Below are 57,671 nucleotides of genomic sequence, written 5' to 3' on the forward strand. Positions count from 1 at the left end.
CAACATTTCTATCCTGAATATATTAAATCATTCAAGAATACCTCGGTGCTCTTGTATCCAAAAGCAGACGCACCCTTTCTTACTTCCTCGAACATTTTTCCGCATCGATCGCCAGCACAAACATCAATGCATCCAATGCATATTCCGGCTCATTTACCTGAATAACATACGTGTCCGTCATATGGAACAGCTCTTTGCTGACACTGGCAACCGAATATCCCCTTTGATCGAGGATATTATAATCCCATTCCATAATCGAACCGTCGATATGCCAGCCATTGTAATCAATATTGTAATGCGGCATCAGGAAAGAGAATTCTTTACTCAAGCATCCGATATAGGTGCCTTTTTTATATATCTCAAATTTTGGCAGAAATGTCAGTACACGCTGAACAACCATTCCAATTTCATTGCCGTCTGCATCATATATCACCAACTTATGGCCCCAGGACAACTGGCCTTTTACCACATATACTGTATTGCCAAACTCATCATAAATATCATAACTGTCAAACCACGAAAATAACCGCTGTTTAAATAAAAGCTTCATAAAATCACCTCAAATATCATAATCCGTTCTCTTTTGTCCTCGCCCGGAAACAAATCCGATGTGTCAATCTCATCATAAAACATTAGCTGTTCCTCCGTCATCAGACAACTGATATATTCCTCCGATGGATAATAAAAAAACAGCAGTATCTCTCTCGGATTTTCGTAATAGGACTCATATATCCTGGCAAGAACAGAGTGCAATATCTCTACCGAAAATGGATTGAAAAAATAACACCGGTCCACTTCTGGAGGAAGCTCATAGTTCTCCGCACTGCTTAAGATAAAGGAAGTACGGTTTCCGGACACTGCCGTCTCCTTATTTTCTGCTGCCCCCTGATAAATACGTTCATCGTATTCGATTCCGATTGTTTTACTCCTTGTCTGATAGGACAAGTAAAAACAGACTCTTCCCTTGCCGGTTCCATAGTCCAATAAGGTATTATTCTTCCGAATTAATCCGCTGTTCGCCAACCGTTCCAGAACCACGTATGCCGTCGGTTCGTATGGGTATCGGTATTGATCCGCATGCGAATCATCTCTGCCGCTTGTTCGGATTTTCAGAAATCTATCCCATTGGGTCTCATTTTGGTTCATGGTATATCTCCCGTATCATTTACTCGATTCTTATATCTACAGAATATAGGAAATTGGCGGCGCTTGTCAACTTGCAGCTTTGGAAAGAAAAAAATTGCAAATATGTAAATCTCCCATCGTCTTATTACGGACAGATCTGGTTGTTAATTCTTGGCAAATCTAATATTTCGTACTATAACTATTCTGTACCGTTTTCTCTGTACTGGGCATCGGCTTCGCGTTTTTTGTTTCATAGGACACAGTTTCCCATGGAACAAAGAAATCGCACCTGATTCACAAGATACGGAACCATTCCTTAGGTTTTATTACGAAAGAAGGCTTTTTATGATTTCCCGTCTACTTACCTTAACTGCCTGGTCTATGACACCGCCCGCAGTCTGGTCTCCCTTTCATTTAGTATTTATGCTGATCGGCATCCCGCTCGCCGCCTTTGCCGCATGGAAATTGCGGACGCGCTCCGAAGCGTTCCGTCTGCATCTGCTCTTTGCCTGCGGTGTTTTTCTGGCATTTTCCGAGGTCTACAAACAGCTTTTTCTCTATTACATAGAAAACAACCGGCACTACGACTGGTGGTATTTTCCATTCCAGCTCTGTAGCCTGCCGATGTACCTCTGCCTGCTGCTGCCCTTTGTTCCGCATAAATATCAACGTATTTTTTGCACTTTTATGTATAATTACAACCTGCTCGGTGCCGTCATGGTGTTCGTCGATCCGTCCGGTCTGATGCACCCGTACTGGACGCTGACCCTGCATGGATTTATCTGGCATATCCTTCTGATCTTCATCGGGCTGCTCATCGCCTTTTCCCGCATGGTGCTGCCAACCGCCAAAGGATTCTGGCAGTCTACAGCTGTATTTGCGGTCGGATGCGTCATCGCAACTATCATCAATGTTACCTCGCATCCGTATGGAAACGCGGATATGTTTTATATCACGCCGTACTACGCGACCACGCAGATTGTGTACTCCCAGATCGCTGTTAAATTTGGAATTTTTGCCGGAAACACGGTGTATGTGCTTTCAATCATTTTGGGCGCATGGCTGCTGCATCTCGTATTTCAAGTCGAACGTCCGTGAGACTTGGCGCGTGATTCTGGTCAGCAAAGCTGACATATTCGTTGCTGCTCACTCATTCCGTGCACATCAACGGGATTTTACCGATGCTTCGCATTTCAAATCGGCAAAATCTGCTATCGATACGATATCATACGGAATTTTCAGTTCAGAAAATTCCTAATCTGCAATTAAAAGAGCGCCAGACCCGCATTCACAGCCGGGCAAACGCTCTTTTCTATAACAGCTCAATTAATTCACTGTCACGGTAAATTCCACTGAAACGACTCTGTAACAATGGATTTTACCCTTTTATTTTTATTTACTGAATCTCGCTATGGAACTCCTGCAGGGACTTAACCTCCAGATGTCCGTTCTTCTTGATACTTCTCAGAGCCTGTACGGTAGCCTTTGCTGCTGCCATGTTGGTGAAGTACGGAATCTTCGCCTTTACAGCTGCCTTACGGATGTAGCTGTCATCGCCTCTGCCCTTCTTATCGTTCGGGGTATTGATAATGATTGCCACTTCTCCGTTGGTAATCTTATCTAAAATGTTCGGACGGCCTTCGTTGATCTTGCATACCTTCTCAGCCGGAAGTCCTGCTGCTACCATCACATCACAGGTTCTGCCTGTACCCATCAGGGTAAAGCCACACTCGTAGAAGCCTCTTGCAACCTCGATCAGCTCTATCTTATCCTTGTCATTGACACTCAGGAGGACAGTTCCTGAGGAAGGAAGACGTGTCTGGGTTGCTTCCTGTGCCTTGTAGATAGCCTCACCAACGCTGGTGGACATACCAAGAACCTCACCGGTGGAACGCATCTCCGGTCCAAGTACCGGGTCAACCTCCGGGAACATCTTGAACGGGAATACCGGCATCTTAACACCGTAGTGCGGAATCTTCTTCTCTTTCAGTGCCGGAACCGGTGACGGACGACCTGTTAAGTAGGAAGTCATGATATCCGTTGCCAGTTTTACCATCTTGATGTTGCATACTTTAGATACCAGCGGCACGGTACGGGATGCTCTCGGGTTTGCCTCCAGCACGTACACTTCGCCGTCCTCGATTGCATACTGCATGTTCATCAGACCTACAACGTGCATCTCTTTTGCAATACGGCTTGTGTAATCACGGATTGTCTCTACCTGATCCTTGGTCAGATTTCTGGACGGAAGGATACAAGCGGAGTCACCGGAGTGGATACCTGCCAGCTCGATATGCTCCATAACAGCCGGAACAAATACGTTCTCGCCATCGCTGATAGCATCTGCCTCACACTCGGTTGCATGATGCAGGAAACGGTCAATCAGAATCGGACGATCCGGAGTTACACCGACAGCTGCTCTCATATAGAAGGTCATCGCTTCATCGTCATGAACAACCTCCATGCCGCGGCCGCCAAGTACATAGGACGGACGAACCATAACCGGGTAACCGATCTTATTCGCAATCTCTAATGCGTCATCAACGGTAACTGCCATGCCTGACTCCGGCATCGGAATCTGCAGTTTATCCATCATCGCACGGAACAGGTCACGATCCTCTGCCATGTCGATGGTTTCCGGAGTTGTACCCAGAATATTGACACCATATTTCTTCAGGTCTGCTGCCAGGTTCAGCGGTGTCTGACCACCAAACTGTGCGATAACTCCCAGCGGTTTCTCCTTATGATAGATGCTTAATACATCTTCCAGAGTCAGCGGCTCGAAATACAGTTTATCGGAGGTATCATAGTCTGTAGATACGGTCTCTGGGTTGCAGTTAACGATAATTGTCTCAAATCCAAGCTCTTTCAGAGCGATAGCTGCATGTACGCAGCAGTAGTCGAACTCAATACCCTGACCGATACGGTTCGGACCGCCGCCCAGAATCATGATCTTCTTGTTGTCGCTGCACGGACTCTGATCCTTGATGTGATAGCTGGAGAAGTAGTATGCAGAATCCGGTGTGGCACTTACGTGTACGCCCTCCCAGCCTTCTACGATACCTTCTTTGGTTCTTGCATCGCGGATCTCTTCCTCTGTAACGCCTAACAGCTCGCTTAAATATTTATCTGCAAAACCGTCCAGCTTCGCCTGGCGGAGAACCTCAACCGGCGGAACCTCGCCCTTATACTGCATCAGGCTTTCTTCCTCTTCTACCAGTTCTTTCATCTGCTGGATGAAGTAATGTTTAATCTTGGTTAATTCGAACAGCTCGTCTACGGTAGCGCCCTTACGAAGTGCCTCGTACATAATGAACTGACGTTCGCTGCTCGGAACATGCAGCATCGCAAGCAGTTCTTTTTTTGTCTTCTTATCGAAGTCTTTCGCATGACCAAGACCGTAGCGGCCTCTCTCCAGGCTTCGGATCGCCTTCTGGAATGCCTCTTTGTAGGTCTTTCCGATACTCATAACCTCGCCGACTGCCTTCATCTGGGTTCCCAGCTTGTCCTCTGCGCCTTTGAACTTCTCAAATGCCCAGCGTGCAAACTTGATAACAATATAGTCGCCGGACGGAACATACTGATCCAGAGTGCCGCTCTTGCCGCATGGAATCTCATCCAGAGTCATACCGGTTGCCAGCATCGCTGATACCAGTGCAATCGGGAAACCAGTTGCCTTGGATGCCAGTGCGGACGAACGGGAGGTTCTCGGGTTGATCTCGATAACAATATCACGGTCTGTCTTCGGATCGTGTGCCCACTGTACGTTGGTACCGCCGATTACCTGGATTGCTTCTACGATCTTGTAGGATTTCTCCTGCAGACGTTTCTGTACTTCTTCCGAAATGGTTAACATCGGAGCAGAACAGAAAGAATCTCCGGTGTGTACGCCCAGCGGATCAATATTTTCAATAAAGCAGACAGTGATCATGTTGTTCTTCGCATCGCGGACAACTTCCAGCTCAAGCTCTTCCCATCCAAGGATAGACTCCTCTACCAGAACCTGACCAACCATGCTGGCCTGCAGGCCTCTTGCACACACGGTCTTCAGTTCTTCTACGTTATATACAAGACCGCCGCCTTCGCCGCCCATGGTGTAAGCCGGACGAAGAACAACCGGATAACCCAGTTTATCTGCGATTGCCAGTGCATCCTCAACGCTGTAGGCAACCTCACTTCTAGCCATCTCGATGCCCAGGCTTTCCATTGTATGCTTAAACTCGATACGGTCCTCACCACGCTCGATAGCATCAACCTGAACGCCGATTACTTTAACATCATATTTATCCAGAACACCTGCTGCTGCCAATTCGGAGCAGAGGTTCAGTCCGGACTGTCCACCCAGGTTCGGGAGCAGCGCATCCGGGCGCTCTTTTTCAATGATCTGAGTCAGACGGTCTACGTTCAGCGGCTCAATATAAGTCACATCTGCTGTCTCCGGATCCGTCATAATCGTAGCCGGATTGGAATTGACCAGCACAATCTCATAGCCGAGTTTTCTCAGTGCCTTGCACGCCTGTGTTCCCGAATAATCGAACTCACACGCCTGTCCGATAATGATTGGACCGGAACCGATAATCAATACTTTGTGAATGTCATTTCTCCTCATGTTTTCTCCCTCTCATTGTCTGCTGTTTTTTGGCTTTAAAAAAGCGGCCTCCCGGATCAACTAAAAATCAAGCACCCCCGCGGTGCCTTCACGCGCGTCTGTCTGATCTTCCGTCACCCTGACAGCCTCCGCCAATCGCAGCTCTGCCAGACCCCAGTTAGCCATTATCAGCATTATAATAGAAAGCGCTTTATTTGTAAACAAAAAATTTTACAAAAATCGATCTTTTTCGCTTTTCAAATTTGATCTTCTATGATATTATAGTAAAGATATACTGGGGTGTTTATTTTGTCCAAAAGGCAGATTTAGACCCTCTTATTTTCGTTCCTGCGCGAGAATGTGCCAAGGCACATTCTTTTTTATTATCTTGTCCTACGAAAATCCTACGAAAAGGAAAGGGGTTATCCATTATGAAAAAAGTTGTCATCATCGACGGTCAGGGCGGACGCATGGGGCGCGCCCTCGTAGAAGAAATCCATAAACTCTGTCCCGGACAGCCGCTTCTCGCGCTCGGTGCCAACACCACTGCCACTGCCGCGATGATGAAAGCCGGAGCTGCCATGGGCGCCACCGGAGAAAACCCCGTTCTCGTCGCCTGCCGCGATGCCGACCTAATCATCGGACCAATCGGCATCGTCATTGCAGACTCCCTCTTAGGAGAAATCACCCCCGCCATGGCAGCCGCCATCGGACAAAGCCGCGCCCAGAAAATCCTGATTCCTGTCAGTGGAGGCTCCTATTGCCGCCATATTTTAGTAGGAACACAGAATTTACCAATGAATGAATATATCCATTTGGCGGCAGAGGAAGCAGCTGCCTACCTGAATCATATTTAAAAAATGCACGAAGCTGAACTCTCATCGTTCCGCTCCGTGCATTTTTCTCCCGGTCTCTTTATCCTTCAAAACCTGCATCTTCAACTCATCCACCCCGGAAAATTTCATCTCCGGCCGCATAAAATCCAAAAAATGAACCTCTATCTTTTTCCCATACAGGTTTTCATCCAGATCATAGATATATGTCTCCGCCCCCGCTGGTCGTTCTCCGGCAATCGTCGGTTTTTTTCCAATATTCGTGATACTTCCATAAGAAGCACCTTCAATCACCGTCCGGGAGAGATATACCCCGAACGCCGGAAGATGTTTCTGGATTCCTGGCAGGATATTCGCCGTCGGAAAACCTAGGGTGGAACCTAAATGCTCCCCGTGTACTACCTGTCCGCTGATCCGGTACTCGTATCCCAACAGTTCATTCGCCTTGCGGATATTTCCCTTCGCCAGCTCTTCCCGGATATAGGTGCTGCTGATCTCGCGATCGCCGTCCATCGCCTTTTCAACGATCGACACCTCATATCCATATTTCGGTGCCAGTTTCCAAAGCAGTTCAGCATCGCCCTTCCGCTGGTAGCCAAAATGGCAGTCCGGACCGGACACGATCGCCTTTGCGCCCATCTTGCCGACCAGAATCTCGGCAACAAACTGTTCCGGGTCCATATGTGCGACTTCCTGGTTGAACGGATATTCCACCAGATACTCCACCCCCGCCTCGCGCAGGTTCTCCTCGCGCTCCTCGTTGGTCGTGATCATCGTCTGCAGCTTTCCCCGGATCAAGGTTCCCGGTGCCGTCTCAAAGGTAAACACCGCTGGTTTATATCCTTTTTCCCGATACCGCATCACTTCCCGCAGCAGCTTCTGATGCCCTCTGTGAAGACCGTCAAACTTACCGATCGTGACCGCAGTCGGCTCTTTTATCTGAAATTCTCTGGTTCCGGCAAAATACTGCATCTTACTCTCCTCCCAGAAAGATCTTACGTGGTTTCCATTGTTTCTTCTCCGGCTGATAGGCATAGAGACCGATAAACTGGTTTGCGCTGTCATAGACGCGGATTATTCCAGAATCCGGAAGTACCATCTCTGAGTTTCCATCCGCAGAAACCTGGTGTTCAGCCAAACTGCTTCCGATCTGCACTAAGCAGCCGTCTCTCGGTCCCAGCCCCTTCGGGAATGGATTTCCATTCTGCAGAAGCTTATCCAGAACTTCGCTCTCCGATACATACGCCGGGCAGTCCTCAAACATTCCATCCACCGGCACGATCCTATCCTCGATCTGACCGGCTTTCGCCAGCGCTTCCACCTCGGACAGGCGCAGGCTGTCCCCGATCGTAAATCGATCGACGCGGGTGCGGATCAGTTTTTCCATACAGCCGCCGCATCCCAGCTTTTCACCGATGTCATGGCACAGGGTACGGATGTAGGTTCCCTTGGAACAGGTCACGGTCATCGTCACACGCGGCAGTTCCACCGCATCTATCTGAAGATCATAGATTTCCACCGGACGCGCTGCCCGCTCTACCTCTTTTCCGGCTCTCGCCAACTCGTAGAGCTTCTTTCCGTTGACCTTGAGCGCCGAATACATCGGCGGTACCTGCATATATGGACCAACAAAGCTCTCCGCCGCCCCGCGGACTGCCGGTTCTGTCAGCTGTTCCGTCGGTTTCTCCGAAAGAATCGTTCCTGTCATATCCTGCGTATCGGTTTCGGTTCCCAGCAAAAGAACTGCCTGATACGTCTTCCTCTTATCCGTCAAAAGGTCGCACAGCTTCGTTCCCTTCCCCAGACATACAGGGAGTACGCCCTCCGCTGCCGGATCGAGCGTACCCGTATGACCGATCTTTTTCTGTCTCAAAATGCCCCGGAGCTTCGCCACCACATCGTGGGACGTAAACCCCGGTTCTTTATAAATGTTTATCACACCGTGAAACATAAAATCTCCTAAAAAATCAGAACTATTACCGTCCATGCGCTGTGCACCTGAAAGCAGGCAGCGCAATCAGCAACAGAACCTCCTATTCCTCCCTACGGGCATCCATCTGTTTCTCAATATGTCCCGTCAGGTTGTTGATCACATCCCTCGGATGTCCCTGCATCGTGCAGCCCGCCGCGTGGATGTGTCCGCCACCGCCGAAATACGCCGCCACCTTGCTCACATCGACATAGTCGTTGGAACGAAGGCTGACCTTGTACTCGTTGAACGCCTTTTCATAGATGAAAATGGCACATTCCACTCCTTCGGTAATCCGGAGCTGATCGATAATGCCATCCAGATCGTTCGTATCGACACCGTAAAACTCCATTTCTTTCTGGGAAACCACACTGAAAATACATCTTCCATCCAGAATCCGTGTACTGCTAAGCAGCGCTTTTCCGAGAATCTGGTTCTGTGCGTAGGTCTTGCGGTAAAAGCTGTCGTCGATGATCTTCGCCGCGTTCACGCCTTTTTCCATCAGCGCGCCCGCGATTTCCATCGTTTTCCGGGTCGTTGAATTGTACTTAAATACACCTGTGTCATGCACAATTCCGGTATAGAGACACTCTGCCGCCTCCCTGCTGATCTTTGCCTCATCAAGAAGCGTGTATAACACTTCGCTGCAGGAGCTTGCGTCCGGAATGATGTAATTTTGTTCTGCAAATCCTGTATTGGTTCTGTGATGATCGATACAGAGTGTCTTGGCGGCGCTGTCAAAATAGACCGCGTAGGCACCCAGACGCTCTTTGTCGCTGGCATCCAGCGTAATGCACAGATCAAACTGTTTTTCCGGCACAATCTCGGTATGAATTTTCTCAAAATCATTCATATAAGAAAATTTAGCAGCCGGATGGTCGAGAAACAGTTCTGCCTCTATCTGCGGATAATTCTCCCGCAGATAGTTAAGCAGTCCCAGAGTCGTTCCGATACAGTCCCCGTCCGGATGGATGTGACCAAGCAGTACGATGTGCTCCGCCCCTTCCAGTGACGCCTCTAAGATATTTTTACTCATTTTCTTCCTCATCTCCCGATTCTGAGTCTCTGAGGTTTTCAGTTACTTCATCGATCAGGCGGGTCATGTGTACACCGTACTCAATCGACTGATCGAGAATAAATGTAATTTCCGGCGTATTCCGTAAATTAATGCGTTTTGCAAGCTGGGTGCGGACAAATCCGACAGCACTTTTCAGTCCCTGGATCGTATCCTTCGCCGCTTCCTCGTTGCCTAACACGCTGATATACGCCTTGCAGTACTTGAGATCCGGAGTTACCTCCACGGAGACAACCGTTGTCATCGGATGAATCCGCGGATCTTTCAGCTCACGGCTGATGATGGAACTCAGCTCTCTCTGTACTTCACTGTTAATTCTTGTATTTTTAATGCTATTTTTACGCATGAATCCCTCTGCCTTTCTAGCGCGGAACCTCTACCATCGCATATGCTTCGATCATATCGTCTTCCTGCAGATCGTTGAACTTCTCAAATACAAGACCACACTCGTATCCGGAAGCAACTTCCTTCACGTCGTCCTTGAAACGCTTTAAGGATGCCAGCGGACCATCGAAGATCTGCTCGCCGTCACGGGTAATACGTGCCTTGCAGCCTCTCTGGAATTTACCATCCAGGACGTAGGAACCAGCGATAGTACCAACGCCGGAAGCCTTGAAGGTCTGACGTACAACGGCGTGACCGATTACCTGCTCCTCGTAGATCGGGTCAAGCATACCCTTCATCGCTGCCTCGACATCCTCGATTGCCTGATAGATGACGCGGTAGAGACGAACGTCTACTTTCTCACGCTCTGCGATGGACTTCGCGGTTGCGTCCGGGCGCACATTGAAACCAATAATGATCGCGTTGGATGCGGCTGCCAGACTGACGTCGGACTCGTTGATCGCACCAACACCGCCGTGGATGACCTTGACTACAACTTCCTCGTTGGACAGCTTCATCAGGCTCTGTTTTACTGCCTCGACAGAACCCTGTACATCTGCCTTGACGATCAGTGGAAGTTCCTTTACATTTCCTGCCTTGATCTGGGAGAACAGATCGTCCAGGGAAAGCTTCATCTTTGTATCTTCAATTAACTTATTCTTGCTCTCAGAGATAAAGGTTTCTGCAAAGCTTCTTGCCTCTTTCTCGTTCTCCGGCTGTACAAATACCTCGCCGGCGTTCGGCACGTCATTAAGACCCAGAATCTCGACCGGAGTGGACGGACCAGCCTCTTTGACGCGGCGTCCCTTATCGTCCATCATCGCACGGACACGGCCGTAGCAGGCACCTGCCGCGATCGGATCACCGACATGCAGGGTACCCTTCTGTACCAGGACGGTTGCAACCGGACCTTTACCCTTATCCAGCTCCGCCTCGATGACAAGACCTCTCGCATTACGGTTCGGGTTTGCCTTTAACTCTTTGACCTCTGCGGTCAGAAGGATCATCTCAAGCAGTTCCTTGATACCTTCCTTGGTATGTGCAGATACCGGAACGAAGATGGTGCTGCCGCCCCAGTCCTCCGGAACCAGTTCGTACTCGATAAGCTCCTGTTTTACCTTCTCAATATTGGCACTCGGCTTATCGATCTTGTTGATCGCTACAATGATCTCAACACCTGCTGCCTTCGCATGGTTGATCGCCTCGATGGTCTGCGGCATAACACCGTCGTCTGCTGCAACAACGAGGATTGCAATATCAGTGGATTTTGCACCACGCATACGCATTGCGGTAAATGCCTCATGTCCCGGCGTATCGAGGAATGTGATCTTCTGTCCGTTGATCTCTACCATGTACGCACCGATGTGCTGGGTGATACCGCCTGCCTCTTTTGCAGTTACATTGGTCTGGCGGATTGCATCCAGAAGGGAGGTTTTACCATGATCGACATGGCCCATAACGCATACAACCGGCGGACGGGTTACCATGTCCTTCTCATCCTCTTCTTCCTCTTTCAGAAGTTCCTCGATGACGTCAACCTTGACCTCTTTCTCACAGAGTACGTCAAACTCCATCGCGATCTCTTCTGCCTGCTCGTAATCTACTTCCTGATTGATGGTGACAACCTTGCCCTGTAAAAAGAGCTTCTTTACAATCACAGACGGCTGAAGTTTCATCTTGTCTGCGAGATCCTTGATGGTGATTACCTCCGGGATCGTGATTGTCTTGATCTCCTCAACCTTTGCCTCCTTCTTCTGCGGCGGCTGAACAGCGCTCTTTACGTTCTTTCCGCCTCTTCCCTTGGAGTGCATCTCTTCCTCATGGTCGATCTTGCTATATTTATCGTTCTTGTAATTATTCTTATTCTGCTTGTTGTTCTGCGGTTTCTGTACAACCGGGCTGTCGAAGGATGGCTTCGGAATATTTAAACCGCCGCGTCCATCGCGTCCGCCTCTCTGACCATCACGGCCGCCCTGATAGCCGCCGCTTCTCTGTCCGTCACGGTTTCCCTGATAGCCGCCGCTTCTCTGTCCGTCACGGTTTCCCTGATAGCCGCCGCTTCTCTGTCCGTCGCGGTTTCCCTGATAGCCGCTTCTCTGTCCATCACGGTTCTCCGCTGGAGCTGCGCTCTTAGCCGGCTCTGCGGTCTGCTCTGCACTTGCTGCTGCCGGACGGCTTGCCGGTGCGCCGGTCTTGGCTGCGTTTCCTGTATTGGCCTTGCCTGCCGGACGGCTTCCTCTCTGTACGCTGTTCTGCGGACGATAAACCGCTGCAATCCGCTTTTTCGGCGGCTCAGTTGTCTTCTCCGCCTCTTTCTTCTCTGCCTCTAACGGCTCTTTCTTTATATCTTCCACTCGATTTGTTTCCGCCTTTCCTGTATCTGTCTTTGACGCTGTCGTCTGTCTCTTTGCTCCTGCAAGGAAACATCTGACTGCTTCTGCCTGTTCCTCCGTCACCTTGGAAGAATGGCTTTTTACGTCAAAATGATTTTTCTGCAGTATCTCTAAAACTTCTTTATTTGATTTGCCAATCTGTTTTGACAACTCATTAACTCTCATGTTTTGCTACCTCCGTTCCGGCACTGCCTTCCCGTTCTGCATAAGCTCCTAAAAGAGCCCGCCCAGAAAAGCGTTAATCATCTAACTTCTCTCTTAACGCCTTTGCAAAACCGGAATCCAAAACGGCCAGAGACGCTCTCATCTCTTTTCCCATCGCGTGTCCCAGCTCTTCCTTCATGCCGAACTGGTACACGGGAACCTTGTAGTATGCACATGAATTTTCAAACATCTTTTTTGTATTATCCGACGCTTCTTCTGACACGATCACCAGATACGCTTTTCCACTCTTGATCGCTTTCTCGGTCATGAACTCGCCGCTTGCCGTCTTACCGGCGCGCGTCGCCAGTCCCAGAAGATTCAGCACCTTTTTACGATTCTCCAAACTGCTCCATCTCCTTTTCCAGCGTCTCATAGACTTCCTTCGGAATCGCCATCTTGAGCGACCGCTCCAGTCCTTTGCTCTTTACCGCCTTTTTCCAGCAGTCCATCGAAGGACAGAGGTAGGCGCCGCGTCCATTCCTACGGCCTGTCGCGTCAATCTCGATCGTATCGTCGGCTGTCTTTAAAACGCGGATCATTTCTTTTTTGCTCTTCATTTCTCCGCATCCGATGCACTGTCTGAGCGGCACTTTCTTTGCTCCCACTGTCTATCACTTCCATTTCTGTCAAATCCCGGTTCTGCTGCTTTCTTTCTGCCAAATCTGCTCGTTCCGCCCGAAATCAGCATCCCCGCACATTATCTGTCAGGATTATTCCTGCTCCGCTGCCGACTCTTCTGTGCCCTCAGCCGCCTCATTTTCTGCTGCCTCGGCTGCGTCTTCCTCTGCCACGCTGATCAGCGGGTCATCGGTGTAGCCCTCGAAGCCTTCCTCATAACCGCTCTCAAGCTCATCTAAAAGACCGGACTCTCTTGCCTGTGTCTCGCTCTTGATATCGATCTTGAAGCCGGTCAGGCGGGCTGCCAGGCGTGCATTCTGACCCTCTTTACCGATTGCCAGGGAAAGCTGGTAATCCGGAACGATCACCTGTGCCTCGCGTGCTTCCTCATCTGCTGCAACCAGGATAACCTTTGCCGGGCTTAACGCGTTCTCAATCAGGAATGCAGGGTTGTCATCCCAGTTGATGATATCGATCTTCTCACCGCGTAGCTCATTGACAACCGCGCTGACACGCGCGCCGTTTAAGCCGACACATGCACCGACCGGATCGACGTTCGGGTCGTTGGAGCTGACTGCCATCTTCGTACGGGAACCTGCCTCACGTGCGATCGCCTTGATCTCTACGGTACCGTCTCGGACCTCGGCAACCTCAGACTCAAAAAGGCGTTTTACCAGATCTGGATGGCTTCTGGATACGGTGATACGCGGGTCGCGCTGTGTCTCTTTTACTTCGATGACATACAGTTTGATACGCTCGGTCGGTTTGAATACCTCGCCCTTTACCTGCTCACTCTCGTTCAGGATCGTGTCGATCTTGCCTAAGTTGATGCTGATGTTGCGTCCTACATAGCGCTGTACGATACCCGTTACGATATCTTTCTCTCTGCAGTGCCACTCCTCATACAGGGCGTTGCGCTCTGCCTCACGAAGTTTCTGTAAGATAACATTCTTCGCGTTCTGAACGGCGATACGTCCAAACTCCTTGGAATTGACAGAGAACTGAACGACATCGCCCAGCTCATACTTGCTGTTTAAGAGCTTTGCCTCTGCCAGGCTTACCTGGGTCATCGGATCCTCTACGGTCTCCACAACCTCACGCTCTGCCACGATGGAAAAATCTCCTGTTTCACGGTTGATGTTTACCTTGACATTATCTGCCCGGCCATAATTGTTTTTGTATGCTGTCAGCAGAGAATTTTCAATCGCTTCTAAAAGAACATCTTTGCTGATATTGTTTTCTTTTTCCAGCAGATTTATTGCCTCAATCAACTCTTTATTCATTTTATTTTATCTCCTCCTACCGTCTAAAAATCAAAGGCTAAACGAATCAAAGCAATCCCTGATTTTTCAAATGTACGCTCGCTGCCGTCCTCCATCGTGAGTGTCACGGAATCCGCGTCATAGGACGTAAGCGTTCCTGTAAATTCCTTCTGTTTGTCGATCGCTTTATACAGGCGGATCTCCACATCTTTGCCGATGCTTCTTGCAAAATCTTTCTCTTTCTTCAGAGGACGTCCCAGTCCCGGAGAACTCACCTCCAGTATATAGCTGTCCTCGATGAAATCTTCCTTATCCAGCCATTCACCAAGCAGACGGCTGATTACCTCGCAGTCATCAACGGTAATACCGCCCTCTTTGTCAATGTAGCACCGCAGATACCAGACACCGACCTCGCGGACATACTCCACATCAACCAGCTCAAACTGATGCTGCTCCAGAACCGGCGTGATCCACGCCTCTACCCGTGCTTCGTACTGCTCTCCCTTTGCCACACCCCCACCACCTTTCTATGAAATTAGAAAGAGTGGACTTTTTTGTCCACTCTTTCCAGTCAGTCTATTATGTTATCGTGCTTAGTATAACATGCTTTTTTCGGAAGTTCAAGAGGTATTTCCTATTGTTTCTCTTTATTTACCGAATACAGCCTCATAATCTGCTTTGAATTTCTCGATACCAGCATCGGTCAGCGGGTGTTTTACCATCTGCATCAGAACCTTGAACGGAACAGTTGCGATGTCAGCGCCAGCCTTCGCGCACTCGATGATGTGCATCGGATGTCTGGTGGAAGCACAGATAATCTCGGTGGAAATCTCCGGGTAATTGTCAAAGATCTCTACGATATCGTAAATCAGGTCTGTACCGTTGGTGGAGATGTCATCCAGACGGCCTAAGAACGGAGAAACGTATGTAGCGCCTGCTCTTGCAGCCAGAAGTGCCTGGTTGGCAGTAAAGATCAGGGTTACATTGGTCTTGATGCCCTCAGCGGACAGAGCTTTCACAGCCTTTAAGCCCTCGGTAGTCATCGGGATTTTAACAACCATGTTCGGATGAATCTTAGCGATCTCACGACCCTCGGCGATCATATCCTCTGCCTTCACAGTCGTAGCCTTAACCTCACCGGAAATCGGTCCGTCTACAATGCTGGTGATCTCTTTGATAACCTCATTAAAATCACGGCCTTCTTTTGCAATCAGAGACGGGTTTGTGGTAACGCCACAGATAATACCCATATCATTCGCTTCACGGATCTCATCAACATTCGCGGTATCAATAAAAAATTTCATTTCCCATATCCTCCTAATTTTTATAAGATAGATAGCCAGTATCTCCTATATCTGCTATACATAAGTATACCATACTTGTCCCATCTATTTCCATACTTGAATCTATATTTTACAAATTGTTACTGTTCACGCATACGTGCCCAGTAACTACAAATTCCCCTGTCCGTAATACGCCCCCGGGCCATGCTTCCGCAGATAATGTTTATCCTGCAGGCACTGCGGCGCTTCCTTCACATCCGGATTGATCATCTCGCAGCGCGCCGCCATCTTGGCAACCTCCTCGAGTACAACCGCGTTGTGAACCGCCTCATGCGCATCCTTGCCCCAGGTAAACGGTCCATGGTTCTTGCAGAGCACACATGGCACCGCCATCGGGTCGAGCTTCCTCTCCTCAAACAAATCTGCAATCAGCACGCCTGTGTTCCACTCATAATTCTTTAATTCTTCCTCATTTAAGTTTCTCGCGCATGGAACGGAACCATAAATATAATCTGCATGGGTCGTTCCGTAGCACGGAATGTCGCGTCCCGCCTGCGCCCAGGAAGTCGCCCACGGGCTGTGCGTGTGAACCACGCCGCCGATCTTCGGAAAACGGTTATAAAGAATCAGGTGGGTTTTTGTATCAGAGGACGGATTCAGCGTTCCCTCAACGCGGTTTCCTTCCAGATCCATGACAACCATATCATCTGGCGTCAGTTTGTCATAGTCCACGCCAGACGGTTTGATGACAAACAGCCCCTTCTCGCGGTCAATCCCGGAAACATTGCCCCAGGTAAAGGTAACCAGACCGTATTTCGGAAGCAGCATATTGGCTTCGTATACTTCTTTTTTTAATTCTTCCAGCATCGATTAAAACCTTCCTTCTACGGCGCCTCTCTCGGCAGCCAGACCATTGATATAGCTTGTCATAAACGCATTGAAGCCCTCGACATCCTTTGCATCCGGCTCCATCGTCTCCGCCTTTGCATCTGCAAATACCTGCTCATTTAAGTAATCGGACAAGCTCTGTCCCGGCTTCTTATCCTTGCGGTATGCCGCCAGAACCGCGATACCCCAGGCACCGCCCTCACCGGCTGTCTCCATAACGGATACCGGCACATCAGCCGCTGCCGCCATGATACGCTGTCCAACACCCTTGGTCTTGAAGAATCCGCCGTGGCCCATCAGTTTATCCAGTGTCACGTGCTCTTCCTTGAACAGAATGTCCAGACCATATTTCAGGGTTGCCAGGGAACTGTATAAGTGGGTACGCATGAAGTTTGCCAGCCCCAGCTTGCTGTCGGGATGGCGCATAAACAGCGGGCGTCCCTCCTCGAAGTCGGTGATCGGCTCGCCGGAGAGGTAGCAGTAGGACATCAGTCCTCCGCAGTCTTCATCGCCCTCAAGCGCCTTGCGATACAGGGTTCCAAACAGGGTGTTGCGGTCTGTTTTCTGACCCATCAGCTCATAGAACTCTTCAAACAGACCTACCCAGGCATTCAGATCGGAGGTACAGTTGTTGCAGTGAACCATACCGACCAGATGGCCATCCGGCGTAGTTACCATGTCAATCTCCTGGTGAACCGTCTCCAGAGTCTTTTCCAGAACAACCATCGCAAACACGGAAGTTCCGGCAGATACGTTACCGGTGCGGACTGCCACACTATTGGTTGCAGTCATACCGGTTCCTGCATCGCCCTCCGGCGGGCACAGCGGAATGCCAGCTTCCAGATTGCCGCTCTCATCCAGCAGCTTCGCACCTTCCTCCGTCAGCGTTCCCGCCTCATCGCCAGCGCTCAGAACCTCCGGCAGAAGGTCGCGCAGCTTCCACGGATATCCCTTCGGAACCATCATTTCTTCGAATTTATCCAGCATTTCAGCATCATACTGTCCGGTTGCCGGATCGATCGGGAACATACCCGAAGCATCGCCGACGCCAAGTACCTGCTTGCCAGTCAGTTTCCAATGTACATATCCGGCTAAGGTGGTCAGAAAATGCACGTGGGATACGTGCTCCTCGCCGTTGATCACCGCCTGATACAGGTGTGCAATACTCCATCTCTGCGGGATATTGTAGTTAAACAGGTCCGTCAGGCGTCTTGCTGCCTCGGCGGTCATCGTATTTCTCCAGGTACGGAACGGAACGAGCAGCTTTCCGTCCGCATCAAATGCCATATAGCCGTGCATCATGGCGCTGACGCCCATCGCACCAACCCTTTTAAGCGTTAAACCGTATTGGTTCTTCACATCGGCAGCCAGATCCGCATAGCAGTCCTTTAAGCCTTTCCAGATATCTTCCAGGGAATAGGTCCAGATACCATTTTCCAGACGGTTTTCCCACTCATAGCTCCCCTGCGCGATCGGCGCGGTCGTGCCGTCCGTCAAGACTGCCTTGATTCGGGTCGAACCAAATTCAATTCCGAGCGCTGTATTTCCGCTCTCTATGTCTTTCTTGATCTCTTCCGCACTGCGGCCCATATCCATCCTCCTCATTGTAGCAAAAAGCGCACCGCCGCCGGAATTTTCATCCCCTTGGCTGCGGCACGCCCCGTCATTCATAACTATTCTATTTTCACAGTTGTGGCAAAAACTTATGCAGTTACGTCTTTTTCAAAAATTTTTATCTTTCAAACGCCCTATTATTTCATAAAGAATTTCTGTAAATCAGCCTCTGTCGTATCTTCGCCGATTGTAATTAACTCGGTACCGGTCAGACGCGCGAACATAGCGATGTCATCTCTCGTCAGAGCGGTAGATACAACGGAGTGATGAGCGCCGCCTGCGTAGCACCATGCAGCCGTACCGATCTGGAAGTTCGGTTTATGACGGTACATAATTCTCGCTACCGGAAGTTTTGGCATCGGTTTCGGCTGTTTTACAAGCTCGATATCTGCACAGATGATGCGGAAATGATCGCCCATATCTACCATCGTTACCTGGATACCATCGCCGGTCACGCCGTCGAAGATCAGTCTTGCCGGATCCTCCTTGCCGCCGATACCCAGCGGAATTACATCAATCTCCGGTTTAGTTGCTGCAAATGCCGGCGGAACCTCCAGCATATGGGAAGCTAACTCTAACTCCTGTCCCGGAGTCAGATCGTAGGTGTAATCCTCGATAAAGCCGGTTGCGCCCTCTTTGCCCTCGGACATCTTCATCAGGACTGCAGACAGAGCGGAAATCTTGTAATCACCCTCCGGACCAAAGCCAATGCCTTTGCCCATCAGGTTCTGTGCTGCGATACCCGGAAGCTGCTTTAAGCCGTGCAGATCCTGGAATGTATCAGCGAATGCGCCGATTCCGTTCGCGGAGAGAAATTTTTCCAGACCTACTTCATATTTAGCCTGCTCGCGGACAGAATCAATGCGGTCGGTCTTCATTGTATACTTATCGGTATACTCTTTCATCTTCGCGTCGATCTCTTCCTCGGTTACCTGGTTGATGATGTCAACCAGATCGCCCAGTGCGTAATAGTTGCACTCCCAGCCGTATTTGATCTGGCTCTCTACGCGGTCGCCGTCGGTAACCGCCACCTCGCGCATATTGTTGCCGAAGGAAGCCACCTTTAAGGACTTGGAGTAGGAGATAGCCTTTGCAACGGATGCAAACTGGCGGATCTTTGCTACCACATCATCATGTTTGTAATATCCAGCTACAACCTCATGCGGAATACCCATTCTGGCAACGATGAAGCCGTACTCACGGTCGCCATGTGCGGACTGATTCAGGTTCATGAAATCCATGTCGATCTCATCATACGGAAGCTTCTCATTTGCCTGTGTATGTAAATGAAGCAGCGGTTTTCTTAATTCCTGCAGACCCTTGATCCACATTTTTGCAGGGGAGAAGGTGTGCATCCATGTGATAACGCCGACACAGTCATCATCATTGGAAGCTTTCCGCATATCCTGAATACAGATTTCAGAAGTCTCTACGGTTGGAAGAAGTTCGATCTCTGCCAGATCGCCCACTGTTTCGTTTAAGAATGCAACCATCTGACGGCTGTCTTCTGCAACCTGTTTCAGGCATTCCTCTCCGTATAAGTCCTGGGAACCCACAATAAAGTATAACTTTTTCATTTTAATCTGCCTCCTTGTCATTTTCAATGTATATCCCGAACCGAATTTCCGTTGTTAAACATCACCGGAAACCGGTACGAATACTTCTTTTCCTGCCAATCCGAATCCTCTATCATCCGCAGAAGATTGCGCGCTGTCAGCCGCCCAAGATTGTACTTGGGATGAATCACGGACAAGATCGTGAGATCCCCCTCCTGCACCGGTCCGGCATCATCAAACGATACCAGGGAAATATCTTCCGGCACGCGCAGTCCGCGGTCCTTTAAAAAATCCATATAGCTGCCCGCCACCTCGTCGTTGTAGAGGATCATCGCGGTACAGTCCTTCGTCCGGCGGTACATCCGCTGGAGTCCTTTTTTGCTTAATTTTTCTTCCATATCCCGGGTCGAATACCAGCGGATCCAGTCCTCCTGGAAATCGATCCCGAAATCCGACAGACACTCGATAAAGCCGCGGTAACGCTCGATCCCCTGCCAGTCATCGTATTTGAAAATACCGCCGATCCGGGTATGTCCGTTCTGTATCAAAATCCGCGTCAGCTCATAGCCCGCGCGCGCATCCGACATCTCCACGCTGTCAAACGTCTCATTCTGGTAATGATTGTGAATAAACAGCGTCGGAATATTTCTCCTCCGTATCTCCTTGTAAAGCCGCAGATTCGGATTCGGGAAACTGGAACGTGTCCCCTCGATGATGAGTCCGGACACATTGCGCCCCAGCATCCCCTTGAGATACATGGCCTCATCATTTAAGCGGTTGCGCGTGACCGAAACGCTGATCTCATAACCTTCCTCCCGCAGGACGGACTCGATTCCCTCATACACCTGCGGAAACAGGTAATCTGAAAAATAACTGAGAATCAGTCCGATGCGGGGACGTTCTTCCTTATCCTTCTCCGGCGCGTAGGAAACGTAGGTGCCGCTTCCCTTGACCCGGGCAATCAGCCCGTCCTGCTCCAGGCGGTTGAGCGCATTGCGGACCGTCTGGCGGGAGTATCCAAATTTATTCTGGAGCATATGCTCGGATGGAAACTTGTCCATATTCCGGAGCACCCCGCTCATAATCAGCGTCCGACCCCAGTTGTAGAGCTTCTGATATTTAAGTCCATCCTGATTCCGGCTGCTGTTCTCCCTCATACTGTAACCTCCAGATGTCGCTTTTGTCTGTCCTATTTGATAACCTGCAGGGACTGACGGTCTGCGAATACAGCTACGAATATCAGGAATACAACACCCTGGATGAGCTGCATCATCTGTGTGGTAAAGCCCATCATCGTCAGACCACTGTTCAGGACGATGTACAGAAGAGAACCAACGATGATATTCTCAAAACGTACCTTCGCACCACCGGAAATCGGCATACCGCCCAGTACCAGTGCAATCAGGATCTGGGTCTCAAGCTGGTTACCACCGGAAGAAGTAACCGAACCAACCTTGATAACATTGATAAATGCGGCAAATCCTGTGATCGCACCTGCCAGTGTGTAGATAAGGAACTTCATGCGGTCGGTACGGATGCCGGAGAACATCGCTGCTTTCTCACCTGCTCCGATCGCCTTTAAATAGGTACCAAACTTGGTAAAGCGGAATAAAATAAATCCGATAATCAGGACCACCAACGTACAAGCCAGCTTTAATTCAGTGCTATCGAAGTTGATTAACATCGCAGAGCCGGCTACCGGCGCGTTGGTCGTCAGATATTTGATAAATCCACGGAATAAGAACATCGTACAAATCGTAACGATGAAGGATTTAATCTTGCGGTATACATAGAAGTAACCGTTGATGGCGCCGATCGCTGCACCAACCGCGATACCTGCCACAATCGCCAGTGGAATGCTGGTCTTGGAAACCATGCAGACAACAATCGATGCAATACCAAGAATGGAACCCTGGGAGAAATCCAGACCGCCCATCGTCATGATAAAGAATACGCCGGTTGCCGAAATCATGGTGACATACACCTGGGAAAGTACCAGAGGAAGGTTATTCATCATCCGGAAATTCGTCAGGGCATTGAACATAAGAAAGATGATAATCAGTCCCGCAATCGGCAGAAGCGAACGGATCATCGTCATTTTTGATAACTTTTTGAGCTGCTGCTCTTTATTTTCCGTACTTGTCTTAACTTGATTCTCCATTGCATCCTCCTTATACCATCATCGTGATCAGGCTGTTCTCATCCATCGCCTCATCACGTTCCAGCTCACCGCTGATCTTGCCGTCCTTCATGATAATGATGCGGTCGCACATACCAATCAGCTCCATCAGCTCCTCGGAAATCATGATAATCGATTTTCCATTCTTTCTCATCTGGTTCATTAACTGGTAAATGTCCTGTTTAACCTTAATATCAATACCACGGGTCGGACTGTCGAGAACGACAATATCGGAATCTTTTCCAATCCATCTTGCCAGAACGACCTTCTGCTTATTACCACCAGAAAGCTCCGAAACAAACTGGTTTACGTTTACCATCTTAACGGACATCTGTTTTGCAAACTGGTTGGAAAATTCTCTTAATTTCTTATCGCTCAACAGGTGAATCTTGTTTGCCAGCGAATCCAGGGACGGCAGGCAGATGTTGTCGCCAATGCTCTGGTTTAAAACGACCGACTCATTATCACGATCCTTCGATGTATACGCGATGCTGTGCTTGATCGCGCTCGGGATATCGTTAATCTGCGTTCCGTCTGCCAGCTCTACCGTACCGGTTCTGTCATAGGATGCGCCAAAGATTGCTTTGCCGATCTCATGCATACCGGACTCAGACAGACCGCCAAAGCCAAGGATCTCGCCCTTGTGAAGTTCAAAACTGACATCCTCGATGAGTCCCGGAACCGTCACGTTCTTAACAGAAAGAACGACTTCATCTGATACTTTCTCACCGTAATCTGCACGGTAATAATCACCTGTTACCTCACGGCCTACCATCAGACGTTTCAGATCGTCCTCGGTCACATCCTTGCTCTTGACGGTATCAATGTAAACGCCGTCGCGCAGGATCGTGATGGTATCTGACTTCTCCAGAATCTCCGGAAGGTCATGGGAGATAAAGATGACCGTGTTGCCGCTCTCACGGATGCGGTTCATGTGTTTGTAAAGTTCTTCACGACCTTCCTGGGAAAGTGCCGTGGTCGTCTCATCAATGACAACAATCTTCGGATTGAAGTAGGTCGCCTTTACGATCTCGACCAGCTTCCGGTCCTCGAAATTGTAGTTGTCGATAATGTCTGCCGCCTTGATACGCTCGAAGCCGTACTGTTTCAGAAGCTCCGTCGCCTTTTTATTCATGGCATTTGTATTTTTAATTCCCATATGTACGAACTGATCTTCGTGTCCCAGGAATATATTTTCCGCTACTGTAAGTCCTGACAAGGTTCCTAACTCCTGTACGATGATAGAAACACCCTCGTTGTTGGCTTCTACCTGATTCTTCGGATGAATCTCTTTCCCATCCAGAATGAAGGTACCGCTTCCGATACTGTAGATGCCGGTCAGCATGTTGGTCAGCGTCGATTTACCGGAACCATTCTCTCCGATCAGCGCGTGAACCTCGCCTTTATTGACATTGAAAGACACATTCTGAACTGCCTTCGTGATACCGAAGGACTTGCAAAGATTTTTTACCTGTAATCTTACCTCGCTCATTGCATTTCCTCCCTCGATTTACTTGACAATCTCGCCTTTTTCTGCTTTTGTGGTCAGCGTGATGATAATTAACAGTGCCAGACCCGTGATAACGTCCTGGATCGCTGTCGGTGCGCCCATCGCGATGAAACCAAAGAAAATAATGTTGATAACGAACTCTCCGATGACAATCGCCTGCAGCGGCATACCATATTTCTTAAATGCCAGACCGAAGAAGCATCCCATCGTCGGAACGAAGTTACGGCTCATCGACGCCATACCGGTTACCGCTACCATAGAGGAACCATAGCTGATCGTCAAGATAGCCATAACACCTAAAAATGCGCCACTCAAAATAAATGCAAGCACTTTGTACTTATTGACATTGATACCCATGTTTTTCGCTACGAACTCGTTGCTGCCGATCGCATATGTATAAGTACCAATCTTTGTATAATTTAAGAAAATGTAAGCTGCCACACATGCCAGAAGTGCCAGAATAATGTTCCACGGCATCTGTCCGAATGCACGGAGGTTGGACGGAAGCGTCTGCTCCACGCCGCCTGCGATGTAGTTGGCAACCGACTCATAGATAAGAGCCAGACCCGTCGTTACAATCATGGACGGGATACGGAGTTTTACATAAAAAACACCGTTTAAAAGTCCGACAATCGTACCAGTCAGCACGCTGCCGATGATAAGACCGGCATATCCCATGCCGAAACGAGAGGCAAATACACAGCCTACAATCGCTGAAAGCATGATGTTCGCGCCGATGGAGAAATCGAACATACCCATAACCATAACAAAGTAAAAACCAACAGCGCCAACCGTCGCGATCAGGCTGGCCTGAAAATAACTCAGCATATTAGCCGGAGAACCAAAATTGCCCGGCGTCAGAGCTTTAAAAATCGCCCAGGAAAGCACTACCAAACCCACCAGGATGATATAACCCTTGGCAGTTCCCGAAAGTTTTTTCTTTCCGGTTGTTTCAACAACAGAAGAACCCATATTTTATACCTCATTCATAACTGCTCAGTTTCTTTTTTCTTTTAAAGAAAAGACCGGCATCGCGCCGTGCGATACCGGCCTTTTCTATTACATTCAGCCTCTTAAAATTCTATAATTTGAATCAGTTTCTGAACTAATTAGTTGCCTGCTCTCTGTGCAGCATCCTCGATGGAGATACCAGCTGCAGTTGCTTTCAGGTCATCCAGGCTAAGCTCGGACATAGCTACCAGTTCCTCATCGGTGTATGGAAGCTGATCTACGAAGTACTGCTCATATGCTTTGTAGTCGTCCGGAGAAGATACATACAGATACGGGAACGGAACATCCTCGAAGTTGCCCTCGATACCTGTGTAGTTGCCCTTGATTGCGTTGTAAACCATCATGAAAGCGATAAGCGGATCGCAGTAATGTCCACCGGACTCACCGGCCATAGAACCATTTTCAAGTCTCTCGCCCAGATCCGGAAGGAAGTCTGTGGAAACGATGTCGATATCCTGAGTCTTGCCTGCACGCTCAACTGCTGCGATAGCGCCCTGAAGCGGGTCACCGCCGCCGCCTGCCGGAATCAGTGCATCCAGAGTCGGATCTGCGGACATCAGAGCCTCTGCTGCCTTGGAACCACCCTCAGAAGAAGTACCTGCGTACTGCGGCTCAGACAGTTTTGCCTGATCATCCGGATGCTCTGCGTTCCATTTCTCAACGCCAGCTTTGTAGCCTTCCCATCTGCCAAGCCAGGTAGCGTCGCCCTGCTCCCAGCCGATCAGACCGATGTTTCTGTCGCCCTTGTCCAGAAGAATCTGAACTAATTTTTCACCGTTCTCCGGCTCGTTCTCATGAACAGCGCCGATGTAGTACGGTGATGCGGTTGCTAAATCATAGATATCCTTGCTGTTCTCCTGGCTGATAACACGGAAGAACTGTGCCAGATATACTTTATTGTCATTACATGTCTTAATAGCGGATGTCATCTCTGTATCAGAAGAGTTGCAGATGATGATACCCTGGCATCCTGCTGCTGCTAACTGCTCTACGGATGCGGTAACCTTCTCCGACACATGACCCTGGTCAACATACTGAACCTGAACGCCCAGAGCCTTTGCTGCCTCGTCGATGATCAGCTTACACTGGGAACCAAGTACATCGGTGGAGGACCAGATGGAAACACCGATCTTGATGTCTTTGTTGTCGATCGTCGAAGCTGCTGCCTCGCTTCCTTCTGCTGCAGAAGCATCTGCTGCCTGTGTCGCATTTGCTGCTCCAGAGCCGCCGCATGCGGTCATGCTCACTGCCATCGCTGCTACTGTCATGGATGCAGCGGCACGTTTGAACATTTTTTTCATTCTAACTACCTCCCATAAAATTTTCTTTGCAAGCGGCACCCCAGCCGCACTGCGTTGTTGCTTTTCACAACTTTTTGTAATTTTATTATAGCAATCCAGGACAAATTGTGCAAGTAAATACAAGATCATTTTTTCATAAAGTTGTATTTTATTTTGTAGATTGTTATAAATTTCACGTCCGATTTTGACATTCTTTTATCAAAAATACAAATGATGCATAAATTAAAGCGGCTATTTTCGCTAAATATTTATGCATCATGTATAGGTTCGCTGATTCCCTCTCGAATTATGTCGAATCAGGGGAATACAACTTTATACTGTTTCTGATATGTACTGTACTTTTTTCAGATGTCTTCTTCCTCTTTGCAGAGATATTTCCCGTCACTTTGACTGTTCTATCTTGATGCTGTCATACCAGACATCCATGACAGTTTGTTTGTCTCTGGAAGAGGATTTCTACTTTTTCTTCTTTACCATCGCAAGGATCGACTGAAGCACGATAAAGAAGCATAAGAGTGCCGCGATCGTGATACGGGTCCACCAGGAAGAAAGGGTTCCCTGGAAAGTGATAAATGCCTCGATCGTCGCCTTGATAAGGACGCCAAACAGGGTTCCGAATACATTACCGACGCCGCCGGTTAAGAGCGTGCCGCCGATAACAGAGGAAGCTATCGCATCCATCTCAAAGCCCTTTGCCTGCTCAACGAAGCCGCCCAGCGTATTCAGACAGAACAGAACGCTGCCGACGCCGCAAAGGAAACCGTCCAGGATATAGGCTTTCAGTTTTACCCGGCGCACATTTAAGCCCATCATCAGCGCTGACTGCTCGTTGCCGCCGATCGCATAGATGCTGCGTCCAAATTTCGTATATTTCAGCATGATAAATGCCAGAACCAGAAGAACCAGCGCAATCACAACCGTCGGATAGATATATGGATAAATCATCATGCCTTTTTTGTTGAGATAGCCGCCGAACGGAATATAAAGTTTCATCTTCGCCCATGCCATGAAAGTTTCATTCGTAATACTGATCATGTCCTTGGAAATGATCGCAGTCATGCCGCGGGCAAAGAACATACCCGCCAGGGTAACAATGAATGGCTGGATATCCATGTAGGCAACCAGGAATCCCTGTACCAGACCGAAAACAATTCCGGTCACCAGCACGATGAGAACCGCCGGAACCGCACCGATACCGCCTTTTTCCATCATCCATGCCAACATCATACAGCCCATCGCCACGAAGGAACCGACGCTGATATCGATACCGCCGGTGATCATGACGATCGTCATGCCGATACCGATGACAATCAGACCCGCATTGGAAATAAAGAGGTTTAAGAAGTTCTGTGTCTTGGCAAAGCCCTGTGCATTAAAGAGCACGCAGCCGATCGCGTACATCACGAAGAACAGCAGGATCGTGACAAGAAGCAGGAACGTGTTCTGATTTAATCTCTTCTTTTCTTTCATGATTTATGCCGCCTCCTTTCCTGCCGCGCCCAGTTCTTTTTTCTGTGCCAGAGATTTTCTCCATCTGGCGAATCCCGGTGACTGGAGTGCTACGATGATGACAACCACAATCGCCTTGTAAACCGGAACCTGATCCGAGGATACGTGCATCGCATACAGAGTGGTCGTCAGCGCCTGAATTGTATACGCGCCGATGACGGAACCTGCCAGCGAGAATTTACCGCCGCCGAGGGAGTTTCCGCCGATGGCAACTGCCAGAATCGCATCCAGCTCCATATTAAGACCGATGTTATTCGCATCCGCCGAGTAGATGCGGCTGGAAGCAATCAGACCGGAAAGACCGGAACAGAGTCCACAGTACGCGTAGGTGAGGAAAATAATCATAACCGACTTGATGCCGACAAGCTGGGACGCCCGTTTATTGATACCGACCGACTGGATATACATGCCCAGTGCCGTTTTCTTCAAAAGTAACGAAGTCAGTGCCACAACGACAACCGCCACGATAAACGGGGTCGGAACCGGGAATCCCGGAAGGGAAGCGCCCAGGGTACGGTAGCTGTCCACGCGCACGTATGTGATCTGTCCATCCGTGATCAGCTGTGCGATACCGCGCCCGGCAGTAAACATGATAAGAGTCGCTACCATCGGCTGGATGTTTAACTTTGCAACCAGAAAACCGTTGAAGCAGCCGATCGCCGCGCCGACGATGAGCGCTGCCAGGAAGCCAAGAATCAGCGGATTGGCATATGCAGTTGCTGCGCGCTCGCCGCCGGTTAAGATGTTGCAGCAGACTGCCGCACTGACCGCCATGATCGCACCGACGGAAATATCCGTTCCAGCGGAGGACGATACGACAAGCGTCATGCCGACTGCCAGAATCACCAGCTCTGACGCACGGTTGATGATATCGATTAAGTATCCGTAGAGAACGCCGTTCCGCACCTCGATCGCGAAGAAGTTCGGCGTCGTGACGATATTTACCAGCAATACCAGCGCAAGGCAGAAAATCGGGAGAAACAGCCTCTGCGAGGTAATTTTTTTGAACGTCATATTTTTCATAGCTACTGTCCTCCTGCAATGGTTGACATGATGTTGGACTGGTTCATCTCATCCTCGGAAAGTTCTCCTACCTTTGCACCATCACGCATAACGACCATGCGGTCGCAGGTACGGAGCATCTCCTCGATCTCGGAAGAAATAAACACGACTGCCATGCCCTGTTCTGCCAGTTTTACGACCAGTTTCTGAATCTCTGTCTTGGTTCCGACGTCGATGCCACGGGTCGGCTCGTCCAGAATCAGGAAATCCGGGTTGGTCAGAAGCCAGCGTCCGATGATTACCTTCTGCTGGTTGCCGCCGGAGAGTGATTTGATCGGTGTCTCACGGCTGGCGGTCTTAATCTGCAGCATATCAATGTATTTATCGGTAAATTCTTCCTGCTGCTTGCGGCTGAGCAGGTGGAACATACCGCGTTTTGCCTGAAGTGCCATGATCAGGTTCTCACGCACGGATAGATCCGAGATGATACCCTCGTTTTTCCGATCCTCCGGCAGATATGCCATGCCGGCATTCATCGAAATCAGCGGGTGGCGCGCCGCGATCGGTCTTCCCTTGACGCTCAGCTCGCCCTCATCCGGCTTTTCCGCTCCATAGAGAACACGGACCGTCTCAGAACGTCCCGAACCCAGAAGCCCGGTAAATCCGACGACTTCACCCTTGTGAATCACCAGATCAAACGGCTTTATGTATCCTTTCTTTCCGAGTCCCACCGCCTTGATGACGATGTCCGCTTCGCCGTGTTTCTCCTCACTCTTGGAATCCTTGATCGCTGCCAGATCATCGAAATCCTTTCCCATCATCTTGGCAACCAGCTGGACTCTCGGAAGCTCCGCCGTCGTAAATTGTCCTACCAACTGCCCATTCCGAAGAACGGTGATCTTATCGCAGACTGCATACACCTGCTCCAGGAAATGTGTAACGAATATGATGCCGACGCCTTCGGATTTCAGGCGGCGCATCAGATTAAAGAGCTTTTCTACCTCTCCATCATCGAGGGAGGAGGTCGGCTCATCAAGAATCAATACCTTTGCCGACATATCGACTGCACGGGCGATCGCTATCATCTGCTGAATTGCAATCGAATAATTGTCGATCGTCTGTGTTACATCTGCATGTATGTCAAGGTCCTGCAGCAGTTTGCTGGCCTTTTTATTCATTGTTTTCCAGTCAATCAATCCGCCTTTTCGCGGTTCGCGTCCGATAAACAGATTCTCTGCAACCGTCAGGTTCGGACAGAGATTGACTTCCTGATACACGGTGCTGATGCCCCGGTTCTGTGCCTCCTGCGGGCTGCGGTTGATGATCGCATGATCGCAGCCGTCTATCATGATTTCCCCTGTTTCAAACTCCTCTACACCCGTCAGGACTTTGATCAGCGTGGATTTTCCTGCGCCATTTTCCCCCATCAGGGCATGAATTTCGCCTTTTTTTAAGGTAAAATCCACATTCTGCAGAGCTTTTACACCCGGGAATGTCTTATAAATATGCCTCATCTCAAGAACGGAATCCTTTTCCATAAAAGCTTTGCCTCCTTATTTTTTGAAAAAGAAAGCGCAGGGACGGAAACCTAAGCCTCCAGCCCCGCGCCTCCTGATTGCCAAGTGCCTGCCGTCCGCCGAAACCTCCGGTCTGACACTCATTCACTTACGGTCAAAAGCGATTGCCTGTCCGATTATTAACATTTAAAAATACCATTCAATAGCGAATTAGTAAGCTCTTGTCTTTAAGATTTCTTCCAGATCCATGCTTGTATCGAAGTATGCTTCGTCTACGTACTGAATCTTCTCAACCTCTTCGCCTTTTTCCAGTTTCTGGATGATTTCAGCTACACGCGGACCATGAAGCGGGTTGCACTCGAAGGTTGCGTTTAAGTTGCCAGCGATCATGGACTCGAAAGCTGCCTTTACGGAGTCAAAACTTACAACGATGATGTCGCCGTCCGGACCACAGGTCTTGCCTGCTGCCTTGATAGCATCGATGGCACCAAATGCCTCGTTATCATTCTCACAGATAACAACGTCGATGTCATCATAGCTCTTTAAGAAGGACTCCATAACTTCCTGTCCTTTTGCCTGGGTGAACTCACCAGACTGTCTGTCAAGCATCTTCCAGTTGGAGTGCTCTTTCAGCTTGTTGTCCATACCTTCCGTACGGCCAACCTGTGCGGATGCACCGATGGTACCCTGAATGGTAACCATGTTGATCTCTTCGTCGCCGCGTCCCTGATCCTCTAAATATTTAGCCAGCCAGTCGCCGCAGGTCTCGCCTTCTTTTACGAAGTTTCCGCCTACCCATGCCTCATACAGGCTGTCATCAGAAAGCTGCATCTGACGGTCAGAAAGGATAACCGGGATACCAGCCTCTTTTGCTTCTTCCAGAACGGTCTCCCAGCCAGTCTCAACAACCGGAGCAACTACGATGTAGTCAACACCCTGCTGGATGAAAGAACGGATTGCCTTAATCTGATTTTCCTGTTTCTGCTGTGCATCGTCGAAAATCAGTTTGTAACCATTTTCCTCAGTAAATGTAGATTTGAAAGATTCGGTGTTGGCTGTTCTCCAGTCAGACTCAGCACCAACCTGTGCATAACCTACGGTAATCAGATCGCCGTCTGCTGCCGCTTCTTTCTCTTCGCCCTCTTCTGCTGCCTCTGTATCAGCCGGAGCTGCTGCCTCCGTCTCTTTCTCAGCCGGATTGCTTGTACAAGCGGTCATGGATAACGCCATTGCTGCTGCTAAAGCTGCGGACACTAATCTTTTTCTCATACTGTTTCCTCCTTATAAGACCCAATATATTTGTTTTTGCGTATTTATTATAACAAAGCACCCCGCATCATGGATACGGGGCATCTTTGGAAAAAGGTATATTATTTTTTTGAGATGTTTGTCGTTTTCTGTGTTTTTCCAGGTGTACCCTTAAAAAAATACAATTTTTTTTGAAAAAGTTATGATTTTTTTTGATTTCCCAAATAAACCTTAAAGCAGGTGCCGATATTCTTTTCAGATTCAACCAGGATCTCAGCCTGATCGCCATAATACATCTGAATCCGCTGCACCACATTATGTAGCCCAAATCCGCCGCTGCCGATGGGGGCAAGTTCCTCTTCCGGCTCCAGGGTCAGCTTGGCACGCACGGCGGCAAGTTCCACCTCATCCATGCCAATCCCATCGTCCTCCACCTCAAAGACAAGCCCGTTCCGATCCTCATAGCCGCGGATCACAATGCATCCGCCGCCGCGCTTATTTTTGATGCCGTGGTAGAGGGCATTTTCCACCAGCGGCTGCAGCAGCATTTTCAGCACAATCCGGCGCCGGATAGACGGCTCGATCTCGATCGAATAGTCGAGAATGTCCTCGTACCGGATCTTCTGAATCTTTAAATAGCTCCGGATGTGTGATTCTTCCTCCTCGATCGTGATGAAATCGCGCCCGCCCGATAAAACCGTGCGGAAAAAGTCGCTTAAATCCGTCGTCATCTCCACGACCTGGCGGTTGTTGCCGCCCTCTGCCATCCATACGATCGAATCAAGTGTATTATAGAGGAAATGGGGACTGATCTGCTCCTGGTGGAGGCGCAGCTCCAGCTCCCGCAGGTTCTTCTGCTCCTGCCTCGTCTTATCAAGCAGCCGCCGGATGCGGTCGCTCATCTGGTTAAACGCCCGTGCCAGCACGTTAATCTCTTCCAGCCCGCCCGGTCTCGCCCTCGCATTCAGGTTCCCGCGGCCGAGCTGTTCTGCCGTCCTCTGTAACTGCTGCAGCGGTTCCGTGATGGACTTCGTGATCGTAACTGCCAGAAACATACCCACCACCAACACCACCAGAAGAAGCGCCAGATAGCTCTGCACCTGATCCGCCATCTGCACCTTCAGTTCTTTCTGAAGCTGCTCCATGTTGATCATTTCATAATAGGTATACTGCGTAATGTAATCCTGAATCATCGAGCAAAGACCCTGGATGTCATTCTCCCAAATATTGACATTTTCATCGTAATATCCACCGGCGGCGGCATTTCCAATCATTTTATCCACTGCCCGCTCCAGGGAATCCAGACAGGAGAGGATACCTCTTATCTTGATATCACAGTCCGACCCCGGTTCCCGCTCGATCGTCGTTCCGAACGCCTGTCTCGCCGACGCAATCAGGCTGTGGGGATTCTTGACCACCGTCGCATACTTCGTCTCGCCCTCGACAATATCTCCATTTTCGAACTGTTCCGCGTCGATCAGCCCGATCATAACACGGTACATCGAATACTCCATATCCGATTTGAACTTTATGTTGTACTCATTCGCCGTCTTTAGATTCGCCAGAATCGCGTCATAGGAAGCAGAATAGGAGGCGATCATCTTCTGGAACCCGAGCGCCATGCCTGTTAATGGAATGGCAATCACGAAGAGGAGAAGGATCAGACGGGCGCGGAGAGAAAGAGGGCGATATGGACGGGCAGCGGATAACGAATCAACGCCCGGATCCTGATTTTTATTCAACTCTGCCATCTCTTCTGTTTTTCCAATCTGCCCCTGCTCCACTCCCATATCTTTCCTCCCTTTTTGAACACCTATGTACTTTCGGAATCTTTCTGTGCTTGATTTTGTGAGATGATTTTTTGTCAGTTGTGCCCAAATTTCTGAGGCGTACGCGGTACGTACGTTGATGAAATTCGGGTGCAGCTGGCGGAAAATCAGCCACAAAAGCAAGTGCAGAAAGACTCCGAGAGTACATACCTTCCTTACTCCTGCCGCGTCTGGCTCGCCTTATACTCTTTTGGCGACTGCCCCATCGCTTTTTTGAACGCCGCGCTGAAATAGTGTGAATCGTTGTATCCCACCTGCTCCCCGATCTCAGACGTCCGGTAGGAGGTGCATTTCAAAAGTTCACATGCCCGTTCCATCCGCACCTGCGTCAGATACTCCACAAAAGACTGCCCCGTCTCCTGCTTGAAAATCGAACTGAAATAGCTCGGACTGACGCCAATATGCGCGGCAATCCGGTTCAGCGACAGGTCGCTCTGGCTGAAATTTGCCCGGATATATTCCTTTGCATCCCGGATCACGCTGCCATAACGGTCGTTCGATGCCCGGTCACGCGCCTGCAGGGCAACCGTAAACTCATCGACCAGATAGGCTTTCGTCATCTCCACGCTCTCGATCACCTTCGGAACCCGTTTTATGTCAACCGCACTTTCCGGAACCTCCGGCGGCTCCGCTTTCAATTTCTTCAAAAACTCCTGCACACAGTAAAAAATATCCATCGTCATATACTGACGCAGCAAGAGCGATTTGTAATTATGTTCACCGATCGCTGCAAAATACTCCTCGACAAACGGACTGCACTCTTCGACTGAGCCGAGCTTTAAAAAATCGTTGATGAGCTTCCGGTCAACGCCGCTATAATCCGTTTTGTCCAGAAATTCCGTATATTTTTCGTAGCTGACAAAATACCTCTCCAGAAGCTTTGATTTTTCCCTCTCTTCCCGGATCTCGTCCGCCGCCTTTTTCAACGCATCGATGAGTCCCGCCGAGGATACCGGCTTCAGCAGATAATCGCTGATTCCTATCTTGATCGCCTCTTTTGCATATTCAAATTCATTATAGCCGCTGAGCACGATGATCCGCGTGCGCGGAAGCGCCTTTTTCACCAGACGGCTCAGCTCCAGCCCGTCCATAAACGGCATCTTGATATCCGTTACCAGAATATCCGGCTGTGCCTTCAATATCAGCGGATACGCGTACTCGCCGTCGCCCGCCTCCCCCGCAAATTCAAATCCGTGGCTCGCCCAGTCAATATTATCCCGTATACCGTGCCGGATGATCACCTCATCCTCTACCAGAAACACCTTTACCATGGTTTTCCCCCCTGGACTCCATTTTTCTCTGTCCTTTTTATCCATTTGCCCGAATACACCCGTTTTTCATTTCCGTCCAGACGCCATTTTGCCGGCTGAAAATATTCACGCCTTACTTCTTCTCACTCACTTCATACAAATCACTCCGCCGGTTTTCCAGCGACGGAATCTGCTTCCGTATCTTCTCCAGATAATCTAAATCAATCTCCGCATAGGTGATCCCCGGTGCATCCTTTGACCGTGCAATCACCGTTCCCCACGGATCTGCCACCAGGCTGTTGCCGTATGCCGCATATGCCGGTTTCTGTCCAATCTGTCCCGGTGCCACGATGTAACAGCCGTTCTCGATCGCCCGCGCCCGCAGAAGAACCTCCCAGTGATCCTTTCCCGTCGGCATCGTAAAGCTCGCTGGAACAAAGATAACCTGCGCCCCACGAAGCGCCATGAGCCGGTAAATCTCCGGAAAACGCACATCATAGCAGATCGACATTCCAAAAATGCCCAGCTCCGTCTCCACCGTCACAATCGAATCGCCCGGTTTGACCCGGTCCGACTCCCGGTACGGCGTGCCGTCCGCCAGCGTGATGTCAAACATATGCAGTTTGCTGTATGTCGCCAGAATCTTCCCCTCCGGCGAAATCAGCACACTCGTATTTGCCGATCGTTTTTCCCCCGGAAGTGCCTGCGTGATACTGCCCCCGTGAATATAGACGCCGTGTTCCTTCGCTTTCGCGCAGAGGCGCTCGGTCGTGTACCCCGGAATTTTCTCGCGTCCGCCGCCTTCACCGATATTTTTGCCGATCAGATTCATCACCTCCGGGAAACAGATAAGCTTCGCCCCTTTTGCCGCCGCCTCGTCAATCCAGGCGCATGCCGTCTCCAGATTCTTTCCTTTATCATTCTGTGTATCCATCTGCATCAATGCCACTGTATATCTGCGTATCATAAATACCCCCTGTATCCTGTCTATAAGCGCTTTTTTCTCCACAATTACCTATTACCTATATTTTATTATAGCATCTCTTTTCCACACGGGTCAACCAATGCAAGGCGCTTCTCACACAACCTGTAACCCGGCTGTTACTGTACACGCATACGTGTCCAGTAACGGAATTTGCCGTGGCTTCGCATTTCAATACGGCAAATTCCTGCTGCCACCACGTTTTCTTACGGCACTTTCGGTTCCAAAAGTGCCTACCCGTATACAGTAACCCGGCTTTTCACTTCCGCATATTATTAAAGTAAGGATGTTTCAAGGAGCGTAACTGTCCCACTGATACACAGTTACCCAGGTATTTGCTTATGCCGCCCATTCTGGAAGTTTCCGGGATTTCCTACTCCTACCACACGATATCCGGGGAGACGAAAGCCCTTTCTGATATATCATTTCAGGTAGAAACCGGCGAATTTATCGCCATTGTCGGACCGTCCGGCTGTGGAAAATCCACGCTGCTCTCCTTAATCAGCGGGCTCCTGCCGCCGGAAGAAGGTTCCATTCTTATAAATGGGGTTCCGCTCTCGAAAAGCCAGTGCCGCATCGGTTATATGCTGCAAAGCGACCAGCTTTTCGAGTGGAGGACGATCATCCAGAATGCTGCCCTCGGGCTGGAAATCCAGAAAAAAATGGATCATGCCGCGGAAGACCGCCTCCACCGGCTCTTAAAAATCTACGGACTGGAACAATTTGAGCATTCCCGCCCCTCCGAACTATCCGGTGGAATGCGCCAGCGCGCCGCCCTGATCCGGACACTGGCGCTGGAACCGGAGCTTCTGCTTCTCGACGAACCATTTTCGGCGCTCGATTATCAGACACGCTTAACCGTCTGCGACGATATCAGCACCATCATCCGGGAGAGCCGCAAAACAGCGATTCTGATCACCCACGACCTCTCCGAAGCCGTGAGTGCCGCCGACCGCATCCTGGTTCTGACTAAACGCCCCGGAACCATCTGCCGCATCCTGCCGGTTACCTTCCCGCTGTCCGCTAACCGACCGCTGGAACGCCGGAATGATCCGGCTTTTTCTCTTTATTTCAATGAACTATGGAAGACACTGCAAGGGGAGGGCAAAAAGTATGAAATGTAAGAAAGAATCCACCGCCCAGAAAGCCTACCTCCGCCGCCAGCTCCATCGGCGCCGTCTGGTTCTCTTCTGCCGGATTTTCTTATTCGTTTTCTTTTTAATCTGCTGGGAAATGAGCGCCCGACTGGGGCTCATCGACGCGTTTATTTTCAGTTCCCCGTCACGCACCGTGCGCTGTTTCCTGCGGATGATGCAGGACAAAAGCATCCTCATCCACACCGGCGTGACGCTCTATGAAACGCTGATCAGCTTTACACTGGTCATCCTCTGCGGGCTGATCGGCGCGGTTCTCCTCTGGTCGAGCCGGAATCTTTCAGAGATTCTGGAGCCGTATCTCGTCATGCTCAACAGTCTGCCGAAATCCGCCCTCGCCCCGATTCTCATCGTCTGGCTTGGGAGCAACATCCGCACGATCATCGTTGCCTCCATCTCGGTCGCTGTCTTCGGCTCGATCCTGACACTCCACAACGGATTTTCCTCGATGGATCCCGACCAGATCAAATTAATCCGGTCCCTCGGAGGAAACCGGATTCATATTTTAACCAAAGTCCTGCTGCCAGGCTCAATCCCGCTGATTCTCGCCAACATGAAGGTCAACATCGGTCTCTGCCTGGTCGGCGTCATCATCGGTGAATTTCTCGCTGCCAAACAGGGACTCGGATATCTGATCATCTACGGCTCACAGGTATTCCAGATGGATATGGTTGTGATGAGTATTATTCTTTTATGTATTATGTCTGCGGCGCTATATCAAGCAGTAGGAATACTGGGAAAATTTCTACAGCAGCAATATCACCAGCATTAAAGCAATCTGTCCACTGCTTCACGTTTGCTGTTCTTAAGCGCCTGCATTTTTCCGCATCCTGTTCCCGCCAAAGCCTGTTTCCTGCCGCTTTTCTTTCCTGCATCTTGTAGAAACCTTGCAGGGAACAGACTTTACAGCTTCTGCTCCTTCTCCAGCTTCTCTGCTTCTTCCATCTCCTCTGCCGCCTCGACTGCCGTCTCCTCCGGAGTCTCGCTTTCAAGCGGAGCCGTACCGACCGCGATAAAGGTTCTCGCAGCCGCCAATGGCAGAAAGCCTACATAGGCGCTGTAGATGCCGAACTGACCGACCGCCCACGCTCCGAGTACCACGCCCAGGAAAAAGCTGATGATCGTATAGGTATAAAGAATTGCTTTTCTCTTAAATTCCTTATCCTTTGTCAGACCGTACTGCAGCCAGCCAAGCACCGACTGTTTGAAGTTGTTCGTCATAAAGATCGTCGCACTGTTAAATCCGTCGGCACCGGAATAGACGCCCCACTGAAATGCGGATGCAAAGAAAATCGGATAAATTCCGACCAGCGCTGGTTCAAGCGGCAGCATCGACGCCAGTGCCAGCGCAGCCGCATCCACCCAGAGGGCAAGTTTCCGCATGTTTATCTTCGTAAAGTTCGTGAGCAGATATGCGGATGCCACGCCCAGTCCAAACAGCACCAGCGCAGCCAGACGCAAAAGGACGTTAAACCATTCCATCGATACCAGTTCCGCTCCCATCTCCATCAGGTTGCCTGTCTGAGCAGAGCCAAAGTTTCCGACATGAAGCAAAATCGCATAGGCTCCGAGAAATCCCCCGACCAGGGATATATTCCAATGAAGGATCGCATCCAGGCGATCCCGAATCACTTTCTGTACCATACCATTACCGCCTTTCGCGGTTGATTGTATCGCGCGGCGGCTGGATCGTCAATGACAATTTACAAAAAATTACCATTTCTATCATAGACATTATCTATATAATAGCAAAAAAACAGCCCCTGCCACACGACAGGGACTGCCTTTTATATTAGACTCTAAGAGTTAAGCTCTATATCTAATAATATGTAACGATTCACATTCGATTATTTATCTTCTGCGATACGTTTTTTGTTGATGTCTTTCCACATCTCAACGTCTACGCCCTTCCAGCAAAGCTTATCCGGGTTGTAGTACGGGTCTTTCTTTGCTTTCATCTGCTCTTCGTAGTCTTTGTACAGTGCAAATACCTTCGGAGACAGAAGCAGTACAACTAACATATTGATCCATGTAGATCCACCCAGTGCCAGGTCGGAAAGGTTCCAAGCCAGACCGGAATCGATATTGCCCCAGATGAAGATAAGGATAGGCATAACAATCTGCATAATTCTGATAACCACTTTACGGGTAGCTGCTTTATCATCGCCCTGGAACAGGTAAAGAACCGAAGTCTCGCCCTCGTAATAGTAGCTGATTAAGCAGGTAAAGGAGAACAGAGCCAGCATGATAGCAATGAACAGAGGAGCAATACTTCCCATAACGGTGCTGCAGGCATTCTGAACGAAGATAACGCCATATGTTCCATCTGCTGCTAACTGAGCCATCTGATCGTGCATTGCACCGGTACCACCGATGTAACCAAACTGTGTATTGTAGCATCCGCTTAAGAGCATCATCAGACCAGAAGCGGTACATACGATAACGGTATCCAGCCAAACACCAGCTGCGTTTGCCATACCCTGTTTGATCGGGTGGCTGGTCTCTGCTGCTGCGGCGGTCGGCATGGACTCACCCATACCAGATGCAGATGAGAATGTGCCTCGTTTAACACCCTGCTGGATAGCGATACCAACGCCGCCGCCCAGAAGAGCTTCTTTGGAACCAAATGCACAGGATACAACCTGAGCGATAACGCTCGGAATCTGACCTGCGTTTGCGATTAAGATAACGACTGTTGCAATCAGGTAAACGCCTACCATCGGCGGAACCAGCATAGATGCTACAGAACTGATTCGTTTAACACCACCCATAACTACAACTGCCATAGCCAGTGCGATAACCAGAGCCGAAATCCACATCGGAATACCTAAAGCGTTCTTAAATCCATCGCAGATTGTATAGGTAGCTGCTGCCGGCATGAATAATACAACGCCCAGTCCGAAGAATGCTGCATAGAAAGTACCATAAGCTTTCCAGCCAAGACCTCTCTCAGCACAGTAAGCACCACCGCTTCGATACTGACCATCGATACGGTTCTTATAAAGTACGGATAATGTACACTCAGTAAAGCAAACAGCAGAGTTTGTCATACCAGCGATGATCATCCAGAAGAGTGCACCAGGACCGCCCATGTAAAGAGCTACGGCTACACCGGCTACGTTACCGGTACCAACACGCATCGCCATGGTCGTACAGAAAGATGCGAATGAAGAAATACCGGATTCAGACTCCGACTTATCAATGATTCGGCTCCACATATCTTTGAAATGAACAAACTGGAAAAAGCCGAGACGGATTGTAAAGTATAAACCACTACCAACAATCAGAACTAACATTCCAACGCCCCAAATGGGTCCGTTCAACATACTGACGATGTTGTTAATTGCTTCCATATAAAGTTCCCCCTTTATTTGATGTAGTGCCGCGCGCTGGCTAAGCAAGTTTTTCAATTCGCTCAAAAAACTTCTTGCTTTTGAAAAAATTATATCACTAAAGTGAAATTTGTTCAACAAAATTATTTGAATTTATTATGCAGAATTTTCATGATATAGCACAGAATCATGAATTCCTCTGTTTTTTTCATGAAATAAATTGCACTTTTTCGAGCGTCAATTAGTATAAATGCACAAGATATCATGATATTTTATCTACAACTGCGCCATTTTCCGTTAGACTCCCGTTCAGAATTTTGTCCATTTTCTTTCGGAGTTTCATGAATTTTGTTTACCATTTGTTTATTTTTTAACTTTTTGTGTGTTTCATTTAGATGAATTTTTTATGTTGTATTTGAGATCGTGGGCATATTTCTATCTTTTTCTCCCATTTCTTTCACGAATATGATATACTAGGGACACTTGGCAGAGCCCTCGGAATGAATGTCCGCCGCACACGCACCCATGTAATCCGCCCGGATATTCCGTATGAATCAGATTCGTATTCTACATAATTCTTACAAATCTTCTCATCCTCCTTTGGTATCTGTCAGCTCTGTACATTTTATGAATCAGACCGAACGCTTATTACGAAAATGGAGGGAGTATTTTTTGGATCTCAAAGATATGCGGCTTTTTTTAGCCATTGCAGAAGAAAACAACCTGACGCGTGCCGCCCAGAAAAACGGTTACACACAGTCGGCGGCAAGCCATATGCTGCGAAATATTGAAACAGAACTCGGGTTTTCCCTGTTTTCGCGTTCCCAGAGAGGACTTGCCCTGACGCGGAACGGCGAGGCACTGCTTTCCCCGATCCGGCGGACGCTGGCAGCGGCGGAATATTTTGATCAGACAGCTGCCTCCATCCGGGGTGTCCAGACCGGGCACATCCGGATCGGCGCTTACTTAAGCGCTTCCGTCCAATGGCTGCCGCCCGCCCTCAAAAAGTTTCTTACCGATTACCCGGATATGACCGTGGAAGTGCTGGAGGGGTGTTCACAGGAGATTGAAGGATGGCTGGAAAATGGCTCCATCGATTTCGGCATCGTCGGTCCCCACCCGGACGGAAAGATGGACTGGCTTCCCCTGAAAAAAGAGCCCTACCTGGCTGTCTGCGCGAACGATTCCCCTTATGCAGAATATGAGCGCTTTGACTTAAAAGATCTCCCCAAGGTTTCTTATATAGAAGAAAAAGGTGAAAACGACCTGCTGCGCCAGTTCCAGCAGCTCGGCATCGCACCGCCCAAGCCAGTGTTTACCTCGCAGAACACCTACTCCATGCTCGCGATGGTCAGCCACAACCTGGGGGTCTGCATCCTGCCGGAGCTGGTCGTCCGCGATATTTCTAAAAATGTTGTCCGGCTGCCGCTCAATCCGCCGATGGAGCGCGTGCTCGGCGTCCGGATTCCGTCAGCCAAAAAAGCTTCCCCAGCTGCCAGCCTGCTGATCACGCAGCTGCAGCGGACAGTGTTTGAGTTGGAAGGACCACTTTTATAGTCAGATGCTTTTTAGAAACTTAAGATGAAAGTTTTGGGAAAAGAGGAGTCATTCGAATATGAATTTTCAATCAATGGAATATTTTGCCGCGGTTGCGAAAAACCGCAGCTTCACTAGGGCCGCCGATGCGCTGCATATTACCCAGCAGACATTAAGCGCCCATATCGCCGGAATCGAGCGGGAGCTTGGATGTCCGCTCCTAATCCGTCACATCCCGCTGGAGCTTACCTATGCGGGGAAGGTATTTCTGCGCTATGCAACGGAATTTAATACAAAATATGACTGTATGCTTCACGAATTTGGCGATATTTTAAATAACCAGACAGGAAAACTGCGGATCGGCATCGCATTCACGCGCGGACACGCCATCATGCCGGAGCTGATCGCCGCCTTTCAAAAGGAATATCCCGGCGTGGATGTGGAACTCGTCGAATCTTCCAACGATGTGCTGCAAAAATACCTGCTGGACGGCACAATTGATCTGGCGATCGCCAATTTTTCAGTTCGCATTCCCGGCATCATTCTGCGGGATTTCTATGAGGAAGAGATGGTTCTCATCGTCTCCACTGCCCTGCTGCAGAACATTTACGGCAAACAGACCGAAGCCATTATCCAGGAAGTCAGCCGCCATCACCGCTACTCCCTTCTGGCTCCATGTCCGTTTCTCCTAAACCGTGAACATGATCTAGTCGGACGCATCGGGCGGAATATCCTCGCGACAGACAACTTCGTCCCCTCGGTTCATGCCTGCTCTGACAACATCGCTACCCTGCTTGCCCTCTGCGCGATGGGAAAAGGTGCCTGCATCAGCCCAAAAAACCTCGCATTTTCTATTCTCAGCAAGGAACAGCTGGATACACTCCATGTCTTTACGCTCGGGGAAGAAGCGCGGTACCCGATCAAATTTGCGTGGCTGGAACAGAGCTATGAGTGGAATATGATTTCACGGTTTATTGAATCGTCGCTGAAATGCACTCATTAAAAACAGGGGAGACAGCCTCACACACACCGCTGTCTCCCCTGTTTATTCCCCAAATGGTCCCTGTGCGCCTCGGCGCACGCCTCTTATTCATCTACCAATGTAATCTGTACCCTTTTCCCCATCGCCGCTGCGATCTTTACCATAAAATCCAGCGACGGATTGTAGCTGCCGCTCTCGAAGCGGGTGATATTCGGCTGGGAAATCCCCGCCTTTCTGCCAAGCTCCGTCTGTGTCATGCCGTTTAACTTACGGTTCTGCTTAAATCCCTCGATCGTCGCCTCCCGCGCCTCCTGCTGCCAGCGCTCCATCCACTGTCTGTATTCCGCATCCGTCTGAAACGTCTCCGGAATCCTGTTTGCGTTTTTCATTGTGCTACCTTCTCCTTTTCGAATCTGCTCTGCCGCGGCGCCACCCTCCCAAAGCTCGCCGCTGCCGTCCTCTATAGAATACCATCTTTCCACCCTATAAATCAAGGTATTTCCCTGTAACGGTCCACCGGCAATTACTTTAGATCGCCTTTTCCCCTAAAACATACGATTCGCGCGCTCTGCCACTTGAAAGCAATGCCTCTCTTCTGGTATAATAGATGGACTTATGCAAACATCTGCCTGACCGCTTCCAATCGGCGGACTCCCAGATATTTGCGGCAAATCTTATATAATGTTTGAGGAGTTACAATTTCATGGAAAAAAGAGAATCTTTCAACAGTAAGTGGGGCTTCATCCTCGCCTGTATCGGCTCAGCGGTCGGTATGGGAAATCTCTGGATGTTTCCCACCCGCGTCTCCCTGTACGGCGGCGGCTCGTTCCTGATCCCGTACTTTATCTTCGTCGCCCTGATCGGCTCCACGGGTGTCATCGGGGAAATGTGCCTGGGACGCGGCACCCGCTCCGGTCCAATCGACGCGTTCGGCGCTGCCTGCGAGACACGCGGCAGGCGCAAACTGGGTGACGCGCTCGGTTTCATCCCGGCAGCCGGTTCCCTCGCGATGGCGATCGGCTATACCGTCGTCATGGGCTGGATCCTAAAATATGCCATCGGAGCCTTTACCGGTGCCACGCTTGCCCCGGCCGACACAGACGGTTTTGCCTCTGCTTTCGTCTCGATGGCGTCCGCATTTGGAAACAATGGCTGGCAGCTTGCCGCCCTCTTCTTCTGCATTCTGATTCTGATGTTCGGCGTCGGAAGCGGAATCGAGAACGCCAACAAGCTGATGATGCCGGTATTCTTCATCCTGTTTGTCTTTTTAGGCATCTACGTGGCATTCCAGCCGGGTGCGATGCAGGGCTACCGCTACATTTTCCGCATCGATCCTGAGATCCTCGCAGACCCAAAAACATGGATTTTCGCACTGGGGCAGGCATTTTTCTCCCTGTCCGTCGCCGGAAATGGAACCTTAATCTACGGTTCCTACCTCTCCGATGAGGAAAACATCCCGGCATCTGCCGCGCGGGTTGCCCTGTTTGATACGATCGCCGCGATTCTCGCCGCCCTCGTCATCATCCCGGCAATGGCAACCACCGGTGCAAAACTTGATCAGGGTGGTCCGGGACTTCTCTTCATCTACCTCCCGAACCTCATCCGCTCAATGCCGGGCGGTACGTTGATCGCGATCATTTTCTTCGTAGCCGTTCTCTTCGCCGGGATGACCTCCCTGCTCAACCTCTACGAAGCACCGATCGCCACCGTCCAGGAAAAACTCCACCTCGGCCGCGTCCCTGCCTGCGCGGTTATCGGTATCATCGGAGCTGCCGTCTCCCTGTTAATCCAGGGCATCGTCTCCGACTGGATGGACGTCCTCTCCATCTACATCTGCCCCCTCGGCGCCGGACTCGCCGGAATCATGTTCTTCTGGGTATTCGGAAAAGACTATGCAGAAACGCAGGTCAACAAAGGCCGCGAAAAGAAATTTTCAAAATGGTTTGTACCGGTGTGCCGCTATATTTATATTCCGGTATGTGCGCTGGTATTAATATTAGGCATCGCATTGGGCGGTATTGGATGATATGAAAAAGAATGTGCCTTGGCACATTCTCGCGGAGCGTTTTTTATTTCTTAGGACGCAATTTCCTATGAAATAAAAAAATGATTGACAAATCTCATTTCCGCGCTATAATAAGAACTATCATTCAAAACCTACAAAACAAGTAGGAAATATATTTTTATAATCGTTTATGAATTTTAAGGAAAGGAGGAAACCATCATGAGAACATCTTATTCAGTTATGTCTGCTATGTGTTGTTGTATGGAGTGTATGTGCTGCTGTTGCTGTGACACTCTTACTTTTGTTGTGCAGACAGATAACTGGATGATATCTTCATGAGGTTTTTCTCATCTTGCTTTCACTGGAAAGTGATAGATACAATCCAATTTAGGAGGTCTGGACAACCAGACCTCCTTTTTTGTACCCATTTATATTTCAGTATGCAAAATTAAATATTTATATTGCATCCAGATATATCATTCGTATAAAAAACGCGACACATACAGAAGTCATTTTTCAGCAATTATCCCTTAAAAATGTGCTTCCCCAGATAAACAAAGTTAAAGGAGACCAGAAATGATTCGATTTGAACATTTAAGTAAAACATTCCAGACGAAAGACGGTGCATTTGAAGCACTGAAGGATGTGTCCTTCGAAATCGAAAAGGGCGATATCTACGGCGTCATCGGTTACAGCGGTGCCGGAAAATCCACCCTGATCCGAATGGTAAACGCCCTGGAAAGACCGACTTCCGGAAAGATTTTCGTTGAAGATAAGGACATTGGAAGCCTGAGTGCAAAAGAGCTTCGCAGCCTCCGAAAGGGAATCGGAATGATTTTCCAGCAGTTCAACCTCCTGGAATCCAAGACAATTTACGACAACGTCGCGATTGCCCTGAAACTAAACGGCACCCCCAAAAAAGACATCGAAGCGCGTATGAATGAGCTGCTGGAGTTCGTCGAACTTTCCGATAAGAAGTCCTACTATCCGGGACAGCTCTCCGGCGGACAGAAACAGCGTGTCGGTATCGCAAGGGCACTTGCAAATAATCCGTCGATTCTTCTCTGCGATGAGGCGACCAGCGCCCTCGACCCGAAAACGACCGATTCCATTCTCGATTTGCTAAAGAAGATTAATGAAACTCTTCATATTACAATTGTGATTATCACACATGAGATGAATGTCATCCAGAAAATCTGTAATAAAGTCGCCGTCATGGATTTCGGTAAAGTCGTAGAAACGGGCTCTGTCATCCAGGTTTTCTCAGACCCGCAGTCCGATATCGCCAAACGGTTTGTCGGCAATCTCATCCACGACGTTATTCCGGAACCGCTCGTCGAGAGCATCCGCAGGGAAACGCGGAACAGCCGCCTGCTCCGCATCAAGCTGGAAAATACAGACAGCACCGAGCCGCTTCTCTGGGATATCAACCGGCGGTTTGAGGTGGAAACCAACATTCTCTACTCCACCATCAACGTCATTCAGGGCATCGTCGTCGGCATCATGCTCGTCCTCTTCATCGGAAGCGACGAGGAAATCAAAAAAGCCGAGCGCTACATTCTCGAATCAAACGAAGAATATAAGGAGGTTGTATTACCATGATTCAGCAGTATTTAGGCATTTCGCCGGACAAACTCATCAAGGCCGGTTGGGAAACCATGTATATGGTCGGTTTTTCCCTGATTATCGGTTCCATCGTCGGATTTTTCATCGCCATTGTCTTATGGCTGACCCGCAAAGGCGGGCTCAAGGAAAATCCATTGCTTTACACGATTTTAAACGGTTTCATCAACATCATCCGAAGCACACCGTTTATCATCCTTCTGGTATGTGTAATGCCCTTTACGAAAATCATCGTCGGCACCCGGATCGGTACCAGGGCGGCTATCGTACCGTTAGTTATCTATACCGCCCCATTTTTAGCAAGACTTCTTGAGACATCGCTTCTGGAAGTCGGCGGTGGCATCATCGAGGCAGCCCAGTCGATGGGAGCGACCACGTTCCAGATTATCGTTCATTTTGTGCTTCCGGAAGCATTTGCTTCGGTTATCCTGGCTCTGACAACCGGCACCATCGCCCTCATCGGAGCAACTGCGATGGCTGGCTACATCGGAGGCGGCGGCATCGGAAATATCGCCCTGACCTACGGCTATCAGACCTTTAACTTCCCGCTGATGTTTGCGACCGTTTTCATCCTGATTGCATTTGTCTGGATCATCCAGAGTCTGGGAAACCGGCTGTCACAGAAGAGACGGACACATCAGTAAATCAAATCATATCATAAAAGCTATTAAATTATTTTATATCCAAAATAACAAAACGAAAAAAGGAGAACCCCATTATGAAAAACGTAAAAGCCTATGTAAGAACCACCCTGACCGCCGGTCTGATCCTCGCAGCTGCTGTTCTGGGAGGCTGCTCAGAGAGTGATGCTGGAAGCTCCGCTGCTGATACTGCCGCTGCTTCTTCCGGCACCGAATCTGCTGCTTCCGCCGATGCTTCCAATTCTAATAAGAAGGAGCTCAAATACGGAAAAGCTGCCGGTCCGTACACTGTCTTATTTGAGGATGCCATCAAACCAATTCTGGAAAAAGAGGGCTATACACTCACCGAGGTTGATTTCTCTGACCTTCTCCAGAATGACCTTGCTTTAAATGACGGCGAGATCGATTTCAATGTAGAGCAGCATACCGCTTATGCCGAAAATTTCAACGAAGCCCAGAAGGGTAACCTGGTCCCGATTTCCCCGATTCCGACCGTTCCGGCTGCCATCTTTTCTGCCACCGAAACCTCTCTGGACGCCATTCAAGACGGTGCCAAAGTAGCCGTTCCGGACGATGCCGCCAACACAGCCCGCGCTTATGTACTCTTACAGAAAGCCGGATGGATCACTTTAAACCCGGATGTAGATCTCTCCACTGTCACCCAGGCAGATATCACGGAAAACCCGTACAACATCGAATTTACCGAAATGAACTCCACCAATATTCCAGCTGTTTTAGATGACTTTGATTATGCGGTTATCACCGGAAGTATTGTATACAATGCAGGAATCGATCCATCCACTGCCCTTCTTCAGGAAGACATTCTGCCGCATCTGATTCTGCAGGTCGTTGTAAAAGAGGAAAATAAAGATGCTCAGTGGGCAAAAGATATCGTTGCTGCTTACCACTCCGATGAATTCAAAGAATATTTAGACAAGAATAACAATGGTTTATGGTTTGTTCCGGAGGAACTGTTTAACTAATAGGAAACAGCATCGGAAGGCACCAGCAGGAAACAGGAGGATTTCACATGGCTCTCATTTTAGATAAAACCGAACAGAAAATTGTCGATATCATCGACGCACACCGCAACGAGATCATTGCATTCGCCAAAGATATCTACACCCATGCAGAGCTGGGTTATAAAGAATACAGAACTGCAGAAAAATTTGCTTCTTTCATGAAAAATCTGGGGCTTGAGACAACGGAAGGATTGGCTGTCACCGGTGTCAAAGCCTACTTAAATGAAGAAGAGAAAAAGAATGTAAGTCTGGCCCTCATCGGGGAACTGGATGCGCTCCGCATCCCGGAACATAAATATGCCAATCCGGAGACTCAGGGAGCTCACTGCTGCGGACATCATGCCCAGCTGGCCGGTGTCATCGGTGCAGCCCTGGCTCTGACCAATGAAGATGTTAAAAAAGAGCTGGACGGACAGGTTGTATTCTTCGCCGTACCGGCAGAGGAATATGGTGAGATTGAATTCAAGAACTCCCTGACCGCCCAGGGAAAAATCAAATATGGCGGCGGAAAATGTGAACTCATCCGCATCGGTGCTTTTGATGATATCGACCTGGATATCGTCCACCACACCGGTGACAAGGATATCAGTGTGGGTTCCCACTCCAACAATGGTTTCGTCTCCAAGGTCATTCGTTATAAGGGACTGGCTGCCCACGCAGCCGGCGCCCCGCATCTGGGAGTCAATGCATTAAATGCAGCCTCCCTCGGACTTTCCGCCCTGGCTTACCAGCGTGAAACCTTCCGGGATGATGACCATGTCCGGATTCATCCCATTATCACAAAAGGCGGTAATCTCGTCAATGTAGTACCGGATGAGGTGGTAATCGAAACTCTGGTACGTGCCGCCAACAAGGATGCCATCGCAGATGCTGCTGCCAAAACAGACCGTGCCTTCAAAGCCGGTGCCATCGCCGTCGGTGCTACCTGCGAAATCACCACTATGCCCGGATACCTTCCGGCTCTGAGTGAAAAAGCCGATGAATCAGTCCTGGCAGCCGCTGAGATTGCCGCACAAACCAGTGAAAACGATTACCAGATCGTCCAGGAAGATACCCGCGCCTACAGCGGCGGTTCCACCGATGTGGGGGATGTACAGCATCTGCAGCCGGTCCTTACCTTCAACACCGGCGGTAAAGTAAGCGGCCTCCACTCCGTTGATTTCGATATCGTGGATGAGGAACTTGCCTATGTGGTCACTGCAAAAATCTTCGCACTCTCCGCTTACCGCCTGCTTCGGGACGGGGCTGTGAAAGCAAAAGAAATTGTGGCGAATTATCAGCCCATCTTTACCAAAGAGGAATATATCAAATATATGGATTCCTTTATCAAGACGGAAACGTATTCATAATGGATTTCATTATTTGCTAAATTTCTAATATTTTATAGAAAAGACAGGAGATATTGTTTATTGCAACACGTCCTGTCTTTTCCTCCCTCACAAAATATCCTTTTCTTCTAGTATTTCTGGATATAAATCCAATATTTTATATGTAAATAGCAATCTTTCTACAATATCTGCCGTATAGTTTGAAATTCCCGATAAGTCATTAAATTTTCTTAATCTATATTCCATTGTATTTCGATGGATTCCCAATTTCTGTGCAGCTGCTGTTACACTAGCAAGTTCTAAAGCAATTCTTTTAGAATATGCGAATGAAGTACCATATTTGTGGTCATATCTAAATACCTCTAGTAATTCAGGCATACAAAAGTATTGGATATGTCCTTCCCTTCCAATCTTCTTTATAGCACAATACATAATATAATCTTGATAATGAATCAGGCTTTTATTAAAATGCAGACTTTTTTCAAGTCCTATAACCATTAATAGTTGATTAAGAATATATGCAAAATCTGTAATTTTATGGAATTGATTGCTGCATACTGCTAGTAAATCATATTTTTCCAGAAATGCTTCCAACGCATTCAAGCATATTCCAACCTCTTTTGTATCAAAAAATAAAATCAGTTTTCTATTGACTTCAAGAATAATGGCTTCAGGGAAAATCAGCGACAAATGATTTCTATATGACATCATCATTCGTGACTCTGCCTTTCCTGTTTTATCAGAAATAGCAATTATATAGTAATGATCATGAAGCATCCACGAAAAACCTTCTGCCCGTTTTTTGAATTCTGCTTCTGAGTATTTTGCATCCTGAATTAATTCTTGCAATAGATTTTCACTTCGTGTTGTATTAGGTAAAATATTTTCTTTTTCAAGAAATAGTTGAAGTGCTCCACACAAAAAATTCATAATTTCGATATCACTATCTTTGAACGGATGATTATAAGCCACCGTTAAAAACCAGCCAAAATATCTTCGATTTACAATCAAACGGCAAATCAAACGTTCTCTTTTTTTTGGTGATTTCAAAAGAAACGTCTGCGGTGTATTTTTTATTTGCTCCAGAACGTTAGCGTAATCGTATTTTTGAAATAGTTCACTTGTCACATATCCCATTCGAAATACACTATTTAATATCTCGTCATCTGCAGCCATTACTTCATTTGCCGAATGTACCAATAATCTTGTTGTAAAATCTTGTAATAAAATAGGATTTCCAAGGATACTAGCAGCAACATCCAATAAATCCTTTATAGACGTACAATCAAACAAAGCACGACTGATCGCCAATTCTGCCTCCAAGATACGACTTTCCAAATTTAATTTCGATAAAAGTGCTGTAAACACTTCTCCCGGAGCATCACTCTGATATATTATATAATTCTCTGGTTTCTGCATATCAATAAAATCATTCAAATTTCCTAAAAGAATAAATATAGATGGGGCTTCCAGACAGCCATCTCCTACCTCTAACAATACCGGAGCTGTTACCACATAAATAATATTTTTTGTGAATGCTACAGACGTCAATGAAAGATTACAAACTTGGCAAATGTTCTGAGACTTATCTTTTATGTGAATTTCTTCTATATTCTCAGCTGATAATGCCTCTATCAAAACGGAAAGCTTCATATTTTCTCACCTACTTCTACAATTAGCAAAGAGGCACTACAAGCGCAGCACCTCTCTAATTCCAGTTTTAATTATCTTTATATTAAACCATTTCTCCAGATTTGTATACCCGAATCAAGCAATCCGTATATGCTTTCAAATTAGTATATGGATTTTCTCCCAATAGCACTAAATCAGCAATCTTACCTGGTTCAATCGTCCCAATTTCTTCTGACATCCCTAATACTTCTGCCGATGTTAACGTTGCAGAAGAAATAATCTTTTCTGGAGGCATTCCATAATCCTGCATAACTAGCATTTCCTTAAATGCAGATGGCTGTGAACCAAAACACGGAGAACCCGCATCCGTTCCTAATGCAATCTTCACCCCTTTTTCCATTGCTCTCGCAAAAGTGCTTTTCTGCTGTCTTGTTACAAGAGCAGAACGTTCCACCATAAAATCACTTAAAACACCCTTGTTTTCCGATAATATTTTATAAATAGCCAATGTTGGAACCAAAGTTAGTCCTTTTTCTTTCATCATGTCTAAATACTCATCCGGAATGTCCGGTCCATGTTCAATCGTATCAATTCCTGCCTTGATACATTCAATAATTCCTTCCTGCGAAACTGCATGAACAGCAACCTTCATATGAAGACGATGTGCTTCATGAACAATAAATTTAAGCTGATCTAAATCGTACATGCTTGGTCCAACATCTTCCAAGCCAGCTGCACCACCAGTATCCATAATTTTAATCCACTGGCAACGAATTCCTTTTTTTACAAACAAAGTCTTTTTTTCCCGTATTGCATACAAAAGTTCATCTTTCGTATTTGCAATCGTTCCAATTGATGGAACATGTCCATATATACTCTGAATTGCAGAACCGCATGGAATAACTCTCGAACCTTTAATCCATCCCTTTTCAACTGCAAACGCCGTTTCAATTGATAAATCCTTAGGACTTCCTACTTCTCGTATGGTTGTAACTCCCTTTTTTAAAGAATTTTCAACATTATGTACACTTCTCAAAAAAGCTTGATATGAACCGTACATTTCATCCATATCTTCTGAAATAGCGCTTCCGTCCCATGTACTATGTACATGCATATCAATAATTCCTGGTGATAAATATTTTCCTTCACCGTCTACCACCTGATCCGCAGAACTCTTAATATCTCTTCCTATTTTCTCTATTCTTTCATTTTTGATCCAAACATCCACATCTGAAAGTATCTGCTGATTTCGAACATCAACTACATTCACATGTTTAAATAATAAAGTGCTCATAAATCCTTCACCTCCATTTTTATTCCTGTTTTATAATACCTGTTTTATACATGAATCTGGCAATAATAATTGTAAGCGCTATTCCTCCTAACAATACCCACTGAAGATCAATTTTTAATACTAGTATTCCTAATAAACAAAGAACAACTGAAACAACTGAAACCTTGAATTCTTTTAAAAGCCATAGTCCAGCTAAAGCACCAAATATTGCAGGAACGACATTACTAAATGCCGGAGCAAGAACTGCAGAATTTAACACTGGGGTCAATGGCTGCATCAAAACGATTCCCAATGCAATAATTACCGTTGTCGTGATACTGGATACTGCCACTGCCACAACTGATACAGCATTTGCTTTTTCACTTCCAGCTTCTATACCAGCTATACTCATTGCTGACAACGCACAAGGAATTTTCTGATTCTGCAGATTTCCGGTAATATAAGTCAAATAAAGGCTTCCTGGTCCTAAAATAGGTGGAAAAGCAATCATTTCACTTAAAACATACGAAGCCATCAAAATCCACATTGTTAAAACTCCTGGCCATATTATTTTAAAATCCGGCCATATTCCAGAACGTACTGAAGCAAAAAACGGAAATGCGCAGATTGCAATCAACATTGCCCATCCATATAATCTTCCATCATGATGCATTTTCTTTTCAAAATCAGTCATTAGACTTCACTCCTTTCCTAATTATGCTAAGAGCGGTGTTATAATCATTGATAATACTAATCCAAATAAAATTGTTAACGGAAAAGCATAATCTTTCAACCATTTTAGTGCTGGATTTTTCGCTGCCAAATTACATACATATGAAAACAGAAAACATCCAATAATAACCAGACTCGGAACAATTCCTTTCTTTCCACTATTAATTGCAAACGCAGCAATTACCGTAACTAATGCACAAAGACTGAAAATACCAATCCAACGGCTATCCTTTTTTCGGAAAACATCATAGGTTTTACAAACTGGTTTTAAAACCACTAAGACAATTGGCAATGCAACTGAACATCCTAATGTCATCGACCATGCAGCATTAATCCATGCCTCGATCGTCATTGTCGTCGATGTAAACTCAACTCCCATTGCTTCTGCTGCCATTGTTGCTGAAATTAATTCATTATTTGCTGAGCCTATAACAGAAGTCCTAAGCCACGGCAATGCTACACCAAGAACTGGAACCATTACGATTACGCTAAGCACAATCGGGATAGATGGAACCAAACTGATTCCAATGCAATTAATAACAATTTTTTTTAGCTCTTCCTTGCTTACTCCCAACCTTTCTGCTTCTTTCCAACCATTTTTCAAAAAAATGATACAGACAATGGTAACTAAAACCAAAACAACGGCAACAAAGATTGTAAAACTAGCATTGTTTACAAATTTCTGATAATCCATTCCCATTCCTCCTTGCTGTAAATATTTTCTTGTTGCAATTATTTTATAAAACCTTGTATTATTTTTCATTGTGCTCAGTGTACAAATCTATAATCGCATTTTTGTCTGTATGTTTAATGTATTTGTCGTTTTTAACAAGATTTTCAGTCTTTTCCGGCATCATATGACTAAAATAAGGCGAGAAGTGCTTCTCGTCACTGCACTTCTCGCCTCATTTATAATTGTATATTCAAAAACACCTTAAGCATTTTTCCATTCATTCACCGTTGATTTTTACAGCACCTTCCGTCCATTTACTGTCAGCTTAAAGGTCGTTCCCAGTATCTCCGCTGATTTCCGGCAAAGCATCATTCTTCCCAGGAAAATCTCGAAATAATCATACATGGAACATATCTTTTCATCTACCTGAAGATTCAGGGCAATAACTGAACGATCCTTTTCAATCTTAAGTTTGGACTCTGTTACCGCATAATTCACACGGTCGTGGATATCAAAAGCGGCTCTCTCTTTTTCACGAACACGGCTTCTTCGTACATCCGTCTTATCAGCGATAATCAGAGCTGCGGATATTACATCCTCCGCACTTCCGGTGTGCGGCAGTCTCACCGTAGACACCGGCTCCGTGGGAACAGAAGACCGATCCGCTTGGGTTTGCCAAATCCGCATCCGGATCATAACCGGCTGCTTCGATGACCTCTTCCTCATTATGGCAGGGTCCATATCCATCCAGGGATGAAACCGGTGCACGGCCGGTAAGTATCGCCTGTCCATCCTCCAGAACCGGTCCTTCAAAAACCGCAAACCGGCGTTCCAGATCCGTCATTGCACGTCCTACCATCTTGTCCGGTATCGTCAGATGAAATGCATAAAATGGCTCCAAAAGCATCGAATGTGCCTGCATCAGGCCATGACGGATAGCCCGGTAAACCGACTGACGTAAATCACCGCCATTCAAGGTATTCACAGGCAATTTTACTACCTGTTATGATACCATGAATGGCGGGGATTATAAAATTTTATCATCGGTTGATGAAATTCAGTACCACCACAAGCAGCAGCATATGAACTGGATAAAATGCATAACAGAGATACTGGAATGGTTTACTGTGGTAGCCTTATCTGCCGCGGTACAGCCAGATGGGGATCAATGCCAGAAGCGCAAGCCCCTGCTGGCACAGTTCAAATTCCATGCCAAAGAGCTGAACCGGATACATCAGACCGCCCAGCAGTTCCACATTCAGCCAGTATAGGGCAGCCAGCTGTCCCAAGAAGCACCACCATTTCCGCCCATGTAGGAAATAGAACACAAATACCGTCAGAACACCAACCCCGTAGTAATCCACCATGCAAAGAGTTCCCAGTACCAGACCTGCCGGCACAACCAAAACGCACACCAGCAGATACATCCAGGTTTTTCCTTTTTTCCGTACCTGTTCCATAAGCCAGACACCTAAAAGGCCCAACAGGAATGTCCAGAGGACATTCTGGTGAACCGGATAAAACCAGGTACCGCCGTACATCAAATCAAAGGGAATTTCTGAAAGCACTGCAAACAGCAGCATCCGAAGGATGTACTTTTTAAAGCTTCTGGTGTGGAAGTACCCCTCCACCGCCATAAAAGCGAAGATAGGAAATGCCACTCTTCCGGCACAGGTAAGCCACTCCCTAGCAGGAAGAAGCGTCGCCCAAAGGTGATCCATCAGCATAAGTGTCATGGCGATAATGTGCAGGACAGCTGCAGTAAGTTCAAAGTTTTTTGAAGCAGATGAATCCATTCAGTTCTTGTTCCTTTCCTATTGCATTTCTATCGTATAATTATAGCTGTATGTGTGAACATAAAGCATATTGTCCTGAGGCACCAGAAGATCCGGCTGTTTTTTCAGCTCCAGGCTTGCAATAACCTCGCCGGTGTGAAGGTTGAGCTGATAAAGATAATCCTTTTCCGAGGTAAAACCATACCCGCAGATAATAACATCCTTTTTTACAATAAAATTCATGGTGTTGCAGGTCTGATCCCCACTTCGCCAAAGAAGCTTGTTATTTTCCAGATCATAGGCAAACATAAAGCAGCTATCCGGCTGTGCGTAACCATTTGTCACACTGATGCCATAAAAGATATCATCCAGGAGGCAGGCATTATTGCCGTTGATATACCATTTATCCGTTGGATACTCCAGCACATACAGACAATTTCCGGAAATATTTTCATAAATATACAGCGCATCCCCGGACCAGATATACTGATATTCGTCATCATAGAAATTATTCCATTCCTTTCCGACCATAGGAAGGGATAACTGTTTGCTTTCATACCATTCGTTCGCAAAATCGATTCCATTTTCCTCTTCCGACACAATTTTTAACGTTAACGGTGAAACTGCATCTCCCTTCGGATGAATCTCCCCAACTCCGGATAAGTCAATGGTGATATACTTAGTTTCAGGAGCCGCATTTTCCCCTTCCCCTGCATCCTCATTTTGAATCAATATGGACTCCTCACCGGTCTCCCGGACACTTTCTGCAACACTTGACTCATTTTGCATCGTATAATCCATGTCCTTCTTGCCACAGCCAGCCAGGGTGAGCAAACAAGTCCACACAATCATAAAAGTTAGAAGTTTTTTCATATATATCCATTCCTCTCTGCTCAAAAAGATGTTATCACTTTGGATGAACTTTCTTCTGAGCCATTTCTATTTGAACACGTTGAGAAGTCACCTTAACTTATCTCTATATCAAAACATGCCTGGCAGTTTTGCCGCCAGGAATAATCCAGCACCAAATGAGATCAGATTGGCCACAAAGGAATACAGGATATAATATGCATCCTCCTTTTTCTTTTCTGATATCCTCTTAAGAATTGTACAATACAACACTGCCTCCAGAGCAAATACAATCAGCTCAAAAAGTACATAGAAAAATGTAAATGCAAGAGGGCCGGAATTATAATTAATCACATTGAGCAGCACATTTAAGATAATCTGCGTAATAATGTTGACAACAGCCAGAATCAACAGCTGTTTTTTCTGTCTGAAACCAAACAGCAGCGCCACCAGCATTTCGATTAAAATAGTAAGGACGATCCTTGCTCCAAGAGCCAGCATCTCCTGCCGGTAATTATACGAACGGTAGGCCTCAATCCGCTCATTGGTACTCAAATCATCATTGTATTCCACCGAACCGATATCCACACCATCCATATCCACTGTATAATACGTATCAAATGCATAACGAGCATAAATTCCACTGGATACAAAGGTTTCCGTTTCCGGATAATACAGAAGGATTTTAAAATCATCCGGCGGATAATAGGTCCATGCAAGCTCTTTGCTTTCACTTACCTTCCAGCTCCGCTGCAGAAAATAGTATCCATCCGGATCCTTGTAATTCACAAAGATCTTCCAGATACCAGGATCCATGTACTCTTTCTGGGCACTCTCCGTTCTTCCATCCCAGGCACTTGCCGGACCAGTAGATTTCTCCTTCGACAGCAAAGTTCCATAACAGAGCTCATCCCCCATATGCTCAAACTGAATCCGAACAGAGGCCTTTGGTCCCATATCGGCATTGACTGTCATCGGAAATGCTGAAACTGCCATTATCATACACAAAAGCATTATAAAAACAAGACTGTATTTTCTATTTTTCATACCAAAAGCCTCCCTTCAGATATTTTTATTCTGGTGAAGAATCTCATCGGCATTCTTGCTGCAAAATACTACATCCGATGGGAATCATCTTCCATCTTGTAAACAAACAGGCGGTTCATCCCCTCCTGCCATGGGTATTCAAATTCCAGACGATTCCCAATTCATCACATATTCTTTTTCTCTTGTGAATTCGTCCATCTCTTCACTCTGAATAGTAAATCCTTCTCGTTGATAAAAAGACATTGCCCTGACATTCTTCTGATATACCTTTAACTGTAATTTGTCTTTTTTATCCTTGATGTAATCCAACAACATTTTACCTATGCCACATGACTGCATTTCGTCAGAAACAAAAATACCTTCTATGTATTCATCACTTACTCCTATAAAGCCTTGAATCATTTTATCATCTTCATACACATAAACTTCCGCCTGTGGCAGCATTTCCTTCACGAATTCATAATTACTTATCCAGTATTGTTCAGGAATAAAAAAATGTGCTTTCAGATTAGTTTTCAACCATATGTCAGCGACTCTGTTTATATCTGCCTTCTGCAACTTTCTAATCATAACGATTATTCTCCATCCAACCTGATTATAACACGATTAACTCATTACGATTTACCTATCTGTACTCAACAATTTCTTCGAAAGGTTTCCTTGGTCTTTTAGCCGGAGCTTCATTGGCAAATCCAATCGCAACAATTCCTGTCAATTGGCTGTCTGTTCCGATAAAATCCATCAGCTCATTATAGGCAAAACAAGTATTGGCAATCCATAAGGTGCCCAATCCATATCCCGTTGCTGTCAGAATCATATTTTCAATCGCCGCACCTATGGACAGTGAATCACATATTTCAACAATTCGCTTTTCATTTTCAATTCTTGCAAATGGAGTATGCTGGTTGGTATTAAGCACTGCTATAAGGCATGGGGC

The 57,671-nt window shown here is 47.8% G+C and carries 53 protein-coding genes (1 of these 53 running past the window's edge); 11 read left to right on the plus strand and 42 right to left on the minus strand.

Annotated features, from left to right (window positions below; translation table 11 throughout):
- Positions 1–79 precede the first annotated feature (79 nt).
- The gene (locus tag DXC57_RS10095) at positions 80–550 is read right to left on the minus strand and encodes an LURP-one-related family protein (RefSeq protein ID WP_118523041.1); all 471 of its coding nucleotides are present in this window, start codon (positions 548–550) and stop codon (positions 80–82) included.
- Positions 547–1,146, minus strand: a complete 600-nt coding sequence (locus DXC57_RS10100; protein ID WP_118523883.1) for a methyltransferase domain-containing protein — start codon at positions 1,144–1,146, stop codon at positions 547–549. The genes DXC57_RS10095 and DXC57_RS10100 overlap by 4 nt, the downstream gene beginning before the upstream one ends.
- A gap of 324 nt (positions 1,147–1,470) precedes the next feature.
- On the opposite strand from DXC57_RS10100, the gene DXC57_RS10105 reads away from it, so the two are divergent.
- Positions 1,471–2,223, plus strand: a complete 753-nt coding sequence (locus tag DXC57_RS10105; protein WP_118652424.1) for a YwaF family protein — start codon at positions 1,471–1,473, stop codon at positions 2,221–2,223.
- A 298-nt stretch (positions 2,224–2,521) separates the two neighbouring features.
- On the opposite strand, the gene carB is transcribed toward DXC57_RS10105, so the two are convergent.
- A complete protein-coding gene (gene carB / locus DXC57_RS10110) occupies positions 2,522–5,734 on the minus strand; it encodes a carbamoyl-phosphate synthase large subunit (protein WP_107000573.1) in 3,213 nt (1,070 codons plus the stop codon).
- Between the two features lie 410 nt (positions 5,735–6,144).
- Here carB and DXC57_RS10115 point away from each other — a divergent pair, with 410 nt between their 5' ends.
- Positions 6,145–6,570 (plus strand): DUF3842 family protein, encoded by a 426-nt coding sequence (locus DXC57_RS10115; protein ID WP_118652426.1) that lies wholly within the window; start codon positions 6,145–6,147, stop codon positions 6,568–6,570.
- Between the two features lie 21 nt (positions 6,571–6,591).
- Here DXC57_RS10115 and DXC57_RS10120 read toward each other — a convergent pair whose 3' ends face one another.
- The 25 genes from DXC57_RS10120 to DXC57_RS10240 form a co-directional block, all read right to left on the minus strand.
- Positions 6,592–7,518, minus strand: a complete 927-nt coding sequence (locus DXC57_RS10120; protein ID WP_118652428.1) for a bifunctional riboflavin kinase/FAD synthetase — start codon at positions 7,516–7,518, stop codon at positions 6,592–6,594.
- Position 7,519: 1 nt separating this feature from the next.
- Complete coding sequence (gene truB / locus DXC57_RS10125) at positions 7,520–8,497, minus strand: tRNA pseudouridine(55) synthase TruB (protein ID WP_118523887.1); 978 nt, start codon at positions 8,495–8,497, stop codon at positions 7,520–7,522.
- Between the two features lie 82 nt (positions 8,498–8,579).
- A complete protein-coding gene (locus DXC57_RS10130; protein WP_118468284.1) occupies positions 8,580–9,551 on the minus strand; it encodes a bifunctional oligoribonuclease/PAP phosphatase NrnA in 972 nt (323 codons plus the stop codon).
- Positions 9,544–9,936: a 30S ribosome-binding factor RbfA gene (gene rbfA / locus DXC57_RS10135; RefSeq protein WP_022360140.1), complete on the minus strand. Its 393-nt coding sequence runs from the start codon at positions 9,934–9,936 to the stop codon at positions 9,544–9,546. The genes DXC57_RS10130 and rbfA overlap by 8 nt, the downstream gene beginning before the upstream one ends.
- 16 nt (positions 9,937–9,952) lie before the next feature.
- Positions 9,953–12,532: a translation initiation factor IF-2 gene (gene infB / locus DXC57_RS10140; protein WP_118652430.1), complete on the minus strand. Its 2,580-nt coding sequence runs from the start codon at positions 12,530–12,532 to the stop codon at positions 9,953–9,955.
- 73 nt (positions 12,533–12,605) lie between these two features.
- Positions 12,606–12,914, minus strand: a complete 309-nt coding sequence (locus DXC57_RS10145) for a ribosomal L7Ae/L30e/S12e/Gadd45 family protein (RefSeq protein ID WP_107000578.1) — start codon at positions 12,912–12,914, stop codon at positions 12,606–12,608.
- Positions 12,901–13,176 carry a YlxR family protein gene (locus DXC57_RS10150; RefSeq protein WP_107000579.1) on the minus strand — a complete coding sequence of 92 codons (276 nt, stop codon included), beginning with the start codon at positions 13,174–13,176 and terminating at the stop codon, positions 12,901–12,903. The genes DXC57_RS10145 and DXC57_RS10150 overlap by 14 nt, the downstream gene beginning before the upstream one ends.
- A 105-nt stretch (positions 13,177–13,281) precedes the next feature.
- Positions 13,282–14,472 carry a transcription termination factor NusA gene (nusA, locus tag DXC57_RS10155; RefSeq protein WP_118652432.1) on the minus strand — a complete coding sequence of 397 codons (1,191 nt, stop codon included), beginning with the start codon at positions 14,470–14,472 and terminating at the stop codon, positions 13,282–13,284.
- A gap of 23 nt (positions 14,473–14,495) precedes the next feature.
- On the minus strand, positions 14,496–14,963 hold the full coding sequence (gene rimP, locus DXC57_RS10160) for a ribosome maturation factor RimP (protein WP_022358582.1): 468 nt from the start codon (positions 14,961–14,963) through the stop codon (positions 14,496–14,498).
- Between the two features lie 135 nt (positions 14,964–15,098).
- Positions 15,099–15,755: a fructose-6-phosphate aldolase gene (gene fsa, locus DXC57_RS10165; protein ID WP_022358583.1), complete on the minus strand. Its 657-nt coding sequence runs from the start codon at positions 15,753–15,755 to the stop codon at positions 15,099–15,101.
- 147 nt (positions 15,756–15,902) lie between these two features.
- The gene (locus DXC57_RS10170) at positions 15,903–16,601 is read right to left on the minus strand and encodes an L-ribulose-5-phosphate 4-epimerase (RefSeq protein ID WP_107000582.1); all 699 of its coding nucleotides are present in this window, start codon (positions 16,599–16,601) and stop codon (positions 15,903–15,905) included.
- A gap of 3 nt (positions 16,602–16,604) precedes the next feature.
- Positions 16,605–18,212 (minus strand): FGGY-family carbohydrate kinase, encoded by a 1,608-nt coding sequence (locus DXC57_RS10175; protein ID WP_117796231.1) that lies wholly within the window; start codon positions 18,210–18,212, stop codon positions 16,605–16,607.
- A gap of 161 nt (positions 18,213–18,373) precedes the next feature.
- Positions 18,374–19,813: an L-arabinose isomerase gene (araA, locus tag DXC57_RS10180; protein ID WP_118652434.1), complete on the minus strand. Its 1,440-nt coding sequence runs from the start codon at positions 19,811–19,813 to the stop codon at positions 18,374–18,376.
- A gap of 23 nt (positions 19,814–19,836) precedes the next feature.
- Complete coding sequence (locus DXC57_RS10185) at positions 19,837–20,949, minus strand: GntR family transcriptional regulator (protein WP_118652436.1); 1,113 nt, start codon at positions 20,947–20,949, stop codon at positions 19,837–19,839.
- Between the two features lie 32 nt (positions 20,950–20,981).
- Positions 20,982–21,953, minus strand: coding sequence for an ABC transporter permease (locus tag DXC57_RS10190; RefSeq protein ID WP_107000586.1), 972 nt, complete (start codon positions 21,951–21,953; stop codon positions 20,982–20,984).
- Positions 21,954–21,963: 10 nt separating this feature from the next.
- A complete protein-coding gene (locus DXC57_RS10195; protein ID WP_118472222.1) occupies positions 21,964–23,463 on the minus strand; it encodes a sugar ABC transporter ATP-binding protein in 1,500 nt (499 codons plus the stop codon).
- Between the two features lie 18 nt (positions 23,464–23,481).
- Positions 23,482–24,453: an ABC transporter permease gene (locus DXC57_RS10200; protein ID WP_107000588.1), complete on the minus strand. Its 972-nt coding sequence runs from the start codon at positions 24,451–24,453 to the stop codon at positions 23,482–23,484.
- A gap of 137 nt (positions 24,454–24,590) precedes the next feature.
- Positions 24,591–25,793 carry a sugar ABC transporter substrate-binding protein gene (locus DXC57_RS10205; RefSeq protein ID WP_118652438.1) on the minus strand — a complete coding sequence of 401 codons (1,203 nt, stop codon included), beginning with the start codon at positions 25,791–25,793 and terminating at the stop codon, positions 24,591–24,593.
- Positions 25,794–26,249: 456 nt separating this feature from the next.
- Positions 26,250–27,263, minus strand: a complete 1,014-nt coding sequence (locus DXC57_RS10210; protein ID WP_107000590.1) for a sugar ABC transporter permease YjfF — start codon at positions 27,261–27,263, stop codon at positions 26,250–26,252.
- A 3-nt stretch (positions 27,264–27,266) separates the two neighbouring features.
- Positions 27,267–28,325, minus strand: coding sequence for an ABC transporter permease (locus DXC57_RS10215; protein WP_118652440.1), 1,059 nt, complete (start codon positions 28,323–28,325; stop codon positions 27,267–27,269).
- Positions 28,326–28,327: 2 nt separating this feature from the next.
- A complete protein-coding gene (locus DXC57_RS10220) occupies positions 28,328–29,842 on the minus strand; it encodes a sugar ABC transporter ATP-binding protein (protein ID WP_117796236.1) in 1,515 nt (504 codons plus the stop codon).
- 189 nt (positions 29,843–30,031) lie between these two features.
- Entirely contained in the window at positions 30,032–31,090 is a 1,059-nt protein-coding gene (locus DXC57_RS10225; RefSeq protein ID WP_118652442.1) for an ABC transporter substrate-binding protein, read from the minus strand.
- A 179-nt stretch (positions 31,091–31,269) separates the two neighbouring features.
- Positions 31,270–32,859: a histidine kinase gene (locus DXC57_RS10230; RefSeq protein WP_118524079.1), complete on the minus strand. Its 1,590-nt coding sequence runs from the start codon at positions 32,857–32,859 to the stop codon at positions 31,270–31,272.
- Positions 32,860–33,053: 194 nt separating this feature from the next.
- Positions 33,054–34,169: a helix-turn-helix domain-containing protein gene (locus tag DXC57_RS10235; protein ID WP_118652444.1), complete on the minus strand. Its 1,116-nt coding sequence runs from the start codon at positions 34,167–34,169 to the stop codon at positions 33,054–33,056.
- 112 nt (positions 34,170–34,281) lie between these two features.
- Positions 34,282–35,115, minus strand: coding sequence for a carbon-nitrogen hydrolase family protein (locus DXC57_RS10240; RefSeq protein WP_118652446.1), 834 nt, complete (start codon positions 35,113–35,115; stop codon positions 34,282–34,284).
- Between the two features lie 356 nt (positions 35,116–35,471).
- On the opposite strand from DXC57_RS10240, the gene DXC57_RS10245 reads away from it, so the two are divergent.
- Both DXC57_RS10245 and DXC57_RS10250 read left to right on the plus strand, forming a co-directional pair.
- The gene (locus DXC57_RS10245; protein ID WP_118652448.1) at positions 35,472–36,254 is read left to right on the plus strand and encodes an ABC transporter ATP-binding protein; all 783 of its coding nucleotides are present in this window, start codon (positions 35,472–35,474) and stop codon (positions 36,252–36,254) included.
- On the plus strand, positions 36,244–37,056 hold the full coding sequence (locus tag DXC57_RS10250; RefSeq protein WP_118652450.1) for an ABC transporter permease: 813 nt from the start codon (positions 36,244–36,246) through the stop codon (positions 37,054–37,056). The genes DXC57_RS10245 and DXC57_RS10250 overlap by 11 nt, the downstream gene beginning before the upstream one ends.
- 131 nt (positions 37,057–37,187) lie before the next feature.
- Here DXC57_RS10250 and DXC57_RS10255 read toward each other — a convergent pair whose 3' ends face one another.
- Positions 37,188–37,928 carry a YoaK family protein gene (locus DXC57_RS10255; RefSeq protein ID WP_118652452.1) on the minus strand — a complete coding sequence of 247 codons (741 nt, stop codon included), beginning with the start codon at positions 37,926–37,928 and terminating at the stop codon, positions 37,188–37,190.
- A 203-nt stretch (positions 37,929–38,131) separates the two neighbouring features.
- Positions 38,132–39,637 (minus strand): alanine/glycine:cation symporter family protein, encoded by a 1,506-nt coding sequence (locus tag DXC57_RS10260; RefSeq protein WP_118652454.1) that lies wholly within the window; start codon positions 39,635–39,637, stop codon positions 38,132–38,134.
- 651 nt (positions 39,638–40,288) lie between these two features.
- Here DXC57_RS10260 and DXC57_RS10265 point away from each other — a divergent pair.
- Complete coding sequence (locus DXC57_RS10265; protein WP_182457284.1) at positions 40,289–41,173, plus strand: LysR family transcriptional regulator; 885 nt, start codon at positions 40,289–40,291, stop codon at positions 41,171–41,173.
- 58 nt (positions 41,174–41,231) lie between these two features.
- A complete protein-coding gene (locus tag DXC57_RS10270) occupies positions 41,232–42,155 on the plus strand; it encodes a LysR family transcriptional regulator (protein WP_118652458.1) in 924 nt (307 codons plus the stop codon).
- A gap of 83 nt (positions 42,156–42,238) precedes the next feature.
- Here DXC57_RS10270 and DXC57_RS10275 read toward each other — a convergent pair whose 3' ends face one another.
- Entirely contained in the window at positions 42,239–42,523 is a 285-nt protein-coding gene (locus tag DXC57_RS10275) for a helix-turn-helix transcriptional regulator (protein ID WP_022360005.1), read from the minus strand.
- Positions 42,524–42,837: 314 nt separating this feature from the next.
- Here DXC57_RS10275 and DXC57_RS10280 point away from each other — a divergent pair, with 314 nt between their 5' ends.
- The 5 genes from DXC57_RS10280 to DXC57_RS10300 all read left to right on the plus strand — a co-directional run bounded on the left by DXC57_RS10280 (position 42,838) and on the right by DXC57_RS10300 (position 48,774).
- Positions 42,838–44,160 carry a sodium-dependent transporter gene (locus DXC57_RS10280; RefSeq protein ID WP_118524073.1) on the plus strand — a complete coding sequence of 441 codons (1,323 nt, stop codon included), beginning with the start codon at positions 42,838–42,840 and terminating at the stop codon, positions 44,158–44,160.
- A 555-nt stretch (positions 44,161–44,715) separates the two neighbouring features.
- Positions 44,716–45,741, plus strand: a complete 1,026-nt coding sequence (locus DXC57_RS10285; RefSeq protein WP_118652460.1) for an ATP-binding cassette domain-containing protein — start codon at positions 44,716–44,718, stop codon at positions 45,739–45,741.
- Positions 45,738–46,406 (plus strand): methionine ABC transporter permease, encoded by a 669-nt coding sequence (locus DXC57_RS10290; protein ID WP_118652462.1) that lies wholly within the window; start codon positions 45,738–45,740, stop codon positions 46,404–46,406. Before DXC57_RS10285 ends, DXC57_RS10290 begins: the two co-directional genes overlap by 4 nt.
- Positions 46,407–46,480: 74 nt before the next feature.
- On the plus strand, positions 46,481–47,386 hold the full coding sequence (locus tag DXC57_RS10295; RefSeq protein WP_118652464.1) for a MetQ/NlpA family ABC transporter substrate-binding protein: 906 nt from the start codon (positions 46,481–46,483) through the stop codon (positions 47,384–47,386).
- A 47-nt stretch (positions 47,387–47,433) separates the two neighbouring features.
- A complete protein-coding gene (locus tag DXC57_RS10300; protein WP_118652466.1) occupies positions 47,434–48,774 on the plus strand; it encodes an amidohydrolase in 1,341 nt (446 codons plus the stop codon).
- Between the two features lie 87 nt (positions 48,775–48,861).
- Here the strand turns inward: DXC57_RS10300 and DXC57_RS10305 are convergent, their stop codons facing one another.
- From DXC57_RS10305 to DXC57_RS10355, 11 genes are all read right to left on the minus strand, one after another.
- Positions 48,862–50,406, minus strand: coding sequence for a helix-turn-helix domain-containing protein (locus tag DXC57_RS10305; RefSeq protein ID WP_118652468.1), 1,545 nt, complete (start codon positions 50,404–50,406; stop codon positions 48,862–48,864).
- Positions 50,407–50,488: 82 nt separating this feature from the next.
- Positions 50,489–51,679 (minus strand): amidohydrolase family protein, encoded by a 1,191-nt coding sequence (locus DXC57_RS10310; RefSeq protein ID WP_118652470.1) that lies wholly within the window; start codon positions 51,677–51,679, stop codon positions 50,489–50,491.
- 19 nt (positions 51,680–51,698) lie between these two features.
- Positions 51,699–52,352: a hypothetical protein gene (locus DXC57_RS10315; protein ID WP_107000619.1), complete on the minus strand. Its 654-nt coding sequence runs from the start codon at positions 52,350–52,352 to the stop codon at positions 51,699–51,701.
- 21 nt (positions 52,353–52,373) lie between these two features.
- On the minus strand, positions 52,374–53,084 hold the full coding sequence (locus tag DXC57_RS10320; RefSeq protein WP_181357189.1) for a DUF5058 family protein: 711 nt from the start codon (positions 53,082–53,084) through the stop codon (positions 52,374–52,376).
- Positions 53,085–53,357: 273 nt separating this feature from the next.
- Positions 53,358–53,690, minus strand: a complete 333-nt coding sequence (locus DXC57_RS10325) for a hypothetical protein (RefSeq protein ID WP_347501984.1) — start codon at positions 53,688–53,690, stop codon at positions 53,358–53,360.
- Positions 53,629–54,048, minus strand: a complete 420-nt coding sequence (locus tag DXC57_RS10330) for a hypothetical protein (RefSeq protein ID WP_347501986.1) — start codon at positions 54,046–54,048, stop codon at positions 53,629–53,631. Before DXC57_RS10330 ends, DXC57_RS10325 begins: the two co-directional genes overlap by 62 nt.
- Before the next feature lie 151 nt (positions 54,049–54,199).
- Positions 54,200–54,859 (minus strand): TraX family protein, encoded by a 660-nt coding sequence (locus tag DXC57_RS10335; RefSeq protein WP_243101447.1) that lies wholly within the window; start codon positions 54,857–54,859, stop codon positions 54,200–54,202.
- Positions 54,860–54,877: 18 nt separating this feature from the next.
- Positions 54,878–55,711, minus strand: a complete 834-nt coding sequence (locus DXC57_RS10340; RefSeq protein WP_118652472.1) for a hypothetical protein — start codon at positions 55,709–55,711, stop codon at positions 54,878–54,880.
- 108 nt (positions 55,712–55,819) lie between these two features.
- The gene (locus DXC57_RS10345) at positions 55,820–56,734 is read right to left on the minus strand and encodes a hypothetical protein (RefSeq protein WP_243032356.1); all 915 of its coding nucleotides are present in this window, start codon (positions 56,732–56,734) and stop codon (positions 55,820–55,822) included.
- 138 nt (positions 56,735–56,872) lie between these two features.
- Positions 56,873–57,304 (minus strand): N-acetyltransferase, encoded by a 432-nt coding sequence (locus DXC57_RS10350; protein ID WP_118652474.1) that lies wholly within the window; start codon positions 57,302–57,304, stop codon positions 56,873–56,875.
- Positions 57,305–57,359: 55 nt separating this feature from the next.
- Positions 57,360–57,671, minus strand: the 3' portion of a protein-coding gene (locus tag DXC57_RS10355) for a nitroreductase family protein (RefSeq protein ID WP_118652476.1). It continues 279 nt past the right edge of the window; only the last 312 of its 591 coding nucleotides appear in the window; its start codon lies beyond the right edge, outside the window — the gene reads right to left on this strand; it ends in the stop codon at positions 57,360–57,362.

It is taken from the genome of Clostridium sp. TF06-15AC, assembly GCF_003481165.1.
In the GTDB taxonomy this organism is placed as follows: Bacteria; Bacillota; Clostridia; order Lachnospirales; family Lachnospiraceae; genus Otoolea; species Otoolea fessa.

Bases quoted from the DNA above. Each gene is read 5' to 3' on its own strand.
- DXC57_RS10095 (WP_118523041.1), bottom strand. From the start codon at position 550: ATGAAGCTTTTATTTAAACAGCGGTTATTTTCGTGGTTTGACAGTTAT.
- DXC57_RS10100 (WP_118523883.1), bottom strand. From the start codon at position 1,146: ATGAACCAAAATGAGACCCAATGGGATAGATTTCTGAAAATCCGAACA.
- DXC57_RS10105 (WP_118652424.1), top strand. From the start codon at position 1,471: ATGATTTCCCGTCTACTTACCTTAACTGCCTGGTCTATGACACCGCCC.
- carB (WP_107000573.1), bottom strand. From the start codon at position 5,734: ATGAGGAGAAATGACATTCACAAAGTATTGATTATCGGTTCCGGTCCA.
- DXC57_RS10115 (WP_118652426.1), top strand. From the start codon at position 6,145: ATGAAAAAAGTTGTCATCATCGACGGTCAGGGCGGACGCATGGGGCGC.
- DXC57_RS10120 (WP_118652428.1), bottom strand. From the start codon at position 7,518: ATGCAGTATTTTGCCGGAACCAGAGAATTTCAGATAAAAGAGCCGACT.
- truB (WP_118523887.1), bottom strand. From the start codon at position 8,497: ATGTTTCACGGTGTGATAAACATTTATAAAGAACCGGGGTTTACGTCC.
- DXC57_RS10130 (WP_118468284.1), bottom strand. From the start codon at position 9,551: ATGAGTAAAAATATCTTAGAGGCGTCACTGGAAGGGGCGGAGCACATC.
- rbfA (WP_022360140.1), bottom strand. From the start codon at position 9,936: ATGCGTAAAAATAGCATTAAAAATACAAGAATTAACAGTGAAGTACAG.
- infB (WP_118652430.1), bottom strand. From the start codon at position 12,532: ATGAGAGTTAATGAGTTGTCAAAACAGATTGGCAAATCAAATAAAGAA.
- nusA (WP_118652432.1), bottom strand. From the start codon at position 14,472: ATGAATAAAGAGTTGATTGAGGCAATAAATCTGCTGGAAAAAGAAAAC.
- fsa (WP_022358583.1), bottom strand. From the start codon at position 15,755: ATGAAATTTTTTATTGATACCGCGAATGTTGATGAGATCCGTGAAGCG.
- DXC57_RS10170 (WP_107000582.1), bottom strand. From the start codon at position 16,601: ATGCTGGAAGAATTAAAAAAAGAAGTATACGAAGCCAATATGCTGCTT.
- DXC57_RS10175 (WP_117796231.1), bottom strand. From the start codon at position 18,212: ATGGGCCGCAGTGCGGAAGAGATCAAGAAAGACATAGAGAGCGGAAAT.
- araA (WP_118652434.1), bottom strand. From the start codon at position 19,813: ATGAAAAAGTTATACTTTATTGTGGGTTCCCAGGACTTATACGGAGAG.
- DXC57_RS10185 (WP_118652436.1), bottom strand. From the start codon at position 20,949: ATGAGGGAGAACAGCAGCCGGAATCAGGATGGACTTAAATATCAGAAG.
- DXC57_RS10190 (WP_107000586.1), bottom strand. From the start codon at position 21,953: ATGGAGAATCAAGTTAAGACAAGTACGGAAAATAAAGAGCAGCAGCTC.
- DXC57_RS10195 (WP_118472222.1), bottom strand. From the start codon at position 23,463: ATGAGCGAGGTAAGATTACAGGTAAAAAATCTTTGCAAGTCCTTCGGT.
- DXC57_RS10200 (WP_107000588.1), bottom strand. From the start codon at position 24,453: ATGGGTTCTTCTGTTGTTGAAACAACCGGAAAGAAAAAACTTTCGGGA.
- DXC57_RS10205 (WP_118652438.1), bottom strand. From the start codon at position 25,793: ATGAAAAAAATGTTCAAACGTGCCGCTGCATCCATGACAGTAGCAGCG.
- DXC57_RS10210 (WP_107000590.1), bottom strand. From the start codon at position 27,263: ATGAAAGAAAAGAAGAGATTAAATCAGAACACGTTCCTGCTTCTTGTC.
- DXC57_RS10215 (WP_118652440.1), bottom strand. From the start codon at position 28,325: ATGAAAAATATGACGTTCAAAAAAATTACCTCGCAGAGGCTGTTTCTC.
- DXC57_RS10220 (WP_117796236.1), bottom strand. From the start codon at position 29,842: ATGGAAAAGGATTCCGTTCTTGAGATGAGGCATATTTATAAGACATTC.
- DXC57_RS10225 (WP_118652442.1), bottom strand. From the start codon at position 31,090: ATGAGAAAAAGATTAGTGTCCGCAGCTTTAGCAGCAGCAATGGCGTTA.
- DXC57_RS10230 (WP_118524079.1), bottom strand. From the start codon at position 32,859: ATGGGAGTGGAGCAGGGGCAGATTGGAAAAACAGAAGAGATGGCAGAG.
- DXC57_RS10235 (WP_118652444.1), bottom strand. From the start codon at position 34,169: ATGGTAAAGGTGTTTCTGGTAGAGGATGAGGTGATCATCCGGCACGGT.
- DXC57_RS10240 (WP_118652446.1), bottom strand. From the start codon at position 35,115: ATGATACGCAGATATACAGTGGCATTGATGCAGATGGATACACAGAAT.
- DXC57_RS10245 (WP_118652448.1), top strand. From the start codon at position 35,472: ATGCCGCCCATTCTGGAAGTTTCCGGGATTTCCTACTCCTACCACACG.
- DXC57_RS10250 (WP_118652450.1), top strand. From the start codon at position 36,244: ATGAAATGTAAGAAAGAATCCACCGCCCAGAAAGCCTACCTCCGCCGC.
- DXC57_RS10255 (WP_118652452.1), bottom strand. From the start codon at position 37,928: ATGGTACAGAAAGTGATTCGGGATCGCCTGGATGCGATCCTTCATTGG.
- DXC57_RS10260 (WP_118652454.1), bottom strand. From the start codon at position 39,637: ATGGAAGCAATTAACAACATCGTCAGTATGTTGAACGGACCCATTTGG.
- DXC57_RS10270 (WP_118652458.1), top strand. From the start codon at position 41,232: ATGAATTTTCAATCAATGGAATATTTTGCCGCGGTTGCGAAAAACCGC.
- DXC57_RS10275 (WP_022360005.1), bottom strand. From the start codon at position 42,523: ATGAAAAACGCAAACAGGATTCCGGAGACGTTTCAGACGGATGCGGAA.
- DXC57_RS10280 (WP_118524073.1), top strand. From the start codon at position 42,838: ATGGAAAAAAGAGAATCTTTCAACAGTAAGTGGGGCTTCATCCTCGCC.
- DXC57_RS10285 (WP_118652460.1), top strand. From the start codon at position 44,716: ATGATTCGATTTGAACATTTAAGTAAAACATTCCAGACGAAAGACGGT.
- DXC57_RS10290 (WP_118652462.1), top strand. From the start codon at position 45,738: ATGATTCAGCAGTATTTAGGCATTTCGCCGGACAAACTCATCAAGGCC.
- DXC57_RS10295 (WP_118652464.1), top strand. From the start codon at position 46,481: ATGAAAAACGTAAAAGCCTATGTAAGAACCACCCTGACCGCCGGTCTG.
- DXC57_RS10300 (WP_118652466.1), top strand. From the start codon at position 47,434: ATGGCTCTCATTTTAGATAAAACCGAACAGAAAATTGTCGATATCATC.
- DXC57_RS10305 (WP_118652468.1), bottom strand. From the start codon at position 50,406: ATGAAGCTTTCCGTTTTGATAGAGGCATTATCAGCTGAGAATATAGAA.
- DXC57_RS10310 (WP_118652470.1), bottom strand. From the start codon at position 51,679: ATGAGCACTTTATTATTTAAACATGTGAATGTAGTTGATGTTCGAAAT.
- DXC57_RS10315 (WP_107000619.1), bottom strand. From the start codon at position 52,352: ATGACTGATTTTGAAAAGAAAATGCATCATGATGGAAGATTATATGGA.
- DXC57_RS10320 (WP_181357189.1), bottom strand. From the start codon at position 53,084: ATGGATTATCAGAAATTTGTAAACAATGCTAGTTTTACAATCTTTGTT.
- DXC57_RS10335 (WP_243101447.1), bottom strand. From the start codon at position 54,859: ATGGATTCATCTGCTTCAAAAAACTTTGAACTTACTGCAGCTGTCCTG.
- DXC57_RS10340 (WP_118652472.1), bottom strand. From the start codon at position 55,711: ATGAAAAAACTTCTAACTTTTATGATTGTGTGGACTTGTTTGCTCACC.
- DXC57_RS10345 (WP_243032356.1), bottom strand. From the start codon at position 56,734: ATGAAAAATAGAAAATACAGTCTTGTTTTTATAATGCTTTTGTGTATG.
- DXC57_RS10350 (WP_118652474.1), bottom strand. From the start codon at position 57,304: ATGATTAGAAAGTTGCAGAAGGCAGATATAAACAGAGTCGCTGACATA.